This is a genomic window from Luteimonas lutimaris (genome assembly GCF_039537065.1).
Classification (GTDB): domain Bacteria; phylum Pseudomonadota; class Gammaproteobacteria; order Xanthomonadales; family Xanthomonadaceae; genus Luteimonas; species Luteimonas lutimaris.
In genome coordinates this window covers 289,202-344,656 of sequence record NZ_BAAAZU010000001.1, presented here as the reverse complement: position 1 = coordinate 344,656, position 55,455 = coordinate 289,202, and the positions used below count along the sequence as shown (strand labels likewise).

The 55,455-nt window shown below is 70.7% G+C and carries 54 protein-coding genes (1 of these 54 running past the window's edge); 32 read left to right on the top strand and 22 right to left on the bottom strand.

Annotated features, from left to right (window positions below):
• Together ABD679_RS01590 and ABD679_RS01585 are read left to right on the top strand one after the other, a co-directional pair.
• Positions 1–1,152, top strand: partial view of an MFS transporter gene (locus tag ABD679_RS01590; protein WP_344758170.1) — the 3' portion only. The gene continues 513 nt to the left of window position 1, outside the view; the window shows 1,152 of its 1,665 coding nt (coding positions 514–1,665); the start codon falls outside the window, past its left edge; its stop codon occupies positions 1,150–1,152.
• A 157-nt stretch (positions 1,153–1,309) separates the two neighbouring features.
• Complete coding sequence (locus ABD679_RS01585; protein ID WP_344758169.1) at positions 1,310–3,421, top strand: M13 family metallopeptidase; 2,112 nt, start codon at positions 1,310–1,312, stop codon at positions 3,419–3,421.
• 115 nt (positions 3,422–3,536) lie between these two features.
• Here the strand turns inward: ABD679_RS01585 and ABD679_RS01580 are convergent, their stop codons facing one another.
• Together ABD679_RS01580 and ABD679_RS01575 are read right to left on the bottom strand one after the other, a co-directional pair.
• On the bottom strand, positions 3,537–3,878 hold the full coding sequence (locus ABD679_RS01580) for an EF-hand domain-containing protein (RefSeq protein WP_425561820.1): 342 nt from the start codon (positions 3,876–3,878) through the stop codon (positions 3,537–3,539).
• Between the two features lie 237 nt (positions 3,879–4,115).
• Positions 4,116–5,324 carry a DesA family fatty acid desaturase gene (locus ABD679_RS01575; protein WP_344758167.1) on the bottom strand — a complete coding sequence of 403 codons (1,209 nt, stop codon included), beginning with the start codon at positions 5,322–5,324 and terminating at the stop codon, positions 4,116–4,118.
• Between the two features lie 284 nt (positions 5,325–5,608).
• On the opposite strand from ABD679_RS01575, the gene ABD679_RS01570 reads away from it, so the two are divergent.
• From ABD679_RS01570 to ABD679_RS01550, 5 genes are all read left to right on the top strand, one after another.
• Positions 5,609–5,950: a hypothetical protein gene (locus tag ABD679_RS01570; RefSeq protein ID WP_344758166.1), complete on the top strand. Its 342-nt coding sequence runs from the start codon at positions 5,609–5,611 to the stop codon at positions 5,948–5,950.
• Positions 5,951–5,953: 3 nt separating this feature from the next.
• The gene (locus ABD679_RS01565; protein ID WP_344758165.1) at positions 5,954–6,259 is read left to right on the top strand and encodes a hypothetical protein; all 306 of its coding nucleotides are present in this window, start codon (positions 5,954–5,956) and stop codon (positions 6,257–6,259) included.
• Between the two features lie 102 nt (positions 6,260–6,361).
• Entirely contained in the window at positions 6,362–7,189 is an 828-nt protein-coding gene (gene mutM, locus ABD679_RS01560) for a bifunctional DNA-formamidopyrimidine glycosylase/DNA-(apurinic or apyrimidinic site) lyase (RefSeq protein ID WP_344758164.1), read from the top strand.
• Positions 7,190–7,259: 70 nt separating this feature from the next.
• Positions 7,260–7,823, top strand: a complete 564-nt coding sequence (locus ABD679_RS01555; RefSeq protein WP_344758163.1) for an ECF-type sigma factor — start codon at positions 7,260–7,262, stop codon at positions 7,821–7,823.
• Positions 7,824–7,883: 60 nt separating this feature from the next.
• The gene (locus tag ABD679_RS01550; protein ID WP_344758162.1) at positions 7,884–10,706 is read left to right on the top strand and encodes a serine/threonine-protein kinase; all 2,823 of its coding nucleotides are present in this window, start codon (positions 7,884–7,886) and stop codon (positions 10,704–10,706) included.
• A gap of 40 nt (positions 10,707–10,746) precedes the next feature.
• Here the strand turns inward: ABD679_RS01550 and ABD679_RS01545 are convergent, their stop codons facing one another.
• The gene (locus ABD679_RS01545) at positions 10,747–11,388 is read right to left on the bottom strand and encodes a thymidine kinase (RefSeq protein WP_344758161.1); all 642 of its coding nucleotides are present in this window, start codon (positions 11,386–11,388) and stop codon (positions 10,747–10,749) included.
• A 311-nt stretch (positions 11,389–11,699) separates the two neighbouring features.
• On the opposite strand from ABD679_RS01545, the gene ABD679_RS01540 reads away from it, so the two are divergent.
• From ABD679_RS01540 to ABD679_RS01525, 4 genes are all read left to right on the top strand, one after another.
• The gene (locus ABD679_RS01540) at positions 11,700–13,607 is read left to right on the top strand and encodes a YadA-like family protein (protein ID WP_344758160.1); all 1,908 of its coding nucleotides are present in this window, start codon (positions 11,700–11,702) and stop codon (positions 13,605–13,607) included.
• Positions 13,608–13,722: 115 nt separating this feature from the next.
• A complete protein-coding gene (locus ABD679_RS01535) occupies positions 13,723–15,702 on the top strand; it encodes a UvrD-helicase domain-containing protein (RefSeq protein ID WP_344758159.1) in 1,980 nt (659 codons plus the stop codon).
• An 89-nt stretch (positions 15,703–15,791) separates the two neighbouring features.
• Complete coding sequence (locus ABD679_RS01530; protein WP_344758158.1) at positions 15,792–16,685, top strand: 5'-nucleotidase, lipoprotein e(P4) family; 894 nt, start codon at positions 15,792–15,794, stop codon at positions 16,683–16,685.
• An 82-nt stretch (positions 16,686–16,767) separates the two neighbouring features.
• Positions 16,768–18,462: a hypothetical protein gene (locus ABD679_RS01525; RefSeq protein ID WP_344758157.1), complete on the top strand. Its 1,695-nt coding sequence runs from the start codon at positions 16,768–16,770 to the stop codon at positions 18,460–18,462.
• A 440-nt stretch (positions 18,463–18,902) separates the two neighbouring features.
• Here the strand turns inward: ABD679_RS01525 and ABD679_RS01520 are convergent, their stop codons facing one another.
• From ABD679_RS01520 to ABD679_RS01460, 13 genes are all read right to left on the bottom strand, one after another.
• The gene (locus ABD679_RS01520; RefSeq protein WP_344758156.1) at positions 18,903–19,211 is read right to left on the bottom strand and encodes a hypothetical protein; all 309 of its coding nucleotides are present in this window, start codon (positions 19,209–19,211) and stop codon (positions 18,903–18,905) included.
• 88 nt (positions 19,212–19,299) lie between these two features.
• A complete protein-coding gene (locus ABD679_RS01515; protein ID WP_344758155.1) occupies positions 19,300–19,845 on the bottom strand; it encodes a hypothetical protein in 546 nt (181 codons plus the stop codon).
• Between the two features lie 144 nt (positions 19,846–19,989).
• Positions 19,990–20,742: a hypothetical protein gene (locus ABD679_RS01510; RefSeq protein ID WP_344758154.1), complete on the bottom strand. Its 753-nt coding sequence runs from the start codon at positions 20,740–20,742 to the stop codon at positions 19,990–19,992.
• Positions 20,743–20,753: 11 nt separating this feature from the next.
• Positions 20,754–21,245 (bottom strand): hypothetical protein, encoded by a 492-nt coding sequence (locus tag ABD679_RS01505; RefSeq protein WP_344758153.1) that lies wholly within the window; start codon positions 21,243–21,245, stop codon positions 20,754–20,756.
• The gene (locus tag ABD679_RS01500; protein WP_344758152.1) at positions 21,242–22,582 is read right to left on the bottom strand and encodes a FliI/YscN family ATPase; all 1,341 of its coding nucleotides are present in this window, start codon (positions 22,580–22,582) and stop codon (positions 21,242–21,244) included. Before ABD679_RS01500 ends, ABD679_RS01505 begins: the two co-directional genes overlap by 4 nt.
• Positions 22,579–23,247: a FliH/SctL family protein gene (locus tag ABD679_RS01495; protein WP_344758151.1), complete on the bottom strand. Its 669-nt coding sequence runs from the start codon at positions 23,245–23,247 to the stop codon at positions 22,579–22,581. Before ABD679_RS01495 ends, ABD679_RS01500 begins: the two co-directional genes overlap by 4 nt.
• 11 nt (positions 23,248–23,258) lie before the next feature.
• Positions 23,259–23,900, bottom strand: a complete 642-nt coding sequence (locus tag ABD679_RS01490; protein ID WP_344758150.1) for a hypothetical protein — start codon at positions 23,898–23,900, stop codon at positions 23,259–23,261.
• A 12-nt stretch (positions 23,901–23,912) separates the two neighbouring features.
• Complete coding sequence (sctJ, locus tag ABD679_RS01485; RefSeq protein ID WP_344758149.1) at positions 23,913–24,701, bottom strand: type III secretion system inner membrane ring lipoprotein SctJ; 789 nt, start codon at positions 24,699–24,701, stop codon at positions 23,913–23,915.
• Positions 24,702–24,714: 13 nt separating this feature from the next.
• A complete protein-coding gene (locus ABD679_RS01480) occupies positions 24,715–25,122 on the bottom strand; it encodes a hypothetical protein (protein ID WP_344758148.1) in 408 nt (135 codons plus the stop codon).
• A 104-nt stretch (positions 25,123–25,226) separates the two neighbouring features.
• Positions 25,227–25,553, bottom strand: coding sequence for a hypothetical protein (locus tag ABD679_RS01475; RefSeq protein WP_344758147.1), 327 nt, complete (start codon positions 25,551–25,553; stop codon positions 25,227–25,229).
• A 108-nt stretch (positions 25,554–25,661) separates the two neighbouring features.
• Positions 25,662–27,008: an FHA domain-containing protein gene (locus ABD679_RS01470; protein ID WP_344758146.1), complete on the bottom strand. Its 1,347-nt coding sequence runs from the start codon at positions 27,006–27,008 to the stop codon at positions 25,662–25,664.
• Between the two features lie 46 nt (positions 27,009–27,054).
• The gene (gene sctV / locus ABD679_RS01465; RefSeq protein WP_344758145.1) at positions 27,055–29,106 is read right to left on the bottom strand and encodes a type III secretion system export apparatus subunit SctV; all 2,052 of its coding nucleotides are present in this window, start codon (positions 29,104–29,106) and stop codon (positions 27,055–27,057) included.
• Between the two features lie 334 nt (positions 29,107–29,440).
• The gene (locus tag ABD679_RS01460) at positions 29,441–29,869 is read right to left on the bottom strand and encodes a flagellar biosynthetic protein FliO (RefSeq protein WP_344758144.1); all 429 of its coding nucleotides are present in this window, start codon (positions 29,867–29,869) and stop codon (positions 29,441–29,443) included.
• A 108-nt stretch (positions 29,870–29,977) separates the two neighbouring features.
• On the opposite strand from ABD679_RS01460, the gene ABD679_RS01455 reads away from it, so the two are divergent.
• From ABD679_RS01455 to sctT, 6 genes are all read left to right on the top strand, one after another.
• Positions 29,978–31,054 carry a sensor histidine kinase gene (locus tag ABD679_RS01455; RefSeq protein ID WP_344758143.1) on the top strand — a complete coding sequence of 359 codons (1,077 nt, stop codon included), beginning with the start codon at positions 29,978–29,980 and terminating at the stop codon, positions 31,052–31,054.
• A 3-nt stretch (positions 31,055–31,057) separates the two neighbouring features.
• The gene (locus ABD679_RS01450; RefSeq protein ID WP_344758142.1) at positions 31,058–31,660 is read left to right on the top strand and encodes a response regulator transcription factor; all 603 of its coding nucleotides are present in this window, start codon (positions 31,058–31,060) and stop codon (positions 31,658–31,660) included.
• Complete coding sequence (gene sctQ / locus ABD679_RS01445; protein ID WP_344758141.1) at positions 31,653–32,780, top strand: type III secretion system cytoplasmic ring protein SctQ; 1,128 nt, start codon at positions 31,653–31,655, stop codon at positions 32,778–32,780. The genes ABD679_RS01450 and sctQ overlap by 8 nt, the downstream gene beginning before the upstream one ends.
• A 135-nt stretch (positions 32,781–32,915) precedes the next feature.
• Complete coding sequence (locus ABD679_RS01440) at positions 32,916–33,818, top strand: EscR/YscR/HrcR family type III secretion system export apparatus protein (protein WP_344758140.1); 903 nt, start codon at positions 32,916–32,918, stop codon at positions 33,816–33,818.
• 10 nt (positions 33,819–33,828) lie between these two features.
• The gene (gene sctS / locus ABD679_RS01435) at positions 33,829–34,095 is read left to right on the top strand and encodes a type III secretion system export apparatus subunit SctS (RefSeq protein WP_344758139.1); all 267 of its coding nucleotides are present in this window, start codon (positions 33,829–33,831) and stop codon (positions 34,093–34,095) included.
• 17 nt (positions 34,096–34,112) lie between these two features.
• Positions 34,113–34,904: a type III secretion system export apparatus subunit SctT gene (gene sctT, locus ABD679_RS01430; RefSeq protein ID WP_344758138.1), complete on the top strand. Its 792-nt coding sequence runs from the start codon at positions 34,113–34,115 to the stop codon at positions 34,902–34,904.
• A gap of 6 nt (positions 34,905–34,910) precedes the next feature.
• Here the strand turns inward: sctT and sctU are convergent, their stop codons facing one another.
• A complete protein-coding gene (gene sctU, locus ABD679_RS01425; protein ID WP_344758137.1) occupies positions 34,911–36,032 on the bottom strand; it encodes a type III secretion system export apparatus subunit SctU in 1,122 nt (373 codons plus the stop codon).
• A gap of 222 nt (positions 36,033–36,254) precedes the next feature.
• On the opposite strand from sctU, the gene ABD679_RS01420 reads away from it, so the two are divergent.
• The 4 genes from ABD679_RS01420 to plsB all read left to right on the top strand — a co-directional run bounded on the left by ABD679_RS01420 (position 36,255) and on the right by plsB (position 41,249).
• On the top strand, positions 36,255–36,581 hold the full coding sequence (locus ABD679_RS01420) for a hypothetical protein (protein WP_344758136.1): 327 nt from the start codon (positions 36,255–36,257) through the stop codon (positions 36,579–36,581).
• 87 nt (positions 36,582–36,668) lie between these two features.
• Positions 36,669–37,364 carry a hypothetical protein gene (locus ABD679_RS01415; RefSeq protein WP_344758135.1) on the top strand — a complete coding sequence of 232 codons (696 nt, stop codon included), beginning with the start codon at positions 36,669–36,671 and terminating at the stop codon, positions 37,362–37,364.
• 124 nt (positions 37,365–37,488) lie between these two features.
• The gene (locus tag ABD679_RS01410) at positions 37,489–38,424 is read left to right on the top strand and encodes a hypothetical protein (protein WP_344758134.1); all 936 of its coding nucleotides are present in this window, start codon (positions 37,489–37,491) and stop codon (positions 38,422–38,424) included.
• Positions 38,424–41,249, top strand: coding sequence for a glycerol-3-phosphate 1-O-acyltransferase PlsB (gene plsB / locus ABD679_RS01405; RefSeq protein WP_425561819.1), 2,826 nt, complete (start codon positions 38,424–38,426; stop codon positions 41,247–41,249). Before ABD679_RS01410 ends, plsB begins: the two co-directional genes overlap by 1 nt.
• A 41-nt stretch (positions 41,250–41,290) precedes the next feature.
• On the opposite strand, the gene ABD679_RS01400 is transcribed toward plsB, so the two are convergent.
• Positions 41,291–41,458, bottom strand: coding sequence for a YdcH family protein (locus tag ABD679_RS01400; RefSeq protein ID WP_425561826.1), 168 nt, complete (start codon positions 41,456–41,458; stop codon positions 41,291–41,293).
• Between the two features lie 118 nt (positions 41,459–41,576).
• Between ABD679_RS01400 and ttcA the strand changes: the two genes are divergently transcribed.
• The 4 genes from ttcA to ABD679_RS01380 all read left to right on the top strand — a co-directional run bounded on the left by ttcA (position 41,577) and on the right by ABD679_RS01380 (position 45,089).
• A complete protein-coding gene (ttcA, locus tag ABD679_RS01395) occupies positions 41,577–42,437 on the top strand; it encodes a tRNA 2-thiocytidine(32) synthetase TtcA (protein ID WP_344758131.1) in 861 nt (286 codons plus the stop codon).
• A gap of 218 nt (positions 42,438–42,655) precedes the next feature.
• Positions 42,656–43,561, top strand: coding sequence for a recombination-associated protein RdgC (locus ABD679_RS01390; RefSeq protein ID WP_344758130.1), 906 nt, complete (start codon positions 42,656–42,658; stop codon positions 43,559–43,561).
• 167 nt (positions 43,562–43,728) lie between these two features.
• Positions 43,729–44,517 (top strand): M48 family metallopeptidase, encoded by a 789-nt coding sequence (locus ABD679_RS01385; RefSeq protein ID WP_344758129.1) that lies wholly within the window; start codon positions 43,729–43,731, stop codon positions 44,515–44,517.
• Between the two features lie 62 nt (positions 44,518–44,579).
• Complete coding sequence (locus ABD679_RS01380; protein WP_344758128.1) at positions 44,580–45,089, top strand: hypothetical protein; 510 nt, start codon at positions 44,580–44,582, stop codon at positions 45,087–45,089.
• Between the two features lie 15 nt (positions 45,090–45,104).
• Here the strand turns inward: ABD679_RS01380 and ABD679_RS01375 are convergent, their stop codons facing one another.
• Together ABD679_RS01375 and hemH are read right to left on the bottom strand one after the other, a co-directional pair.
• Entirely contained in the window at positions 45,105–45,932 is an 828-nt protein-coding gene (locus tag ABD679_RS01375) for an alpha/beta fold hydrolase (protein WP_344758233.1), read from the bottom strand.
• Between the two features lie 41 nt (positions 45,933–45,973).
• A complete protein-coding gene (gene hemH, locus ABD679_RS01370) occupies positions 45,974–46,993 on the bottom strand; it encodes a ferrochelatase (RefSeq protein WP_425561818.1) in 1,020 nt (339 codons plus the stop codon).
• Between the two features lie 194 nt (positions 46,994–47,187).
• Here hemH and ABD679_RS01365 point away from each other — a divergent pair, with 194 nt between their 5' ends.
• Genes ABD679_RS01365 through ABD679_RS01345 form a run of 5 tightly spaced genes read left to right on the top strand, consistent with a single transcriptional unit; the run spans position 47,188 to position 50,260 of the window.
• Complete coding sequence (locus ABD679_RS01365) at positions 47,188–48,096, top strand: lipid-binding SYLF domain-containing protein (RefSeq protein ID WP_344758126.1); 909 nt, start codon at positions 47,188–47,190, stop codon at positions 48,094–48,096.
• Positions 48,097–48,145: 49 nt separating this feature from the next.
• Entirely contained in the window at positions 48,146–48,376 is a 231-nt protein-coding gene (gene tatA, locus ABD679_RS01360) for a Sec-independent protein translocase subunit TatA (protein WP_344758125.1), read from the top strand.
• Between the two features lie 24 nt (positions 48,377–48,400).
• Positions 48,401–48,817, top strand: coding sequence for a Sec-independent protein translocase protein TatB (tatB, locus tag ABD679_RS01355; RefSeq protein WP_344758124.1), 417 nt, complete (start codon positions 48,401–48,403; stop codon positions 48,815–48,817).
• Complete coding sequence (gene tatC / locus ABD679_RS01350) at positions 48,804–49,571, top strand: twin-arginine translocase subunit TatC (RefSeq protein WP_344758123.1); 768 nt, start codon at positions 48,804–48,806, stop codon at positions 49,569–49,571. Before tatB ends, tatC begins: the two co-directional genes overlap by 14 nt.
• Positions 49,568–50,260, top strand: a complete 693-nt coding sequence (locus tag ABD679_RS01345; protein ID WP_344758122.1) for an RDD family protein — start codon at positions 49,568–49,570, stop codon at positions 50,258–50,260. The genes tatC and ABD679_RS01345 overlap by 4 nt, the downstream gene beginning before the upstream one ends.
• Before the next feature lie 96 nt (positions 50,261–50,356).
• On the opposite strand, the gene ABD679_RS01340 is transcribed toward ABD679_RS01345, so the two are convergent.
• Positions 50,357–51,271: a hypothetical protein gene (locus ABD679_RS01340; RefSeq protein WP_344758121.1), complete on the bottom strand. Its 915-nt coding sequence runs from the start codon at positions 51,269–51,271 to the stop codon at positions 50,357–50,359.
• A 93-nt stretch (positions 51,272–51,364) separates the two neighbouring features.
• On the bottom strand, positions 51,365–52,105 hold the full coding sequence (locus ABD679_RS01335; protein ID WP_344758120.1) for a glutamine amidotransferase: 741 nt from the start codon (positions 52,103–52,105) through the stop codon (positions 51,365–51,367).
• Between the two features lie 92 nt (positions 52,106–52,197).
• Between ABD679_RS01335 and glyQ the strand changes: the two genes are divergently transcribed.
• A complete protein-coding gene (gene glyQ / locus ABD679_RS01330) occupies positions 52,198–53,106 on the top strand; it encodes a glycine--tRNA ligase subunit alpha (protein ID WP_344758118.1) in 909 nt (302 codons plus the stop codon).
• Between the two features lie 172 nt (positions 53,107–53,278).
• Entirely contained in the window at positions 53,279–55,402 is a 2,124-nt protein-coding gene (gene glyS, locus ABD679_RS01325; RefSeq protein WP_344758117.1) for a glycine--tRNA ligase subunit beta, read from the top strand.
• Positions 55,403–55,455 lie beyond the last annotated feature (53 nt).

The window sequence follows — 55,455 nt, the reverse complement described above, 5'->3', positions numbered from 1 at the left end:
CTGTTCCTGTCGCTGCTGGTGATCCTCGGCTGCCAGACGCTGATGGGCAAGGATGCGTTCGCCGAATGGGGCTGGCGCATTCCGTTCCTGCTGTCGATCCTGCTGCTGGGCGTGTCGGTGTGGATCCGCATGCAGCTGGCCGAGTCGCCGCTGTTCCAGCAGATGAAGGCCGAGGGCAAGCAGTCCAAGGCACCGATCACCGAGAGCTTCTTCTCGAAGAACGGCAAGATCGCGCTGCTGGCGCTGCTGGGTGCCACCGCCGGCCAGGCGGTGGTCTGGTACGGCGGCCAGTTCTACGCGATGTACTTCCTGCAGCAGATCCTGCGCGTGGACAGCACCACGACCTGGCTGATGATCGCCGCCGCGCTCGCCTTGGCCACGCCGTTCTTCGTGTTCTTCGGCTGGCTGTCCGACAAGATCGGGCGCAAGAAGATCGTCATGGCCGGCTGCCTGCTCGCCGCACTGACCTACTTCCCGCTGTTCAAGGGCCTGACCCACTACGCCACGCCGGCCATCCACGACGCCAGCGCCGCCAGCCCGGTGACCGTGCACGCCGACCAGAAGACCTGCAGCTTCCAGTTCGATCCGGTGGGCACCGCCAAGTTCACCAGCTCCTGCGACATCGCCCGCAGCGCGCTGATCAAGGCGAGCGTGCCGTACACGGTGGTCGACGTGCCGGCCAGCGCGGTCGCGGAAGTGGACGTGGGCGGGCAGCGCATCGCGTCGTTCGACGGCGGCAGCCTGGCCACGGACGAGCTCAAGGAAAGGACCGCCGCGTTCGGGGCCGAACTGCGTACCGCCCTGAACACACATGGCTATCCGGAGCAGGCCGACCCGGCACGCATGAACAAGCCGATGGTGCTGCTGATCCTGTTCATCCTGGTGCTGTACGTGACCATGGTGTACGGGCCGATCGCGGCCTGGCTGGTGGAGCTGTTCCCGACCCGCATCCGCTACACCTCGATGTCGCTGCCGTACCACATCGGCAACGGCTGGTTCGGCGGCTTCCTGCCCTCGCTGTCACTGGCGCTGGTGATCTGGAAGGGCGACATCTACTACGGCCTCTGGTACCCGATCATCATCGCGCTGATGACCTTCGTGGTCGGCTGCCTGTTCCTGCCGGAGACCAAGGACCGCGACATCACCCAGTAGTCCGCCGCGAATCCCCCCGCGTCGACGACGCCGGTCCGCGAGGACCGGCGTCTTTTCTTCCGCAACGGGGCGCACGGCACGCAGGCGGTGACTTCCTGCACATGCGGCGAACGGACACGGGCGCAGCATGCATGTTTCTCTTTTCCCAGGAGCGCACATGCCCTCGAACCGCCCCCTCGCCCTCGCGGCGCTGGCCGTCGCCCTCGCCGGCGTGCTGGCCGGTTGCCAGCGCACGCCCTCGCCCGCGCAGGACGCCACGCAGGCCGCGCCGGCCGCCCTCGACGCGGCACCCGCCGCCTCGGGCATCGACCTGGCCGGCATCGACAAGTCGGTGGCGCCCGGCGACGACTTCAACGCCTACGCCAACGGCAACTGGGAGAAGACCGCGAAGATCCCGGACGACCGCTCCAGCACGGGCGTGTTCGTGCAGGTGTTCGAACTGGCCGAAAAGCGCACTGCCGACCTGATCCAGGGACTGGAGAAAACAGACCCGGCCGCGGGCAGCGACGAACGCAGGATCGCCGACTACTACGCCGCGTACATGGACGAGGCCGGCATCGAACAGCACGGCCTGGCGCCGCTGCAGCCGGTGCTCGACTCGATCGACGCCATCGACTCGCTGCCGGCGCTGTCGACCTACATCGGCGCCAGCGTGCGCGCCGACACCGACCCGCTCAACTACACGAATTTCCACACCGGCAACCTGTTCGGCGTATTCGTCGCGCGCGAACTGGAAGGCCCGCCGCGCAACGTCGCCACGCTGATGCAGGGCGGCCTTGGCATGCCCGACCGCGAGTACTACCTGTCGGCCGACAAGGCGATGGCGCAAAACCGCGACAAGTACCGCGCCTACATCGCCGCGCTGCTGGAGCAGGCCGGCACGCCCGATGCCGAAGACAAGGCGAAGGCGATCTTCGACCTGGAAATGAAGATCGCCAAGGTCCACGCCAGCGTCCTCGACAGCCAGGACGTGCACAAGGGCAACAATCCGTGGGAGACCGCGGCGCTGGCGGACAAGGCGCCGGGCATCGACTGGCCGGCGTTCCTCGACGCGTCCGGGCTGGCCGGCGAGAAGACCATCGTCGCCTGGCAGCCCGACGCGATCCGCGGGCTGTCGGCGCTGGTCGCCAGCGAGTCGCTGCAGGCCTGGAAGGACTACCTGCGCTTCCACGCGCTCGATCACAGCGCGGCGCTGCTGCCCAAGGCCTACGCCGACCTGCACTTCGACTTCCACGGCAGGACCCTGCAGGGCACGCCGCAGCAGCAGGATCGCTGGAAGCGCGCGGTAGCCGCCACCAGCAACGCGCTGGGCGACGCGGTGGGCAAGCGCTATGCCGAGCAGTACTTCCCGCCGTCGTCGAAGGCGCAGGTCGAACAGATGGTGCACAACATCCTCGCCGCGTTCCGCGACGGCGTGGACCAGCTGGACTGGATGACTCCGGAGACGAAGAAGATCGCCAAGGCCAAGGCCGAGACCATGCGCGTGAGCGTGGGCTACCCGGACACCTGGCGCGACTATTCGACGCTGGAGATCCGCCGCGACGATCCGCTCGGCAACGCGCTGCGTGCCGAGGAGCGCGAGTACCGCTACCAGCTGTCGAAGCTGGGCAAGGACATCGATCCGGGCGAATGGTGGATGACGCCGCAGACGGTGAACGCGATCCAGCTGCCCCTGCAGAACGCGATGAACTTCCCGGCCGCGATCCTCGAAGCACCGTTCTTCGATCCCGGGGCCGATCCGGCCGCCAACTACGGCGCGATCGGCGCGGTGATCGGGCACGAGATCAGCCATGGCTTCGACAACACCGGCGCCGAGTTCGGCACCGACGGTCAGCTGCACAACTGGTGGACGCCCGAGGACAGCGCGCACTTCAAGGCCGCCGCCGACCGGCTGGTAAAGCAGTACGACGCCTACGAGCCGCTGCCGGGCCTGCACATCAACGGCGCGCAGACGCTGGGCGAGAACATCGCCGACGTCGCCGGCCTGCAGGCCGCCTATCGTGCCTGGCGCACATCGCTGGACGGCAAGGAAGCGCCGGTGATCGACGGACTGACCGGCGACCAGCGCTTCTTCCTCGCCTTCGGCCAGGCCTGGCGCACCAAGATGCGCGAACCCACGCTGCGCGCGCGGGTGGTCGGCGACGTCCACGCACCCGGGGCGTACCGCGCGCTGACCGTGCGCAATATCGATCCCTGGTACAAGGCCTTCGACGTCGAACCGGGCCAGAAGCTCTACCTCGACGAAGGGGACCGCGTGAAGATCTGGTAGGACGGCACGCCCGGCGCGCGGGATGGCCGCGTCGCCGGACACGCCGGCGCGGGTTCCGCACCGGCGACCAGTCCGGCCACGTCGTCATCAAGCGAACGCGGCGGGCCGGACTTTCCTACTGCGGCGGTGCCGACAGCTCGCGCGCGCTGAGGCTGCCGTCGCGATTCACGTCCTGCTTGTTGAACGTGGCGGCGATGCGGGCGCGGTATTCGGCGCGCGTCACCGGCTTGCCCTTGCCGCCGGGCAGTTCGTCGGGCGTCAGCGTGCCATCGCCGTTGCGGTCCATGGCGTCGAACGCGTAGCTCATCCAGTCCTGGTATTCGACCAGCGAGATGCGGCCGTCGCCGTCGCTGTCCATGCGCGAGAGGTAGTCGCTGGTGGCGTTGACCTGCGCGTGCGCGGCGAGTGGCACGAGCGAAGACAGGATCAGGAGCGGCAGGAACTTCATCGCCAGCATTCTAGCCACCACTCCGGTGCAGGAGCGGCTCCAGCCGCGAGCTTTTGCTTTTGCCCCTCCCCCTGCGACGGCAGGGGGAGGCTGGGAGGGGGTGCCCACGGTTCGGGCTGACCCGGAAGACACTCCTCACCCCGGCCTTCGCAGTGGAGGGTGCGAAGGCTCGCGGCTGTAGCCGCTCCCACATAAGCGGATGGCGGGCCATTGGCCCGCCATCGAGGATCACGCGGTGACGCGGAGCTACGCCCGCGCCGGCTGCAGCGAATAGCCCTTCAGCCGCGCCGAATAGTCCTGCAGCGCGCGGATGCCGGTGGCTTCGGCTTCGCGGCACCAGTCCTGCAGGTTGCGCAGGGATTCGCCGGCGTTGGCGGTGCGGGTTTCGAGCACGGCCGCCAGGCGGGCGCGGTATTCGACCAGAGTGCGGATGCGCGGGCGCGCGTCCACCCACTGCTGCAGCTGCTGGCGCGCATCGGGCTTGAGCCAGCGGCCATCGTCGACGATGCCCTTGCGCAGCTGCCGCGGCAGCAGCGCGCGCAGCCTGGCGCCGGCGATGCGGGCCTCCTCGCGCAGCGCCGGCTTGAGCACGTCGCGCTGGTAGTCGGTCATCGCCTGGAAACGGTGCGCGAGCAGCGCGCGCATGGTGTCGGAATCGGGCACGTGGATGTTGGGGCGCACGTCCAGCGACGGCGCCACGCGCAGCACCTTGGCCAGGCGCAGCTTCTGCAGGCCCTTGATTGCGCCCCAGCCGATGTCGAACTCCCACTTGCGCAGCGCGAACTTGGCCGAGCTGGGGAACGCGTGGTGGTTGTTGTGCAGCTCCTCGCCGCCGATCCACACGCCCCACGGGGTGAGGTTGGTGGCGGTGTCGGTGGTCTCGAAGTTGCGGTAGCCCCACCAGTGGCCGAGGCCGTTGACCACGCCGGCGGCCCAGAACGGGATCCACGCCATCTGGATCGCCCACACCGCCACGCCCATGAAGCCGAACAGGGCGAAGCTGATGAACAGCAGCGCGGTCGGTCCCATCGTTGCGTACGGGGTGTACAGGTGGCGCTCGATCCAGTCGTCCGGCGCGCCCCTGCCGTACTGCTCGATGTCCGCGCGCATGCCGCGCGCCTCGCGGTACAGCTCGACGCCGCGCCAGAACACCGTCCTGATGCCCTTGTGCATCGGGCTGTGCGGATCTTCCTCGGTCTCGCACTTGGCGTGGTGCTTGCGGTGGATCGCCACCCATTCCTTCGTGATCATCGACGTGGTCAGCCACGTCCAGAAGCGGAAGAAGTGCGCGATGGCCGGATGGAAGTCGACCCCACGATGCGCCTGGCTGCGATGCAGGTAAAGCGTGACCGCGAAGATGGTCAGCTGGGTGGCGACGAGCAGGTACAGCAGCATGGCGCCCCAGCCGAACTGGAGCAGGCCACCGGCGAGGAAATCGAGGATCGAGGCAGGCATCGGAACCGTTTTCTGGTGAGCGTACCTCCCGCATGATGGGGGCAGGCCGGATCAAAAGCCATCCCTTCGCGGACGTATGGCCGGCCTCGTTCATCGATTGACCGGGGCGTACGCGCCTGCGGCCATTCAGGTTCCGCGCCGAGCGGATGGACACGCCCGCACTGGGGTTATCCCCAGCTGTCGCGCCCGCGCGGGCGCTGCAACACTCGGACTGCAGTCGATCGGTGCACCCCTCGCACAGCGTACCGGCGGCCATCCACGCCAATATCGAAAAGGAAGACGACATGTTCGGAGGAATCGTAGACAACCTGGCCAACGCCGGCGGCAACTTCCTCGGCAACCTCGCCGAACGCCTGGTCGACATGGCGCCGGGCTTCCTCACCACGGCGATCTCGACCTACGCCAACACGGTGATCCCGGGCTCGGGCCCGATCGTGCAGGCCATCGCCGGTCCGCTGGTGGACACGGCGGTGAACTTCTTCTCGCAGGCGGTCGACAACATCCTCCTGCCGGAAGCGTCCAAGGCGCTGCAGGGGCTGGACCTGTCGGGCATCGAGGGCGGCGACTTCGTGGCCAGCCTGGCCAGCAACTTCGTGGACGGCCTGGCGGCCGGCTACGACGCCTGATCGATGACCGACGAGTCTTCCGACTGGGAGAAGCGTCAGCGGTGGCTGGACTCGATCGTCGCCCTGCGCGAAGGCCGGGTCCTTACCCAGCACGACCAGGACATCCTGGTCGAGCACTACGACCGCGTGCAGCGTGACCTCGGCGCCGCGGTCGCCGAACTCGCACCGGAATACGCCCGCCGCATCCGCGAGGACGGCAAGGACGCGGCCGACGAATGGCTGGCCGCGGCCTCCCGCGAGCTGGGCGTGCAGAGCGGGCGCGAACTGCGCCGCACCGTCGACAGCCTGAGCATCGACCCGGACAGCTGATCCGGGCAGCCAGTGCGCGCATCGATCCAGACCCGGCCCCACGGCCGGGTTTTTCGTCGCGCGGCCCTGCCGCGGCCAATGGCCGTCTGCGACACTTGCGCCATGCCCGAACTGCCCGAAGTCGAGACCACCCGGCGCGGCCTGGCGCCGCACGTCGAGGGCCGCCGCGTGGCCGCGGTGGCGCTGCGGCGGCCGGACCTGCGCTGGCCGATCCCGCCCGAGGTCGCCACGCTGCTGCCGGGGCAGCGCATCGACGCGGTGCGCCGGCGCGCCAAGTACCTGCTGCTCGACACCACCGCCGGCAGCGCCCTGCTGCACCTGGGCATGTCCGGCAGCCTGCGCGTGCTGCCGGCCGATGCCCCGCTGCGCACGCACGACCACTTCGACATCGCGCTTGCCGGCACCGGGCGGACGCTCGGTCGCGTGCTGCGCTTCAACGACCCGCGCCGCTTCGGCTGCCTGCTGTGGCAGCCGCCGGGCGAGGTGCATCCGCTGCTGCGCGGGCTGGGGCCGGAGCCGCTGGCGGACGAGTTCGACGGCGACTACCTGTTCGCCCGCAGCCGCGGGCGCCGCGCGCCGGTGAAGACCTTCCTGATGGACCAGGCGATCGTGGTGGGCGTGGGCAACATCTACGCCGCCGAGGCGCTGTTCGCGGCCGGCATCTCGCCGCTGCGCGCCGCCGGCCGGGTCTCGCGCGAGCGCTACCGCCTGCTCGCCGGGGCCGTGCGCCGCATCCTCGAGCACGCCATCACCCGCGGCGGCACCACGCTGCGCGACTTCCTCGCCCCGGACGGCGCGCCGGGCTATTTCGAGCAGGAACTGAGCGCCTACGGCCGCGGCGGGGCGCCCTGCCCGAACTGCGGCCGGCCGCTGAAGCAGGCCAGCATCGGCCAGCGCGCGACGGTCTGGTGCGGGCACTGCCAGCGCTAGGCGAAAGCCCCCGGCCGGCCGGCGCCGCGATCGCGCGCTATGATCGGTCCCTTCCAGGGGAGGGAACGCCATGTCCGAGACCGCCGACATCACGGCCCTGCTCGATGCCGCGCGCGGCGGCGACCGCGGCGCGCTCGACAACGTGCTGGCCACGCTCTACCAGGAACTGCACACGATGGCGCGGCGCCAGCTCGCCGGCCAGCACGGCCAGACCCTGGACGCCACCGCGCTGGTGCACGAGGCCTACCTGAAGCTGATCGGCCGGCGCGAGGCGCAGTTCGACGACCGCGCGCACTTTTTCGCCTACGCCGCATCGGCGATGCGCTCGGTGGTGGTCGACTACGCCCGCCAGCGCATGGCGCAGAAGCGCGGCGGCGACCTGCACCGGGTCACCGAGCTGCCGGAGGAAATCGAGGGCGGCCTGCGCCTGGACGAGGACATGCTCGGCCTGGACACCGCGCTCAACCAGCTGGCCGCGGTCGACGAGCGCCTGGCGCGCGTGGTCGAGCTGCGCTACTTCGCCGGCCTGTCGGAGCTGGAGATCGCCGAGCTGCTCAAGCGCTCCGAGCGCAGCATCCGCCGCGACTGGCAGAAGGCCAAGCTGTTCCTGCTGGCGTCGCTGCAGGGCGACTGAGCCCGCCATGCACGGGGGCGGCGCAAGCGGCAGGGCGCACACCGGCACCGGGCGCTGACCGTGGACGCCGAACGCTGGCAACGGCTGTCCCCGCTGCTCGACGCCCTGCTCGAGCTCGAACCCGACGCGCGCGAACGCAGCCTGGCCTCGCTGCGCGAGGAAGACCCGAAACTCGCCGAGGACCTGGCCGGCCTGCTGGCGCTGGAGGCCGAGGGCGATGACTTCCTGGCCGAACCGCTGGTCGCGCCGATGCCCGGCGCGCGGCCGGGGATCCTGATCGGCCCGTACAAGCTCGAGCGCCTGCTCGGCGAGGGCGGCATGGGCCAGGTGTGGCTGGCCAGCCGCGCCGACGGCCTGTACCAGCGCCGGGTGGCCCTCAAGCTGCTGCGCCCCGGGCTGGCCGACCCCAACCTGCGCCTGCGCTTCACCCGCGAGCGGCAGATCCTCGCGCGCCTGGGCCATCCGCACATCGCGCGCCTGCTCGACGCCGGCATCAGCGCCGACAACCAGCCCTACCTGGCGCTGGACTACGTCGAGGGCGAGCCGATCACCGAATGGTGCAAGGCCCGCGACCTCGACGTGCACGCTTGCGTGCGGCTGTTCATGCAGGTCTGCGAAGCGGTCAGCCATGCGCACGCGAACCTGATCGTGCATCGCGACCTCAAGCCCTCCAACATCCTGGTCACCCCGCTCGACGAGGTGCGCCTGCTCGACTTCGGCATCGCCAAGCTGCTCGACACCGCCGAGCAGGCGCCCGACAACACCCGCACCGGGCTGCGCGCGTTCACCCTGCACTACGCCGCGCCCGAACAGATCCGCGGCGAGCCGGTTACCACGATGACCGACGTGTATTCGCTGGGCGTGGTGCTGTACGAGGTGCTCAGCGGTGCCAAGCCCTACCTGCTCAAGCGCCAGACGGATGCGGAGTGGGAAGAGGCGATCCTCGGCGCCGACCCGCCGAAGCCGTCGTCGATGCGGCTGCGCAACGCCGACGAGGGCGGCGACCCGGCCGCGCCGCGCCGCCGCGCGCGGCAGCTGGCGGGCGACCTGGACAACATCGTGCTCAAGGCGCTGGCCAAGCATGCCGAGCAGCGCTATCCGTCGGTCGAGGCGATGGCGCTGGACCTGCAGCGCTACCTCGACGGCAAGCCGGTGCACGCGCGCGCGCAGAGCCTGGCCTACCGGCTGCGCAAGTACGCCGGCCGCCACCGCTGGGCGCTGGCCAGCGCGGCGCTGGTCGCGGTGACGTTCGCCGCGGCGCTGGGGATCGTGATGTGGCAGTCGCACCAGTTCGTGCGCGAGGGCGCGCGCGCGCAGGCGCTGAAGAATTTCGTCGTCGGTCTGTTCGAGAACGCCGGCAGCACGCCCGAGGGCGTGCCGCTGGACGTACGCCAGCTGCTGGAGGCCGGCGTGGCGCGCGGCAACCAGGAGCTGGCGCGGCAGCCGGAGGCGCGCGCGGAGCTGTTCGGCGTGATCGCGCGCCTGCGCCTGGGGCTGGGCGACTACGAGGAAGCGTCCAGCCTGCTCGACCGGCAGGCCGCGATCATCGACGCGCTCGACGATGTGCCGCCGAGCCTGCGGCTGGAGTCGGCCACCGACCTGGGCCACACCCGGCGCATGCTGGGCCGCTACGCCGAATGCATCACCGGCATGCGCCCGTGGCAGGAGCTGGCCCGACGCGAGGACCATGCGCTGCCGGCGCAGGCTTCGGAGTTCTATTCGCAGCTGGGCCGCTGCCAGCAGCATGCCGGCGAGCGCGACGCGGCGCGATTGATGTTCGAACGCTCGCTGGCGCTGCGCCGCGACCCGCTGCGCAACGAGGCCGGCGTGGTCGAGAACCTGGCCGACCTGGCCCGCCTGCGCGCGGCCGCCGGCGACACCGCGGGCGCGCAGCGCGACATGCGCGACGCGCTCGCCCAGCTGCGCGCCCGCGTCGGCGACCGCCACCCGCTGGCGATCACCCTGCTGCGCGACCTGTGCGCGCTGCGCCGCGGGCAGGGCGACATCCGCGGCGCCGAGGACGACTGCCGCAAGGCGCTGTCGCTGGCGCTCGACCTGCGCGGCGCGCAGAGCCGCGCCGCCGTCGACGCACGCCGGCAACTGGCCGCGCTGCACGTCGACGCCGGCCGCTACAGCGAGGCCGCCACCGAGTTCGCCAGCAGCCAGGCCTGGCTGCTGGCGCGGCTGGGGATGGGGCACGAGGAAGTGGCGCGCAACTACAACAGCCTGGCCATCGTCGACTGGGAGCGCGGCGACACCGTTGCCGCGCTGCGCAACCTCGACCGCGCCATCGCCATCTCGCGCCAGCCCGGCCATGCGCAGATGCTCGCCTCGCACCTGTTCAACCGCGCGATGATCCTGCACGGCCTCGGCCGCGACGCCGAGGCACGGCTGCAGCTGCACGAATCCCTGCGTCTGCGCGAAGCAATGCGCGGCAACCACGCCGGCATCGTTGGCGACACACTGCGCCTGCTGGGCGAAACCAGCGCCGCGCTCGGCGACCACGCCACCGCCGAACGCCAGCTGCAGCGCGCGGCGACCCTGGTGCACGAAGGCTACGGTCCCGCGCACCCGCATACGCTGCGCGGCGAGCTGTCGCTGGCACGGTTCCGCGCGCGCGACGGCGACACCGCCGCCATCGGCCAGCTCGAACGCCTCGCCAACCTCGCCCCGGGCGACATCGAGCAGCGCCGCATCGCCTGGCTGGCACGCGCCTACCTGGCCGAGCGCACCTGCCACGGTCCGCGCCGCGAACAGGTCCTCGCCGAACTGGACGCACTGGACGCGACCCTGCAGCAGGCCCAGCCCGAGGGCGGCTCGGTAGTGCGCGAGATCGACGCGATTGGCGACGGTTGCCGGTCGGCCCCGCAGGCGCCGCGCTGAGGTTCCACGCCCCCGGATTGCCGTTCGATTGCCGGCGCGGTCAGCCCGACCCGTCGCGCGGCGGCGCCAGCGGCAGCCGCTCCTGCTGCGGCTCGATCCGGTCGCCGCGCACGACCTTCTTGAACTCGGCGCGGCTGACCGAGAGGTAGCGCTCGTTGCCGCCGATCTCCACCTGTGGCCCGTCCTGCACCGCGTAGCCGTCGTCGTCCACGCGTACGGTCATCGTCGCCTTCTTGCCGCTGTGGCAGATGGTCTTGATCTCGGTGATCTCGTCCGCCCACGCCAGCAGGTACTGGCTGCCCTCGAACAGCTCGCCGCGGAAGTCCGTGCGCAGGCCGTAGCACAGCACCGGTATCCGCAGGCGGTCGACCACCTCGCTCAGCTGCCACACCTGCGGCTTGCGCAGGAACTGCGCCTCGTCCACCAGCAGGCAGTCCAGGCGCCCGTGGGCGGCGATGTCGGCGTTCGCCCACGCCAGCAGGTCGTCGTCCGCGCCGAAGCCCGCCGCGTCGGCGCTCAGGCCGATCCGCGACGCCACCCGGCCCACGCCGGCGCGGTCGTCCAGGCGCGGGGTCAGGATCGCCACCCGCATCCCGCGCTCGCGGTAGTTGTGCGCGCTCTGCAGCAGCGTGGTGGTCTTTCCGGCGTTCATCGCCGAGTAGTAGAAGTACAGCTTCGCCATGCGCGCATTTTATGCGCGAACCGTGCGCTGCATCCGGACCCGGGCGGGCGCAGGGGTCATAGTGCACGGGCAGCGAACGATCGGCAGGTTCGGGGAGGAACTTCAGACCGATTGACGCGCACCGATGCGCCAGCACCAGTCGACGCGCCGCCGCGACGGCACCCCACTCCAGGCCCGTAACGCGGCCGAAGCATCCTGCCACACCCCGAAGACCACCGGTTTCCCCGACCGCCTGCCCGATGTCGCTGCACACCCGCGTGCAGGGACGCCGCATCGTGCGCCTTGCCGACCCTTCTTCAATGACAAGGAGCATGACCATGCAGTCGTCGCGCATTCCCCGAATCCGCCCCCTCGCCCTGTCGCTGCTGCTCGCCTGCGGCACCGGCGCCAGCCTGCCGGCAATGGCCGGCATCACCTGCATCCTGGAAGACAGCGAAACCGGCACCCAGGACAACGGTGGCGCCGACACCGGCACCGAGGACGACAGGACCACCGCCTGCGGAAAGGACGCCGTCGCAACCGGGGTGGTCAGCACCGCATTCGGCACGAGCGCGGAGGCCACGGGCGGGCGCGCCGTGGCATTGGGCTACGACTCCCATGCCACGGGCAGCAGCACGACTGCGATCGGGGTCGACTCGCACGCCAGCGGTAGCTGGTCGCTCGCCCTGGGAGGCAGCTCGCGGAGCAGCGACTGGGGCGCGATCGCGCTGGGCGTCTCCAGCAACGCCACGGGCCAGTTCAGCACCGCCAGCGGCGTGTACAGCCAGGCCACCGGCGAGAACAGCCTGGCACTGGGCGGTTTTCTCGGGGTTTCGGCCACCAACATCGATCCCTTCCGCTTCACGCAGGCCACCGCGGCACGTGCGATTGCCGTCGGCAACGGCGCGCAGGTCCACGCCGAGGAGGGTGTGGCGCTGGGCGTCAAGACCCGGGTGCTGGACGACGCCGACCGCGCGGTGGCCATCGGCAGCGACTCGGTCGCCTCGGAAGCCGACACTGTCTCCTTCGGCCACCTGGCCACCGACCTGGACTTCGAGGGCGACGCCTTCGGCAGCGACCTGCAGCGGCGGCTGATCAACCTCGCCGACGGCATCGGCGACCACGACGCGGCCACCGTGGGCCAGCTCGGCAGCTTCGTTGCGGCACTCGGCGGCGGCGCCGGCTTCGGCGGCGGCGTGTTCACCGCGCCCAGCTACAGCATCCAGGGCAGCAGCTACGACAATGTCGGGGACGCCTTCGCCGCGGTCGACACCCGGCTGGATTCGCTGCAGGCAAACATCGATGCGATCCCGGAAGGGCCGCAGGGGCCGGCGGGGCCGCAGGGACCGCAGGGCGATACCGGGCCGGAAGGTCCCCAGGGCCCGCAGGGCGATACCGGACCGCAAGGTCCCGAGGGCCCGCAGGGCGACACCGGACCGCAAGGTCCCGAGGGCCCGCAGGGCGACACCGGACCGCAAGGTCCCGAGGGCCCGCAGGGCGACACCGGACCGCAAGGTCCCGAGGGCCCGCAGGGCGATACCGGACCGGAAGGCCCCGAGGGCCCGCAGGGCGATACCGGACCGGAAGGCCCCGAAGGCCCCACCGGCCCAGGCACCGGCAGCACACTGGCGGTCGAATACGACGATGCCGGCAACGCCACCATCACCCTCGACGGCGCTGACGGCACCGTGGTCTCGAACGTGGCCGACGGCGTGGCGGCGGGCGACGCGGTCAATCGCGGCCAGCTCGACGCCATCGCCGCCGGCACGCTGGATTCGGCCAACGGCCATGCCGACGCCGGCGACACGGCCACCCTCGCCTCGGCCAATGCCCACGCCGATGCCGGCGACGCGGCCACCCTCGCCTCGGCCAACGACTACACCGATACCGTCGCGGTGCAGACGCTGGACGCGGCCAACACCTACACCGACACCGTGTTCGCACAGTTCAACAGCGAGCTCGACACCTTCCGCCAGGACGTCGACCAGCGCTTCCGCGAACAGGATCGCCGGATCGACAAGCTCGCGGCGATGAGCGGCGCCTACGCCGGCATGGCAATGAACACCGCCGGGCTGGCCGGGGCGAACCGCGTCGGCGTGGGCGTCGGCGGCCAGAACGGCGAGTCGGCGCTGGCGGTGGGCTACCAGCGCGCGATCGGCAACCGCGCCAGCGTCTCGATCGGCGCGGCCTTCGGCGGCGGCGAGTCGAGCGTGATGGGCGGCGCGGGTTTCAGCTGGTAAACCGCCAGTACACGGTGCGGCCGCCGTCCATTGGCGGCGACCGCACTGCCGCGCGTCGCGCCACGGCGCCGGGGCGGCGCGGGTAAGATGCGCGTCCGTCTTTCCCGCAGTCCCGATGCACGGCCTCAACCCCCAACAATCCGCCGCGGTCGCGCACGTCGAGGGCCCGATGCTGGTGCTCGCCGGCGCCGGCAGCGGCAAGACCCGCGTGATCGTGGAGAAGATCGCGCACCTGATCCAGTCCGGCCGCCATCCCGCCAGGCGCATCGCGGCGATCACCTTCACCAACAAGGCGGCGAAGGAAATGCGCGAGCGCGTCGGCAAGCGCATCCGCGGCGACGGCGCCGACGGGCTGACGATCAGCACCTTCCACGCACTGGGCCTGAAGATGCTGCAGGTCGAGCACGCAAAGGCCGGGCTGCGGCGCGGCTTTTCGATCTTCGACGCCGACGACAGCGCCGCCCAGCTCAAGGACCTGCTGCCCGGCGCCAAGCCCGACGCCGTGCAGGCCATGCAGGCGCTGGTCTCGCGCGCCAAGAACGCCGGGCTGTCGCCGGAGCAGGCGCTGGAAACCGCGCTGTCCACGCGCGAACGCGAGGCCGCCGCGCTGTACGCGAAGTACCAGGCGCGGCTGGCGGCGTTCAACGCGGTCGACTTCGACGATCTCATCCGCCTGCCCGTGCAACTGATGGAGAACGACGCCGACGTCGCCCTGGGCTGGCGCGAGCGCATCGGCTACCTGCTGGTCGACGAGTGCCAGGACACCAACGACGCGCAGTACCGGTTGCTGCGCGCGCTGGCCGGCGACAAGGGCCACTTCACCTGCGTGGGCGATGACGACCAGTCGATCTACGCCTGGCGCGGCGCTAACCCGGAAAACCTGTCGCAGCTCGCGCAGGACTACCCCGCGCTGCAGGTGGTCAAGCTCGAGCAGAACTACCGCTGCAGCAACCGCGTGCTGCGCGCGGCCAACGCGCTGATCGCCAACAACCCGCACGAACACCCCAAGACCCTGTGGAGCGCGCAGGCCGACGGCGAGCGCATCCGCGTGTGGGAATGCCGCGACGGCGCGCACGAGGCCGAGAAGGTCGCCGCCGAAATCCAGTTCACCGCGCAGAAGCACGCCGCGCCGTGGAGCGACTTCTGCATCCTGTTCCGCGGCAACCACCAGTCGCGCGCGCTGGAGAAGGCGCTGCAGCTGCTGCGCGTGCCCTATCACCTGTCCGGCGGCACCGCGTTCCTCGACCGCGGCGAGGTCAAGGACGCACTGGCCTGGCTGCGGCTGCTGGCCAACCCGGAGGACGACGCGGCGTTCCTGCGTGCGGTGCAGTCGCCGGCGCGCGGCGTGGGCGCGACGTCGCTGGCGAAGCTGGCCGAACTGGCGGCGCACGCGCACCTGCCACTGTCGCGCGCGGCGGAGTCGATCGGCCTGCTCAAGCAGCTGCCGCCGCGGGCATCCAACGCGCTGGGCGGTTTCGTCGACCTGGTGCGCGGCCTGCGCGCCGATGCCGCGCGCCTGCCGCCGTCGGAACTGGTGCGCACGCTCAACGAGCGCTCCGGCCTGCTCGCCGCGCTGCGCGCGCAGTGCAAGAGCGAGCAGCTGTTCGCGATCCGCCGCGGCAACCTCGACGAGCTGGCCGACTGGTTCGACGGCGCCCGCGGCGGCGCCGGCCCGGGCGAACTGGCCGCCTCGCTGGCCCTGCTCAGCCACGCCGACAAAGGCGATGCCGGCAACCAGGTGCGGCTGATGAGCCTGCACGCGGCCAAGGGGCTGGAGTTCCGCTACGTGTTCATCGTCGGCCTGGAGGACGGCACCCTGCCGCACGAGGCCAGCCTGGACGAGGGCCGGCTCGACGAGGAGCGGCGCCTGCTCTACGTCGGCATCACCCGCGCCAAGGAGCAGCTGTGGCTGTCGCATTCGCGCGAAGCGCAGCGCTGGGGCAGCAAGCTGCGGCTCACGCCCAGCCGCTTCCTCGACGAACTGCCCGCCGCAGAGCTGCAGCGCGACGGTGCCGATCCGGAAGCCGACGCGGCGCGCAGGAAAGAACGGGCGGACGCGGGCTTCGCGGCGATCCGGGCGATGCTGGACGGCTGAGCCGGCGTGCGCACGGGTGCGCGCCTGCCGATCACCCGTCGCAGGACTTCGCTAGACTCGGGGCCTCCCCACTGCCGGCTGTTCCTGCCATGCGCCACCCGATCCTCGCCGCCTCCCTCCTTGCCGCCGCGCTGTCGCTGGCGGCCTGCGCGTCCACCGGCGCGCGCAGCGACGCGACGCCCGCGACGGCCGGCACCGGCGTCGTCGCCGACGACAACCTCAACGCGGTGCTGTGGGTGCAGACCTCGGCCGAATACCGGGCCGCGGCCGAAACCGTCTACCGCGCCGCCGCCGACCAGCTCGATGCCGCGCTGGCGCGACCGGACTGGGACGCACTGGTGCCGTCCGAACGCGACAACGCCAGCGCCACCGCCGGCCTCAAGCCCGCGGTCATCATGGATATCGACGAGACCGTGCTCGACAACTCGCCGTACCAGGCGCGCCTGATCCGCGACCAGGCGCAGTACAGCGACCCGACCTGGGACCTGTGGGTCGCCGAGAAGAAGGCCAAGGCCGTCCCGGGCGTGGTCGACTTCGCCCGCGCCGCCACGGAAAAGGGCGTGACCATCCTGTATCTGTCCAACCGCGCCGTGCACCTGAAGGAAGCCACGCTGGCCAATCTCAAGGCGGTCGGCATGCCCGTGGCCAGCGACGACGTGTTCCTGGGCCTGGGTACGGTGGTGCCCGGCTGCGAGCAGGACGGCAGCGAGAAGAACTGCCGTCGCCGCCTGGCGGGACAGAAGTACCGTGTGCTGATGCAGTTCGGCGACCAGCTGGGCGACTTCGTCGAAGTCGTCGCCAACACCCCGCAGGGCCGCGACGGCCTGCTCGAGGAGTACGGCGCCTGGTTCGGCGAGCGCTGGTGGATGCTGCCCAATCCCACCTACGGCGGCTGGGAGCCGGCCCTGTTCAACAACGACTGGGCCCAGCCGAAGGCAGAGCGGCGCGATGCGAAATGGAAGGCCATGGAATTTTCAAACTAGAAATATCAACGAGTTACATGAATTCATTTCAGGTATTGCATTAGGTTCAGTCAGGCGCTAGCCTGTGCGGGTCCGGCCTTTCGTGCCGGAGCCATGCCACAACCGAAAGTCCTTTCCGGCTCCGGCCGGATATTCACGGGGAAGGTCACGCCTTCCCCGTTTTTTATGCGTTCCGTGCGCGCCGCGTGCCGGTTCCGCGACGCTGGTCCGCCACCTAGGGTTTGCCATAGGTGATGCCGGTTGCGCGCTATGGCATAGCCTCCAATCGGGTATCTGCGTCGGGAACTTCCCGGGAGATGGTGCGATGGTCAGCTTGAGCGGCAATCTCCCGGGGCATGTCGACCAGCTGGTAGACACGCTCATCAACCGGGACCGTACCGAGCGCCCGGACAGGCGCGACGGCGACCGCACTACGGGCGGCAGGGATCCTGCAAGCCGCACGGGCACCGGGAACTCCGGCAATACAGGCAACACAGGCAATGCCGGCAACAACAACGGTGTCGGCAACAACGGCAACGGCAACGGATCCGGTAACAACAACGGCGTCGGCAACAACGGCAACGGCAACGGATTCGGTAACAACAACGGCGTCGGCAACAATGGCAACGGCAACGGATTCGGTAACAACAACGGCGTCGGCAACAACGGCAACGGTGTACCCAACCTCGGCGGCAACCAGCAGCCCGGCATCATCGGCAACACGCTGAACACCCTCCACCAGCCCGGCAACAGCCTGTTCGGGGCCATGAACCCGCTGCAGCGGGCGCCCGGCATGATGGCGGCCTCCCCTGCCGCCCAGTACAACAGCAATGCCAGCCCCCAGGCGGCCGCCGCGCAGCAGTCCGGACCACCGCAGTATTCCCAGGCCTCGCAGTCCGCCTACTACGGTCCGGGCGTCCGGGCTGACGCGCGCGCGCAATTCGCCGCCATGCCGGTGTCGGTCCTCAACGCGAATGCAACATTGGCCAGCGCGCGCCCCGGCGCGCCGATCTCCGCCTTCGCCGCCGGCGGCCCCATGGCGGCAGCCGGCAACAGCGGTCCGGCCGGCACAACCGGCCCGGCCGCGACCGTGGCCACGGCGATGGCGCAGCAGCCCGCCGGCCCCGCGACCACCGCGCGCGCCGACGCCGCGCAGCTTGCCGCGCAAACAATGCCACCGGGCAATGCCCAGCTGGCGGCGCGCGCCGATGCAGCCGCCCTGGCCGCTGCGCGCGCGGCTGCGCTGGCGACGGCAGCCGCCGCGCCGGGCACGCTCGCACAGGCAACGACATTCACGCCTGCCGGCAACCCGCTGGCGCTGTCGGCCCCCGGCCTGACCATGGCCGCGGCGCCGACCAACCCGGCCGCGGACGCCCGCGGCGTGATCCTGCCGACGCACGACGCCGCCACCTCGCAGCGCGCGGAAAATGCGATGAATCCGGCGGGCCACACGCTCGACGGCGCGCAGCGCCGCCAGCGCGACCGCAGGATGTCCTCGATGCCACAGGGCGGCCTGGCCCGGCTGCTGTGGGCCGTGGGTGCCGCAGGCCACACGTCCGAAGGCAGGGAAGCCAGTGCCGAGCGCGATGCCAGGCGGGCCATGCAGTGGCTGTTCTGGATCCTCACGCTGATCGCCTATGGCTGCCTGGCCGGCGCCATCATCGTCTTCGCCGGCAGCGACGGCCGGCTTGCGGATTCGATTTCCGATCGCAATTCCACTGCCGCGCTGGCGATGTGCGGGCTTGCCGCCGGCGTGATCGCCTGGGGCGTGGCGCGCTGGATGTCACGCCGGCGCTGACCCCGCATCAGGCAATCGGTTCGAAGACGCGCGCACACCGGACCGGGCACACGCTGGGTAAGGGGGCGTCCCAGCAAGAGCACGAACATGTGCCAGGCACCGGCCTCTGCCCGTCGATTGCGGTTTTGCTCGGCAACGCCGCTGGCGGCAGGCTTGCCCCTGCGTTCTTCGTCGCCATCGCCCTGTGGTTTTCAGCGCAGGCACGGATGGCCTTGGGTCGAAATCAATGGGCGGCGACGGCCATAGGCTGGGCTGGTGCCGGACGACATTCTCGACCAGGCCATCCGCACACACCCGCTCATCAAATCGACGCGCCGCCATTCGCCCCGGGTGGGAGAAAGTAACCACAAAAAAAAGCCCCCGCATCCGCAGGGGCCTTCTGTCTGGCCTCCGCATCGACCCCGTGGCGGGATCGATGCCGGAAGGCGTAGCGCGCCGGATTACTGCTTGCGCGCCGCGTTGCTCTGGGCCTCGCCGATGGTCTTGATCACGGTGGTGACCGTGTTCATCAGCAGCGAGAACTCCTGCGAAGCCACCTGGAACTTGGCCATGGTGCTCGGGTTGGACGAGCTGACCTTCTCGGACAGCGACTTCATTTCGCCGGCCTTCTTGTCAAGCGCGTTCATCTGGCCCTCGACCATCGCGGCCAGCCAGCTCTTGGAACCGGTGCTGCCGGACACAGAGCTGGAACCCTGCTTGACGCCCTGGGAGAACATCGCGGTGTTGAAGGAAGAAAGGATATCGGCCATGGGAAATCTCCTTGGAATGCAATTTTTTACGGGAATGATTTGAATCTGGGCTTGCTACATCCGGTCGCCTCCTCGCGGAGGCCGGTGCTCAAGCCGGAGGACCCCGTGTCCGATACCCTCTGCGCAGCACGCGTTCCTTTTCCTGGCTCGGCGGCGCTGCACCGGCCTCGCGCGTGGCACGCTTGGATTCCGCAGCCGCTTCGCGCTGCGCTTCCAGCCACTCCAGTGCAGACGCTTCGCCATCCGCTTCACATCGGCGCGCAAACTCCAGCGCGACCTGGACTTCCTTGTCGTCCAACGGACTGAGCATCTCGTCGAACTTCCGTGCAAGCGAGTTGCGCTCGTCCTCGTTGATCGCACCGCTTTCGACCAGGTCATTGAGCGTGTTCGCCATGCCGTCCTGGTCGAAGGGCGTGAGCTTCGCCTCGATCGGCGCGTGCTGCACGGTCTCGCGGAAAACACCGATCAAATACTCCAGGCCGCCTTCGTCCAGCCCGGGCTGCTCCCGCAGCATGGCTTCGAAATCGGAAACGACCTTGGCGCGAATCGCCGTGTCTTCGCTTTCCCGCGCTGTCTCAACCTGTTCCTGCCCGGGCGTGCCCACGACCGCAGCCTGCTGCAGCGCTACCGCCATCGGCGGAGCCTGTTTTCTGACTGGTCGGCGAGGTGGTCGAGCCATGAAGGGTTACCTGTGGAACGCAACGCGTGGGAACGACTTGAATTCGAGTGTACGGGTCTGTCCATGCCCTGCAACTAGGGGCGACCCTATATGGAGGGTTCAACCGTTGAAGCGGGGGTCGACTTCGAGATGGCCGAGGTTGTGTTGTGAGAACCGCCGCGCCAGCTCCGGCGCAGCCTGGCGGATGGCGTCGTAGCTGCTGCGTGAACGGGAGTCGGCCTGCAGGCGCCAGCCGGTCGCTGTGCGGCTGAGCAGAAGGTCGGTGCCGGGCAGGGTGGCGTCGGACATGCGCAGCAGCACCTGGCCGTCGCCTTCGCGCGCGGCGCTGTCGCTGGCGGCCATCTGTCGCACGTGGCGCTGGATCAGGTCGGCGAAGGCATGGGTGTTGACCGGCGTGGGCGCGGTCGGCATGGGCGGGGCGTCGCTGCGCAGCGCCATCTGCGCCTGGAACATCGAGGCCATGTCGAGCGTGCCGTCCTGGCGCGACGAGGATTGCCGGCCGGAGTCTTCCTTGCGGTCGACGCGTTCGCGGACGCTGGCGGCGGCGGATTGCTCCAGCGCGCCCTGGTCGCCACGCGTGGCTTCCTGGCGCGCCTCGCGGGCGTGCTTGCCCGCGTCGCCGGCCTTTGCCTGCAGTTCCTGCGGCTGCGCCTGCTGGCCGGGCACCTGGCGCGCGGCCTGCTGCCGAGCCTGCGGATCGGCCTGCTTCTGCATGGCAGCGCGAAAGCGTTCGACGGCTTCCGAGCTGGGGGTTTCGCGCTCGGACTGCAGTTTCGCGTCGGCGCGCCGGGCGTCCAGCACGCGCTGGGCGAGCAGGTCGCTGCCGCGGTCGGAATGTCGGTCGATACCCATGGTCGTCCTCCTCAGTGCAATGGCCGCGACGCTTGCCCGCGGGCGAGCATCAGGTCGGCGGCAATATCCTCTTCCTTGCGCTCTTCCAGCACGCGCTGCTCGCCGCGCCAGCTGTCGCGGCGTTTCTCCAGCGCTTCCTGCCGCGCCTTGGCGCGGAAGAAGTCCTCGCGCGCCCGGGCCAGCGCCTGTTCGGCGTCCCGCAGCGCCTTCTGCGCCTGCGCCAGGCGCTGCTGGGCGGCCATGATCTGCCCGCCCAGCCAGTCGACATGCGCCTCGCGCTGGCCCAGCACGGTCGCCCAGTCGACGCCGGGCGGCGGCGGGTCGAGCAGGCGCGCACGCTGGTGGGCGCGCTCGTTGCCCAGCTGCACGATCTCGTGCTCGATCCGGGTGCAGGCGTCGCGGCAGACCTGCACCGCGCGCTGCTTTTCCAGCACCACCTGGCGCGCGGCCTCGGTGCGGTGTTCACGCAGGCGCAGCAGGGTGTGGAGGGGATAGCGCTTCATCCGAACAGCCTCCGCAGCGCGTCGGCCGACTTGTCGAACGGCACCAGTTCGGCCGGGGGCTGCTGCAGCAACTGGCGCATGGCGCCGATCTTCTCGATCGCGACGTCGGCGTCCTTGTCGGTGCCGCGCTTGTATTCGCCCAGCTGCAGCAGCAGCTCGATGTCCTGGTACTTGGCCAGGTACTTGCGCAACTGGCCGGCGGCGCGCTGGTGCTTGTCGTCGACCACGCGCGTCATCACGCGGCTCAGGCTGGTGAGCACGTCGATCGCCGGGTAGTGGTGCGCGGCGGCGAGCTTGCGCGACAGCACGATGTGGCCGTCGAGGATCGAGCGCACTTCCTCGACGATCGGGTCGCCGCCGTCCTCGTCCTCGGCCAGCACGGTGTAGAAGGCGGTGATCGAGCCCTTGTCGTTGTTGCCGGCGCGCTCGAACAGCCGCGGCAGCGCGCTGAACACCGACGGCGGGAAGCCGCGCCGCGCCGGCGGCTCGCCGACCGCCAGGCCGACGTCGCGCAGCGCGCGCGCGAAGCGCGTCACCGAGTCGAGCAGCAGCAGCACGCGCTGGCCCTTGTCGCGGAAGTACTCGGCGATGGCGGTGCCCACCCAGGCCGCGCGGCTGCGTTCGAGCGCGGGGCGGTCGGAGGTGGCGACCACGATCACCGACTTCTTCAACCCGGCCTCGCCGAGGTTGTCGTGGATGAATTCGTTGACCTCGCGGCCGCGCTCGCCGACCAGCACGATGACGTTGACGTCGGCGTCGCCGCCGCGCGCGAGCATGCCCAGCAGGGTGCTCTTGCCGCCACCGGCGACGGCGAAGATGCCCACGCGCTGGCCTTCGCCAGTGGTCATGGTCGCGTCGATGGCGCGCACGCCGGTCGCGAACGGACGATCGATGAGGGTCCGGGCCAGCGGGTTGGGCGAGGCGGCGTAGATCGGCGCCTCGACCGTGTCGCCGACCGGGCCCTTGTCGTCGATCGGCTCGCCGTGGGCGTCGAGGATGCGGCCGAGCAGGCCGTCGCCGGCGCGCACCGCGGCCTGGCGGCCGGTGGCGTGCACCACGGTGGTGGCCGACACGCCTTCGAGCGCGCCCAGCGGGGTGAGCAGGGTCATCTGCTTCGACACGCCGACCACTTCGGCCGGCAGCCGGAACGCCTGGTCGCCCTCGCCGGGCGGGTTGCGCAGGATGCACAGCTCGCCGATCGAGGCCTTCAGGCCGGTGGCGCGGATCAGGGTGCCATGCGCTTCGGCGACGCGGCCGACGCGTTCGACCGATTGCACCCGCGCGAGCGCGCCCAGCAGCGGATCGATCGCGGACACGGCGGCCTGCGGGGCGTTCATCCGGCGTGGCTCCCCACGCCCGCCAGCGCGGTGCGGATCGCCTCGATCTGCTGGGCGACGCCGGCGCGCACTTCGCCCGCCTCGGACACCACCACGCAGCTGAGCGGATCGAGGCTGACGTCCTCGACCAGCTCGATCACGCCCACCGCCGGATGCGCCTGGCGCACCACGCCAAGGCCGGCGGCGACGTCCTCGCGCACCGACGGATGCACGCGGATCATCAGGAATTGCTCGGCCTGCGCGGCCTCAACCGCCTGCAGCACCAGCGGCGGCACCACGCTGCGCGCGTCGAAGTCCGGCGCGATGCGCGCCACGATCGCGCAGGCCAGCTCGGTGACGCGGCTGCTGGCATCGGCCAGCACGCGCGCGCGGCGCTCGTTGAGCGCGGCCAGGTGCTCGGTCATCTGCTGCTGCACGCGCGCCAGGCCTTCGGCGAAGCCTTCGGCGTGGCCCTTTTCGCGCGCACGCTCGATCTCCCTGCCGGCCTCTTCGTACAGCGCATTGACCTGTTCGAGCAGCGCGTCGAGTTCGTCGATCCGCTGCCAGTGCCGCGCCGGCACCACGTTGCCGGCCAGCGCGCGTTCGAACCGGCGCGGCTCGAACACCGCGACCGTGGCAGGCGTCGTGGCTGCGGAGGCGCTTCTGCGGACGGGTTCGGCGGGCATGGCGGTTCCGGTCAATCCCCGCCCGTGCGGGCGAGATGGTGGTCGTGCAGGAACTGCACCTGCTTCGGCGGCAGGTGCGCGGGCGCGGGCGTTTCGCGCGGGAACTGCAGCCGCATCCATTCGGCAAGCGCAGGATCGCCCTGTGCCGCCCAGGCGTGCAGCTCGCCGCGGCCCTGGCGATCGAACAGCGCGTGCAGCGGTGCGTCGTCGTGGGAATCGGCAAGCGCGGCACCCAGTCCGGCGCGCAGGCGCGACGCGACCGATGCCTCCACCTTGCCGTCCCAGACCTGCTTGTCCAGCGCCAGCAGGTAGCTGTTGCCCAGCGCGCGGCGCAGCTGCCGCACCGGCTCGCGCCGGACCTCGGCGCGGATCGCCGGCGCCAGCGCCAGCACGCCGAGGTCGCGCAACAGCCCGGCCAGGCGCGCGCGCGGCCAGCGCACCACCGGCGCCGCGATCGCGCCGTCCGGGCGCGGCGCCAGCAGCTCGCCGCCGATCTCACGCATCAGCCAGCGCGCCAGCATCCTGCGGCCGAGCGCGCTGTCCTGCGCGCGCTTCAGCAGGGCGTCATCGATGAAGTCGGTATCCCGCCCGTCCCCACCCGACTGGTGGTACCAGTCGGGGTGGATCCCGGCGAACACCCGCTGCAGGCTCATCGCGCCGCCCGGCTATCCGTTCCAGACGCGCTGCGGCTGTTTCGCCTGCGCCAGCCGTGCCCGCGCACGGCTGCCAAAGGCGATCGCCAGCGCCAGCAGCACCGCCACGCCGAGCGTGATCGCGACCGTCAGCGGGCTGATCGACGACAGCACGGCCGGCATCCCGCCCGGCGCATCCGTCGCGGCCTGCCGGGGCGCCGTGGCGCCGACGGTGAAGAACTTGATCGTGACCTGGTCGAGGTCATCCAGTCCCTCGATGCTGTCCTTGACCCCGACCTTCAGGTCGGTTTCGCGGTCGCGCAGGTCGGTGCCGGGGTCCTGGTAGATGAACACCGATGCCGAGGACTTGGCCTTGTTGTCGCCCAGCGGATTGCGGTCCGGCAACGCGATGGAGACCGCCGCGTCGACCACGCCGTCGATCTTGAGCAGCTTCTGCCGCATCGACTCCTCGAGGCCGAACACGTACAGCGCCTTCTCCTGCGTGGCAGAGGTGGCGAAGCCTTCCTTCTTGAAGATCTCGCCCATGGTGAACGACTGCCGCCGCGGGAGGCCCCTGGCATGCAGCACGTCCATCGCGCGCGGGAAGTCGCTCTCCGCGATCCGCACCTCCCAGCCCTTCTTGTCCGCGGACAGGTTCTTGTCGGCCTTGATGCCGGCACCGAGCAGGGCGGCCATCACCTGGTTGGCCTGCTGTTCCTCGAGGTTGCTGTACAACGCCGACCCGCTGCAGCCGGCCAGCGCCAGGCAGGCCAGCAGCAGGGCCAGGATCGCCAGGCGCTTGTGTGCGTTCGACGCGTTCATGCCGCCCCCTGTCCTACGACTGCTGCCGGAACAGCTGCTGCACGCCATCGGACGTGCGGTTGGCGACGTTGGACGTCAGTTCGGCCTTGAACAGCAGCTTGTGGGCTTCCATCGTCAGCGCCATCATTTCGCTGGGCGAGGGATCCTTGTTGCTGGTGGTGATTGCCTCCGACAGCGTCTTGATCTTCTCGGCACCGTTGTTGAGGTTGTCCATCGTCGACATGAACGCACGCATGCCCTGCGACGGCTCGGCCGGCTTCGCGACCGCCTCGGTACCACCGACGTTGCCGACGTCGCCGCCGCCGCGGTAGGCCTCGGCGAACTTGCCGACTTCGTACATGGTCGTCTGCGGCTGCGCCGCCGGCGACGCGGCCGGGTTGCCCTGCGTGGCGTCGACCGCGATCTGGATGGCTTCGATCATCTGTGTTTCTCCTTGGCGTGACCCTGCACCTGCCGGGCCGCGCTTGCCTGGCCCGCGCGACGGCACCTTGCCGCCACGCGCGCAGACATGCGCGATGCGCGTGGTTACTGGCGCTTGCCCAGCGTCTCGAGCGCCTGGCCGACGCTGTTCTGCGAGGTCGCGGCGTTGTTGGACATGAACTGCATCTTCAGGCTCTGGGCCGTCAGCGCCACCATGTTGGACGGCTGGTCGCCACCGGCGCTGATCTGGTCGGACAGCGTGGTGATGCGCGATGCCTGCGTGTCGAGCGTCTGGCCCCAGGCCCGGGACATGGCCTCGTACCAGCTGCTGCCCTGGCCGGACGATGCGCCGCCGACGCGGTTGGACGATGCGGAGCCGACGCTGGCGCGGCCTACGAAGCCGAGTACGGGTCCCATGGAATTGTCGTTCATGGCTTGCTTCTCCTTGGCTGCGATCACCCGATCGCGTTGTTGAAGATGGAAACACGACGCCGTGGCGACGCCGCGTGAAACAACCGTTACCTGTCGTTGTTGCTGTCGCTACTGCTTGTCCTTGCTTTTGCTGCTGTCCGTGCCGGCCTTGTCCGCGCTTGCGACGCGGCGGTCGGCGGTGGTCTTCGTGGCCTTGGCGGCCGTTGCGGTGCCGGCCTTGTCCGCGGCACCATCGCCGGCGGCCGGCTTGATGCCATCTTCCTGCGGCGCGCTCGCCGTCGCCGCCTGCTCGGCCGCGGCGGCGAGTTCCTCGGCCGTCACCGGCTGCGCCTTGACCTTGTGCGGTTCGCCCTTGGCGTCGAGGACCTGCACGTTCGCGCCGATCATGACGAGCTGGCCCAGCCCGGGCACCTGGTCGCCGACCCGGTACTCGGTGCCATCCAGCGCGACCACGTGCCGGTCGCCTTCGCGCACCACCTTCACGATCCGCGTCGGCTCGACTGGCGCGTTGGCCTTGCTGCCGGCCCGCGCCACGTGTCCGTCGCCCTGGCCGGGCACATAGTTTTTGACGTACACGTGCTTGACGCCCGGGACGTCGCGCATCGCACGCGACTGGCTGACCCTGCCCAGCGCATCGATGTCCTCGAACTGGCCGCTGACCTCGACCACGCCGTTGCCCAGGTAGCGGGTGGCGGCGTTGAGGTGCTGTGCGCGCAGCACCTCCCGCACGTCGGCGGCGATCTTGTCTCCCGAGCGCAGGTCGAGCGTCGCCGCGACGCCCTGCTGCCGGATCTGGCGCATGCGCTGCTCGATGCTGTCGCGCGTCTTGCTGTTGGCGACCGTGCCGCTGAGCACGAGCGTACCGTCGGGCTGCTCGTGCAGCGCGCCGCCGTTGATCTTGAACTCGCTGATCAGCCCCTCGAGCTGCGTGCGCGGGTCGACCGGCTTCTCGTGCTGCGGCATCACCGCGGCAAAGATCGCCAGCGAGGCCAGCGACAGCACCGCGAGCGCGGCGACCAGCGGCAGCTTGCGCATGCCGGCGCCGGGTTCGCGCTTGCCGCGGGGCAGCGGCGCGCCCTCGGGCAGCAGCGTCGCCCAGCGCGGGTCGTCTTCCATGCCGAAGGCGATCGCGGCGTCGCCGAGCTGGATGCGCTGCAGGCCGCGCAGCTCCAGTGGATCGCCCGGATGCAACGGCTGGCCGTCCACGCGCAGCGGCGCGTCGAGCGCGCGCAGCGACGACAGGCCGGCGGTGAGGTTGACCAGCGCGTGGTGGCGGGCGACGCCGTTGTCGGCCAGGACGATGTCGCAGTCGTCGCCGCTGCCGACCAGGATCATCTCCTGCTCGGCCAGCGTGCGGCTGGCGCCCGCGTGCAGGCCCGACAGGATGCGCAGGACATTGGCCGGCGCGGCAGGCGCGTCGGTGGCAACGTCGGTTTCGGGCTCGTTGGATGACATGGCTTGGCTCCTCACGGAATTCTGCGCTGTCGTTGTTTCAGCAGTATCACGCATTGATCTGGCCGGCCTGCACGATGCGCAGGTCCGGGGCGAGTTCCTGGTAGGACAGCACCGGCAGGTCGAAGAAATCGACTTCCATCAGCTTGCGCAGGTGGCGGCGCACGTCGAGCGAGCACAGCAGCGCCGGCCGCACGCCCTCGGGCTGGCGGGCCAGCTGCGCGCGCACCTCGTTGCCCAGCCGCGCGGCCAGTTCCGGCGAGATCGCCAGCTGGCTGGCGCCGCCGGCCACGCGCACCGACTGGCGCAGCTTGTCCTCGAGTTCGGGGTGGATCAGCAGAACGTGCAGGCTGCGCTCGGCGTCGGCGTAGCGGTCGGCGATCTCGCGCTTGAGCGCCACGCGCACGTATTCGGTCAGCAGCACGACATCCTTTTCGCGCCCGCCGACCTCGGTGATCGCCTCGAACGCGTCACGCAGGTTGCGCACCGGCACGCCTTCCTCGGCCAGCCGGCGCAGCACGTCGGCCACGCGCTGCGGCGCGACCACGCGCAGCATTTCCTTGACCAGGTCCGGGTAGTCGCGCTGCATCTTGCCGAACAGGTTCGAGGTTTCCTGGATGCCGATGAAGCCGCCCATGCGGCGCCGGATCGAGCCGTGCAGGTGGCCGGCGACGACGTCGATCGGACTGGGCGTGGCGTCGTTGGCGGCGTCGGCCCATTCGCCGTGCAGCGCCGGGAAGAACCCGGGCAGTTTGGCGGCCTCGGTGCCGGCATGCGCGGGGCGAAAGTGGGCGTCACCGCGCATCCGCCCGGAAGCGATCCGCGCGCCATGCGCGGTGAGGCGGTATTCGCCGTCTCCCAGCGCGCCGGAAACCTGCACCTGCGGTACCGGGATCGGCACGCCGTATTCCTCGCGCATGCCCTGCGCCAGCCCGGTCACGCGCCCGCGCAGCTCGCTCTCGCCGCCGAGCAGCGCGGCCAGCGACGGCGCCACCTCCAGCTGCAGCGGCGCCGGTGGCGAAAGGTCGTCGGCGTCGACCGCCTTGCGCGAGGCGACCATCTCTTCCTCCGGCACGCGGAACGCGCGCCGCAGCATTTCGAACTGGTGCCGGTAGCGCCACGCGGCGAGCGTGAGCAGGGCCACGCCGAGCACCAGGAACACCAGCTTCGGGAAGCCCGGCACCAGCGTCATCAGCAGCGCCAGCAGGCCGGTGATCAGGACCACGCGCGGCTGGCCCGACACCTGGCGGCCGATCGCCTCGCCCAGGTGGCGGTCGTCTTCCTCGCCCGCGGTGCGGGTGACCACCAGGCCGGCGGCGATGGTCGCCAGGATCGCCGGGATCTGCGACACCAGGCCGTCGCCGATGGTGAGGATGGAATAGGTGTGCGTCGCCTCGCCCAGCGCCATGTCGTGCTGCAGCACGCCGACCGCCAGGCCGCCGAGCAGGTTGATGATGATGATCACGATGCCGGCGATGGCGTCGCCCTTGACGAACTTCATCGCGCCGTCGAGCGCGCCGTGCAGCTGGCTCTCGGTCTCGAGCAGCCGGCGCTTGCGCCGCGCCTCGTCCTTGTCGATCAGGCCCGAGCGCAGGTCGGAGTCGATCGACAGCTGCTTGCCCGGCATGGCGTCGAGGGTGAAGCGCGCAGCGACCTCGGCCACGCGCTCGGCGCCCTTGGCCACGACGATGAACTGCACCACGGTGATGATCAGGAACACCACCAGGCCGACCACCAGGTTGCCGCCGGCCACCATCGCGCCGAAGGTCTGGACGATGTGGCCGCCCTCGGCGTTGAGCAGGATCGAGCGGGTGATCGCGATCGACAGCGCCAGGCGGAACAGCGTGGTCAGCAGCAGCACGCTGGGAAAACTGGAGAACGCCACCGGCGTGGGAATGTAGATCGCCAGCAGCAGCAGGCCGAAGCCGATCGAGATGTTGACCGCCACCAGGGTGTCGATCGCCATGATCGGCAGCGGCAGGATCATCACGCTGATGATCGTGACCGCGGCGAACGCCAGCACGACATCGCTGTAGCCGGCGCGCGTACGCGGCGCGTTACCGGCCGGCGCGGCGAAGATGTTGCCGATCAGCGCGCGCATGCCGCGCCTCCGTCTGCATGCACATGTCCCGCGCTGGCTTGCGCGTCCGCGTTTGTCCGCTGCGCGTCATCGACCGGACACCGCACGCTCCCGTACGGGCTTTCGCCGACGGACCCCGGGTGTACAAGGAAGACGAAACGGACCTGCCGCATTTGCCCCTGACCTCATGCGTCACTTTGTGGCAAATTACGATACCTTGCAGAAATCCACAAGGCGTAACGGCAATGTTCAAAAGACCGTCCGCCGGTTCCCCGGGGTTCAGGCAGATGAATGCAAGTGCCTGTAATGCAAAGGTAATTTTTGGCTCACGATAAATTAACGCCGAGCCGCTATATCAACTGGACGGGATCTGCGGGTCCGGATCGGGCGTAGCCGCCGGCGCGACGTCAGATTGTTCCAAATTTGTGATCAAGTTCACGGTTTGGGCCCCTACACCGACCACAAATACGCGGCCGGACCGGGCTTTGACCACCACGATCCGTTCACGGGATCCCACCGGCAGGATCTGCAGGATCGAAAGCGGCGCATCCTGGCCCGTCAGGCCGAAGCGCCGCCGGACCAGGTACAGCACGGCCACCAGGACGACGATGACCAACGCCAACGGCAGCAGAATCCCCATCACCTCACCGGCCACAGACAGCGGCTCGGCCGCCTGCACGCCGGCCGGGTCCGGGGCCGCGAGCGCCGCCAGCGGCAGCCAGCCCGTGGCGTTGCCGGCGAGGGCCGCGAGGGCGGAAGGAAGGATCGGTCGAAGGATGTCCATGGGGCTCCGGGAGGCCCGCGGCGGGTGCCGCGCGGTCGGCAAATACCGTAGCAGCCGGAGCGCGCGCGGTGACAGCCGGGGCACGCCGCGCGCGGCGGTGGCGAGCGGATGAGCCCGGCGGCCGCCAGGAAGAAGGCCGGCGCCGCACAAGGCGCGATCCCGCTGCTCGAAGCGGTGCCCTTCGCCTGTGCGGCCTACGCCGACGACGGCGTGCTGGTGTCGGCCAACCGGCGCTTCAACGACGAATTCGCCGCCCTGCCCGAACACCGCCGCCGCGACACCCTGCTCGCGCTGCTGCGCGACGGCGCGCTCGACGACGAGGCCGAGCCGGCGGAGGTGCGCGCGCCGCACAGCGGCCGCTGGTACGCGCTGCACTGGGGCCAGGCCGAACACGACGGCCGCCCGCTGGCGCTGCTGACCGCGATCGACATCAGCGAGCGCATCGAGGCGCTGGACTCGCACAAGTCGCAGCAGGAGAAGCTGCTGTTCACCTCGCGGATGATGTCGGTCGGCGAGATGGCGGCCACGCTCGCGCACGAGATCAACCAGCCGCTGGCGGCGATCGTCAACTACCTCAACGGCTCGCTGCGCCTGGTCGACCAGGCCGGCGGCCCGGCCCAGGTCGAGCGCGCGCTGCAGGCCGCGCGCACCCAGGCCGAGCACGCCGCGGCGGTGATCTCGCGGGTGCGCGAGTTCGTCCGCGCGCGCGAACCGCGGCGCGACGCGCAGGACATGCACGCGATGGCCGCGACCGTGCTCGAACTGCTGCGGCTGGAGGCCGAACGCCAGCAGCTGCGCATCGACGTGGCGCTCAGCGACGCGCTGCCGGAGGTCTACGCCGACCGGGTGATGGTCGAGCAGGTGCTGCTGAACCTGGTCAAGAACGCGATCGAGGCGATGCGCGGCACCCCGGTGGCCAAGCGCGAGCTGCGGGTGGAGGGCCGGGTGAACCTGGACGACGAGGTCGAGATCCGCGTCTGCGACCGCGGCACCGGCCTGAGCTCGGCCGAGCAGGACCAGCTGTTCTCGCCGTTCTTCACCACCAAGAACGACGGCCTGGGCATCGGCCTTGCCATCTGCCGCTCGATCATCGAATACCACAAGGGGCGGCTGTTCTTCGAGCCGCGCGAGGGCGGCGGCAGCGTGTTCGGCTTTACCCTGCCGCGCTACGAACAGGGGAGGTGAGGCATGGCCGAGGCGCGCGTGTACCTGGTCGACGACAACGCCGGTTTCCGCGATTCCACCGCGTGGCTGCTGGAAACGGCCGGCTTCGAGGTGCTGCCGTTCGCCTCCGGCCCTGAATTCATCGAGGCCTACGGCGCCGACCGCCACGGCGCCGATCCCGAATGCCTGGTCTCCGACGTGCGCATGCCCGAAATGAGCGGGCTGCAGCTGCAGGAGGAGCTGGGCCGCCGCGGCATCGTGCTGCCGCTGGTGTTCGTCACCGCGCACGGCGACGTGCCGCTGGCGGTGGAGGCGATGCGCAAGGGCGCGTCGAACTTCCTCGAAAAACCCTTCGGCGAGGACGCGCTGGTCGACGCGATCCGCGCCGCGCTCGCCAACGCGCGCAACAAGGGCGCAGTGGGCGCGGTGGGCGAATGCCTGGCCAAGCTCAGCCCACGCGAGCGCCAGGTGCTGGACCTGGTCATCGCCAGCAAGCCCAACAAGATCATCGCCGACATCCTCGGCATCAGCATCAAGACCGTCGAACTGCACCGTGCCAACATGATGAGCAAACTCGGGGTGCGCTCGCTGCCCGAACTGATGAAGGTCGCCCTGGGACATGCCTGACACCACTGCCGCACGCAAGCCCCGGACCGCGGCCAAGCCGTCGGCCCGCAAGCCGCCCGCACCCGCCGTCCGCGCGCTGCGCGGGCACGTGCCCGAGGTCGCGCCGGCGCAGGCCGAGGCGCTGCGCGGGTTCTTTGCCGTGCCGCGGCACTGGGCGCTGGGCGACAGCACCGTGCTGTGGTTCACGCCCGGCACCGCGCCGAAGCCGGAGGAGACGTTCTGGGTCGACGCCGAGGGCCGCCCGCTGCAGCTGCGGCTGGAGGCCGACGCGGCGATCCCGCCGGGCCCGTCCGGCCTGCACTGGAGCGACTACCGCGGCCGCGCGCGCCTGCTGGCCTGGAGCCTGGCGCACGAGCGCGCGTTGATGCGCCTGAGCGAGGTGCTCGGCACCGCGCTGGTCCCGCGCGAACCGGCCGACGATGACGGCGAAGGCGACAATGCGCTGTGGCTGTCGTTCGCCACCGACAGCGAACCCGAGGCCGCGCACGAAGCCCTGCGCGGCGCGGTGCGGCTGCCGCTGGACTGGCTGCCGCGCCTGCAGGGCCGTGCCGAACCGGTCTACGAGGACGATCCGCTGCCGCCGCTGGGCGCGCTGCGCGGCCTGCCGGTGCCGCTGCAGGTCGGCTTCGATGGTCCCGCGCTGTCGGCCGCCGAATGGCAATCGCTGCGCCCCGGCGACGTCGTGCTGCTGGGCAACGCCGGCCTGCCGGCGCTGCACGCGGACGCGGCGCGCCTGACCTGGCCGCTGGCCGCCGCCCCGGACGGCTGGCGCATCGCCGCCGCCGCACAACCGCAACCTTCTCCCACGGAGCCATCCATGACCAACGACGAAACCCCCAACGACGCGGCCGAGCCCGAGGGCGCCGACGGCGCGGAAGCCGCGACCGGCGACCAGGACGCCGCAGCGCGCCCGCTGCCGGTGCAGCTGAGCTTCGAGATCGGCCGCATGGAGGTCAGCGTCGGCGACATGGCCTCGCTGCAGCCCGGTTACGTGTTCGCGCTGCCGACCCAGCTGCAGGGCAGCAACGTCACCATCCGCGCCAACGGCCGCAGCGCCGGCCGCGGCGAGGTCGTGGCAGTGGGCGACACGCTCGGTGTGCGTCTGCTGGCGTGGGATTGACAGCGGCGCCGGGACCGAAGGGCCGGGGACCGGGGGTGAAGGGCAAAGGCCCGATCCCGCGCCCCCGCCCTGAAACCCCAACGCCCCGTCCGATTCCCCGCCCCTAGTCCTCCAGCTCCCAGCCCAAGGCCTCCCATGGATTTCAACAACCTCGACCCGGCCCTGATCCTCATCACCGTCGTCAGCCTCGCGCTGGCGCCGTTCGTGGCGGTGATGGTGACCTCGTTCACCAAGATCGTGGTGGTGCTGAGCCTGCTGCGCAACGCGCTGGGGCTGCAGCAGGTGCCGCCGAACGTGGTCATCAACGGCCTGGCGATCGTGCTGTCGATCTACGTGATGTACCCGGTGATCCTCGACACCATGGCGGCGATCGAGGCGCGCCAGAACGGCCAGCCGCCGCCGGTGGCGTCGCAGCTCACCAAGCCGCCGCCGCGGCCGGCGATGACGACGGCACCACCGCCACCGGCCACCTCGCCGGCTGCCGCCGACGCGGAGGCCGCCGCAGCCGAAGCCGCCGCCACGGCGCGCGGCCCGTCGTTCACCAACGTCAGCGACGGCCGCGACCAGGTCGTGTCGCCGCCGACCGCGGCGCAGAACGCGGCCACGGAACAGGCCCAGGCCCTGGAACCGCTGCCCGACAAGGGCGTGGCGCGGCTGCTGGCGCTGGCCAACGCCGGCAAGGAGCCGCTGCGCAGGTTCCTGATGCAGCACTCGCACGATGCCGAACGCGCGTTCTTCCTGGGCAGCGCGCGGCGGCTGCTGCCGGATGCGCAGAAGGACGACATCGACGCCGACCACTTCCTGGTGGTGGTGCCGGCATTCACCGTCAGCGAGCTCACCGCGGCGTTCCAGATCGGCTTCCTGATCTTCCTGCCGTTCCTGGTGATCGACATGGTGGTGGCCAACATCCTGCTGGCGCTGGGCATGATGATGCTGTCGCCGACCACGATCTCGCTGCCGTTCAAGCTGCTGCTGTTCGTGCTGATCGACGGCTGGGCCAAGCTGGTGCACGGCCTGGTGCTGACCTACGGCGCCTGAGGAGGACACGATGGGCGAAGTCATCGAACTGACCAAGCAGGCGCTGTGGCTGACCCTGATCCTGTCCGGCCCGCCGGTGGGCGCGGCGGCGCTGGTCGGCCTGCTGGTGGCGTTCCTGCAGGCGGCCACCCAGCTGCAGGAGCAGACCTTCGCCTACGCGCTGAAGTTCTTCACCATCGTGGTGGCGCTGTTCGTCACCTCGGCGCTGATCGGCGGCACGCTGTACACCTTCGCCGACCGCATCTTCGTCGACTTCCCCGGCCTGGTCCGGCACTAGCCGGCCACGCACGCCCGATGCAGTACGAACAACTCCTTGGCAACCCGATGATGGCGCTGGGCCTGACCCTGCCGCGCATCGCCGGCGCCTTCATCATGCTGCCGCTGCTGACCCAGCAGAACATGCCGGCGATGGTGCGCAACAGCTTCCTGGTGAGCCTGGCGATCGTGGCGCTGCCGGTCGCGCTGGCCGGGCTGCCCGATACCGGCATGGTGATGTCCGACATGGCGCCGATCGTGCTCAAGGAGCTGTTCATCGGCATCGCCATCGGCTTCTGCTTCGGCATCGTGTTCTGGGCGATCGGCGCGGCAGGCAACATCCTCGACACCCAGATCGGCATGAGCATGGCGTCGATCTTCGACCCGGTGCAGGGCCACCAGACCTCGCTGCACGGGCAGTTCCTGTCGCAGCTGGCGGCATGGCTGTTCATGGCCAGCGGCGCGTTCCTGGTGTTCCTGGGGGTGCTGCTGGAGAGCTACCAGGTGTGGCCGGTGATGTCGTTCTTCCCCGACATCAAGGTCGCCGGCCTGTACCTGTTCGTCGGCCAGTTCAGCTATCTGATGACCGCCGCGCTGCTGCTGGCCGCGCCGGCGATCGTGATCATGCTGCTCATCGACCTGTCGTTCGGCCTGGTGAACCGCTACGCGCCGTCGCTGAACGTGTTCGCGCTGACCTTGCCGATCAAGGCCTGGCTGGCGACGGCGGTGATCCTGCTGATGCTGGGCGCGCTGATGGAGTTCGTGCTGCGCCGCCTCGGCGACAGCCGCGGGTTCCTGGAGGTCCTGCAGCGGGCGCTCGGGTCGGCGTAGCCGCGGCTACGGGGCGTCCGGCGGCGGGGGAAGCGGGAGCGCCCCGCCTTCTTCGCCATCCATGCCGCCGGTCTCGCGGCGCACGCTCTCGGCCCAGTGCAGCACCTCGGCCACGGCGTCGAAGAACTCGCTGCTGATGTAGTTGTCGAGCTCGACCTTCTCGTTGAGCCCGCGCGCCAGCTGCACGTTCTGCATGATCGGCACGCCGGCTTCCTCGGCGGCCTGCCTGATCAGCGCGGCGATGCCGTCCTCGCCCTTGGCGACCACGACCGGCAGATCGTCGACTCCGTGTTCGTACTGCAGCGCCACGGCGATGTGGGTGGGATTGGTCACGACGACATTCGATCCTCTGACGGCACTGAGCATGTTCTGCTGCGACCACTCCTGGTGCAACTGCCGGCGCCGAGACTTGATGTAGGGGTCGCCCTCGTTCTCCTTGACCTCCTGCTTGATGTCGCGCCGGCTCATGCGCAGCTGCTTGGTGTAGGAGAACTTCTGGTACCAGGCGTCGAGCGCGGAGACGAAGAAGAACACGAAGATCGTCCAGATGCCGATCCTCACCAGCGCGTACCACACCGCCGAACCGATCGCCGCCGGCGGCGAGGACGGCAGCATCAGCAGCTGCGGCAGCATCCCCCACAGCACGTAGCCGCCGATGAAGATCAGCGCCGCGCTCTTGATCACCGACTTGACCAGCTCGACCAGGTTGTCCATCGAGAACATCTTCTTGATGCCCTCGACCGGGTTGAGCTTGTCGAGCTTGGGCGAGACCTTCTTCAGCGTCACGATCGGCCCGACCTGCAGGAACTCGACCAGCACGCCCAGGAACAGCGCCAGCGCCAGCAGCGGCAGGGTCAGCCACAGCAGGGTGTCGAAGGCCAGCCGCCCGACCTCGCGCACGCCGAGCTCGAACGGATGCGTGACCGCGGCCAGGCTGGTGTCGAACAGCTCCCGCATGCGCCGGAACATGAACCCCATCATCAGCCAGCCCCCGACCAGCCAGCCGAGGAACAGCACCGTGCTGGTCAGCTCCTTGCTCTTGGAGACATTGCCTTCCTTGCGCGCGTCCTTGATCTTTTTCGGGGTCGGCTTTTCGGTCTTGTCGGCGCCCTGGTCCTTGTTTGCCATGCCGGCCTCTGTGGAACGTTCTGGTGCAGCGAAGGTCTGGTGCAACGGCTGCCGCGGCAGGCTAGCATGGGGTGGTGGCCGCCCCGCGGCTGCGCACAAGCTGAACACGGACCGTCATCCGGGTGTCATCTAGGGTTGTCCCCAGATGGCTGAACAGGCCCTCCGGCGCTATCGTCCCGCCATCGCCGCCACTGCGGCCGCCACAGGTTCCAGCGCATTCCCATGAGCACCATCGGCAGTTCCGATCCGCACCTGACCCGAGCCGGCCTTGCCCGCCTCGACGGGCAGGTGTCGCTCGACGAGCTGCACGGCCGCGACCAGGGACAGGCCGCCGGCCTTGAGCAGCTCCGCGACACCGGCCCGGCCACCCAGGCCCGCCCCGCCACCGACGCCGGCGAGGACGTGCTCAACGCCGCCGCGTGGGACGACATCCCGGCCGGCCAGCGCATGCTGGAGGGCGATCAGGGCTTCGAGGCGCAGTTGGGCGCGATGGAGCTCTCGGGCGCCGCCGACAGCGCCGCCGACGCGATCCTGTCCGCCATCGGCTGAACTGCTGCGGAGTAATCCCGCCTGGCCCGCTCGCCCGAACCGGGCGCGACGCCTAGACTCACGCGCACCGATCCCCCGCGCGCCGCCATGACCGCCGATACCTCCGCCCCGCCGCTGCCTTCGCCAGCCGAGCTGCGCGCCGCCGCCGACCGGCTGGTGTCTGCGCTGGCCGCGCACGACGACCCCGAGTACCGCCTGACCGTGCTCAAGCGCCTGGCGCGGCGGCTTGGCGAGGAGCGCTACCCGCTGTTCCTGCGGCTGCTGGGCGTGGTGGCCGAAAGCGACGACGAACGCGCGCAGCGGCTGCTGGCCGAAACCTTCGGCACCGCGCTGCGACGCATGGACATGCCCGGCGGCGCGCTCAGCTCCTGGGGCGCAGCGCGGCTGCCCGATCCGTCCGCGCCGCTGGCCGCCAGCGCCTTTTCCGGCCACTTCTTCGGCGCCGCACCGCAGCGGCTGCTCGGGCCGGTGGAATACCTCACCGTCTGGCACCTGCAGCGCACCCAGCGCACCGCGCTGGGCGCCGAGACCTTCCGCACCGCGCTGTCGCGGATGATCGCCCTGCTCAACCGCAGCGACGACGCCCGCGCCCTCTATCCGCAGAAGCTGGCCGCCGACGCCCAGAACGAGCTGGAAGGCGCCTACACGCGCGCCACCCGCGAGCGGCTGGCGGCGATCGCCGCGGCGTGGAAGGCGGGGCAGTCGCCGGAGGACGTCGCCCAGGCCGCGCTCGACGCACAGGCCGGCGACACGCCGGCCAACTGGGTGGTCCGCGACCTGTAAGGTGCCACCCGCCGCCCCCTGCAGCGCTCCTGTGGGAGCGACAGCCGTGGGCCGCCGCACCCCGAACTTGCGGCCCCCAAGGCCCGCCGCCAAGATGCCGGCTGTCTATCTTTGGGGATGACACATGCGCCATCGCCGCTGGTTCCCGCTGCTGCTGGCCTGCCTGTGTGCACTGGCGATGGCCGCCTGCCGCCCGGCGGCCGAAGCCCCGGCCGCGAAGGCCCGGGCCCCGGGCGCCGCCCGGCCCGCCGACGCGGTGCGCCTGCTCACCGGCCACCTGCGCGCCAACGCGCTGGACGCCTACGCCCGCGACGCGATTCCGCCGGCGCTGCATGCGCAGATGGAAACCGCCTGGCGCGAGGGCCGCACCCGCTGGCCGCTGGACGAGCTGCCGCTGGGCGAGCGCCTCCCGCAGCTGCTCGCCGCCCTGTCCCGGCCGGACGCGGAGGCGCACTGGATCCGGGTCTTCGACCGCCAGTTCGCCAACGCCGACCGCGAAATCGACTCCACTGCCGCCACGCTGGGCCTGTTCGGCGTCCAGTACGTCAGCAACGAAGGCGACTTCAGCGACGCCGAACGCGAGCACTACACCCAGCTCATCGCGGCGATGAGCCGCTGGGCGCAGGCGGCGCCGCTGGCCGACCCCGGGCGCGCGCACGACGCCATCCCGAAGCTGGTTGCCGCGGCGCGGCAGACCGGGCTGGCCTCGGAGGCCGACTTCGCCCGCCTCGGCATGGAACAGAGCCTGCGCCGGATGCACCCGTTCGCGCAGGCGACCACGCAGGTGCTGGCCGGCTACGGCCTGGATCTGGACGCCGGCCTGGGCGCGCTCGACGCCAGCCTGCAGTCGCAGACCGGCGACACCGCCAAGGTGCGGATGCGCTACCTGCTGGGCGGGCAGCCGATCGACACCGTCGTCGAGGTCGAGCGCCACGACGGCCGCTGGTACCTGAGCGACGTGCTGCGCCACGCCCGCGCCGCGCTGGCGCAGCCGGCCGCGCCGGCCGCGACCGCGCCGGAGGCGGCCCCGCCGGCGGCGGGACGACCGCCTTCGGCATAATGCCGGCGATGCCGACCCAGCCGACCCTGTTCGAACCCGACCCTCTGCCCCCCGGCGACGCCGGCAGGCGCCGCCCGGCCACGGGCGATGCCGCCAGCCCCGCAGCGGCCGGCGCGCCGGTCGGCCCGATGCTCGCCGGCAGCGAGGAGCCCGCCGACGACACCGCGCCCGCCGCGGACGCGGCCCCGCCGGCCGATGGGGCCAATGGCACCGGGAAGACGCAACAACCCTCGCTGCTGGCCGAAGACGCCCCGCCGCCGGCCGTCGCCCAGCTGCGCGAGCGCCGGCCACTGTGGGCACGCCTGCTCGGCCGCCTGCTGCGGCCGTGGATCTCGCTGCGGACCGAGCCCGACGCGCCGCAGCAGTTCGTCGACCAGCGCCCGGTCTGCTACGTGCTCGAGGACTACGGCCTTTCGAACGCGCTGATCCTCGACCGCGCCTGCCGCGAGCAGGGCATGCCCTCGCCGCTGCGGCCGCTGCCGGGCGACCCGCTGGGGCGCAAGCGCGCCTACGTGGCGCTGTCGCGGCGCAGCGCCAACAGCGTCCTGGCCGCGCTCGCCGCCGGCAAGCCGGCGCCGCCGCGCACCCATTCCGAATCGCTGGCGCGGCTGCTCGAGGCGCACCGCGAGGACCCGGCGCTGGACGTGCAGCTGGTGCCGGTGTCGATTTTCGTCGGCCAGGCGCCGGACCGCGCCAGCGGCTGGTTCTCGGTGCTGTTCTCGGAAAACTGGGCGCTGGTCGGCCGCTTCCGCCGGCTGCTGGCGATCCTGCTCAACGGCCGCAACACCCTGGTGCGCTTTGCCGCGCCGGTGAACCTGCGCGGCATCATCGCCGAGGACCTGCCGCCCGAGCGCACCGTGCGCAAGCTCTCGCGGGTGCTGCGCACGCACTTCAACCGCATCCGCGAGGCGATGATCGGGCCGGACCTGTCCACCCGCCGGCTGCTGGTCGACAAGGTGCTGGCGGCCGAGTCGGTCAAGGACGCGATCGTCGACCAGGCCCGCCGCGACAAGTCCACGCCGGCCGAGGCGTGGAAGAAGGCGCACGCCTTCGCCTACGAGATCGCCGCCGACTACTCGCACCCGGTGGTGCGTTCGGCCAGCTTCCTGCTGACCACGGTCTGGAACCGCATCTACCGCGGCGTGCTGGTGCACCACCTGGAGCGGCTCAAGGCCGCGGCCCCGGGACACGAGGTCGTCTACGTGCCCAGCCACCGCAGCCATATGGACTACCTGCTGCTGTCGTACCTGCTGTACGACCGCGGCATCGTGCCGCCGCACATCGTCGCCGGCATCAACCTCGACCTGCCGGTGATCGGCACCCTGCTGCGCAAGGGCGGCGCGTTCTTCATCCGCCGCTCGATCCGCGGCAGCATGCTGTACTCGGCGGTGCTCAGCGAATACGTCGCCCAGCTGGTCGCCGGCGGCTATTCGATCGAGTACTTCATCGAGGGCGGGCGCTCGCGCACCGGCCGGCTGCTGCAGCCCAAGGGCGGGATGATCTCGATGACGGTGCGCGCATTCCTGCGCCAGCCGACGCGGCCGGTGCTGTTCCAGCCGGTGTACATCGGCTACGAGAAGCTGATGGAGGGCGGCAGCTACCTCGACGAGCTGTCGGGCAAGCCCAAGGAGAAGGAATCGATCTGGGCGCTGCTGTGGGGCATCCCCAAGGTGCTGCGGCAGAACTACGGCCAGGTGGTGGTGAACTATGGCGAGCCGATCGCACTGGCCGACGTGCTGGCCGAGCAGGCACCCGACTGGGACGGCCGGCCGGTGCCGGAAGAGGACAAGCCGGCGTGGCTGTCATCGACCGTCGACAACCTGGCCCAGCGCATCCAGGTCAACATCAACCGCGCCGCCGACGTGAACCCGATCAACCTGCTGGCGCTGGCGCTGCTGTCCACGCCCAAACACGCGATGGGCGAGGGCGACCTGCGCGCGCAGATCCTGCTGTCCAAGCGGATGCTGGAGGAAGTGCCCTACAGCGAGCTGGTCACCGTGACCCCGCATTCGCCGGAAGAGATCATCGCCCACGGCGAGGAGATCGGCGTCCTGCGCCGCACCGCGCATCCGCTGGGCGACGTGCTCAGCGTGTCCAGCGCCGAAACCTCGGTGCTGCTGAGCTACTTCCGCAACAACGTGCTGCACCTGTTCACCGCATCGGCGTGGATCGCCTGCTGCTTCCAGCACAACCGGCGCATGGCGCGGCGCAACCTGCTCGACATCGGGCGCACGGTGTATCCGTTCCTGCAGGGCGAGCTGTTCCTGCCCTGGGACCAGGACAGCTTCGCCGCGCGCATCGACGCGACCATCGAGGTGTTCATCCGCGAAGGGCTGCTGCAGGTGGTCGAGAACGCCAACGGCAGCGACGGCGACATCCTGGCGCGCAACGCCGGCCAGAGCGACGAGGTATTCCGCCTGCGCGCGCTGGGGCACCCGCTGCAGCAGGCGTTCGAGCGCTACTACATCGCGATCTCGGTGCTGGCCAAGAACGGCCCCGGCACGCTCGGCGCCGGCGAACTGGAAAGCCTGTGCCAGCTGGCCGCGCAGCGGCTGAGCCTGCTGTACGCGCCGGCCGCGCCGGAGTTCTTCGACAAGGCGCTGTTCCGCGGCTTCATCCAGAAGCTGCGCGAACTCGAGCTGGTGTGGCTGGACGGCAACAGCAAGCTGGTCTTCGACCAGCGCCTGGACGCCTGGGCGCGCGACGCCAAGGTGATCCTGGGCCGCGAACTGCGGCATACGATCGAGAAGGTGAGTCCGGAAGCGGTGCGGCCGGAGGTGGTGGTGGAAGAGGCTTCACCGGAGCCGCCGGCGTCGGCGTCGTAGCCGGAGGGGGCTTTGCCCCTTCCCCTTGAAGGGGAGGGCTTCTACGCCGGCTCGTCGGGGATCAAATCAGACTCCAGCCGCGCGATCTGGTCCTTGAGCTGCAGCTTGCGCTTCTTCATCCGCTTGACGGCCAGTTCGTCGGCCTGGATGTCCGCCTGCAACCGCACGATCGCGAGGTCAAGGTCGCGGTGTTCGAGCTTGAGGTCCATCAGCCGCTGGCTGATGACGGCATCGTTTGCGGGTTCCACCCGGCGAGCTTACACGCGCCCGGGCCGGGCCGTCATCGCGGCCACGGGCGTGGTGCGCGGCCGGTAGAATGGTCGGTCCATGAGCACGCCCCTGCCCCTGCAAGATCCCGTCCGCGCCGACCGTGGCGACGCGCGCGAACAGCACCGGCTGGCCACGCGGCTGCGCCACCAGGTGGGCCGCGCGATCGCCGACTTCGGCATGATCGGGGACGGCGACAAGGTCATGGTCTGCCTGTCCGGCGGCAAGGACAGCTACACCCTGCTCGACATCCTGCTGCAGCTGCGCGAGAAGGCGCCGGTGTCGTTCTCGCTGACCGCGGTAAACCTCGACCAGAAGCAGCCGGGCTTCCCCGAGCATGTGCTGCCGGAGTACCTCGAATCACTGGGCGTCGAATACCGGATCCTCGAACAGGACACGTATTCGGTGGTGACCCGCGTGGTGCCCGAAGGCAAGACCATGTGCTCGCTGTGCTCGCGCCTGCGCCGCGGCGCGCTGTACACCTACGCCGAGGAACAGGGCTTCACGAAGATCGCGCTGGGCCACCACCGCGACGACCTGGTGGCGACGTTCTTCCTCAACCTGTTCTTCCACGCGAAGCTCTCGGGCATGCCGCCCAAGCTGCTCAGCGACGACGGCAGGCACGTGGTGATCCGCCCGCTGGCCTACGTGCGAGAGGACGACATCGTCGCGTATGCCGAAGCGAAGCAGTTCCCGATCATTCCCTGCAACCTGTGCGGCACGCAGGAGAACCTGCAGCGCAAACAGGTCAAGCGGATGCTCGACCAGTGGGAGCGCGAATCGCCCGGCCGCATCGACCAGATCGCCCGCGCGCTGGGCGACATCCGCCCCTCGCAGCTGAGCGACCCGAAGCTGTTCGATTTCCTCGCCCTGGGCCGCACCGCCGCCGCCGACATCGTCCGCGACGCCGACGCCCCCTGATGTTCCCAGCCCCATTCCCCGTGACTCCCGCAAAGCGGGAGCCCAGCGACTTTGCCTCCCGATACGGCGCAAGCCGTGCAAGCCACGGATCCCCACCTCCGCGGGGATGATGGCCAGGACCGATCCTGGTCCCTAATCCCGGGCTCCGGGTCCCGAGTCCCGAGCCCCCAATCCCGAACCACCAGTCACCAATTCCTACCCCCATCCCCGGACCCCCGATGTTCTTCCGAAACCTCACCCTGTTCCGCTACCCCGCCTCCCTCGACCTGTCCGACCTCGACGAGCACCTGGCCGAATGCACGCTCAAGCCCGTAGGCGGGCTGGAGCTGTCCTCGCGCGGCTTCATTTCGCCGTTTGGCCGCGACGCCGAGGCGCTGAGCCACCGCGTCGACGATGCGGTCTGGCTCACCGTCGGTGGCGAGGACAAGCTGCTGCCCGCGGCCGTGGTCAACGACCTGCTGGCCAAGAAGATTGCCGAAATGGAGCAGCGCGAAGGCCGCAAGCCCGGCGGCCGCGCACGCAAGCGGCTCAAGGAGGACCTGGTGCACGAACTGCTGCCGCGCGCCTTCGTGCGCCCGTCGCGCACCGACGCGATGCTCGACCTCGAGCACGGCCTGTGCATCGTCGACACCTCCTCGCGCAAGAACGCCGAAGCCGTGGTGTCCGAGATCCGCAACGCGCTGGGCAGCTTCCCGGCGCTGCCGCTCAATGCCGAAGTCGCGCCGCGCTCGGTGCTGACCGGCTGGATCGCCGGCGAGCCGCTGCCGGCGGGCCTGTCGCTGGGCGAGGAGTGCGAGCTCAAGGACGCCGCCGAGCACGGCGCGGTGGTCAAGTGCCAGAACCAGGAGTTGCAGTCCGACGAAATCGCCAAGCACCTGGAGTCCGGCAAGCAGGTCACGAAGCTGGCGCTGGTGCTCGACGACCACGTCTCGTTCGTGCTCGGCGAGGACCTGGTCATCCGCAAGCTGAAGTTCCTCGATGGCGCCGTCGACCAGCTCGAAGGCACCGAGACCGAGGACATCCGCGCCGAGCTCGACGCCCGCTTCGCGCTGATGGCGGGCGAGCTGCGGCGGCTGTTCGCGCTGCTGGAGCCGGCGTTGAAGCTGTCGAAGGCGGAGGCGTGACGGGGCCGGGACTCGGGACTCGGGACTCGGGGGCAGCGTGTTGCGCTTGTTCCTCTTGAAGACGGCGTGGGAAGGGTTTCCCTTGCTCCATCCGGCCCGGCTGCGGAAGCCACTGCTGACACCGCGCCCGGATTCCACGCACTGCCACACAGGACTACGATGACCCCATGCCGCCGCTGTCCCGCCTGCTGACGCCGAAGCCGAAGCCGCGCACGCTCGAGCGCGACAGCTTCGACTTCACCCTCGGCGATGGCCGCAGCATCCGCATCAATCGCGTGCGCGACCCGCGCGCGCGACGGCTGCGGCTGTCGGTGGACGAACGCGGCGCGCGCCTGACGCTGCCGCCGCGCGCGAGCCTGGTGTCCGGCGAGCGCTTCGTGCGCGAGCACGGCGACTGGCTCGCGCAACAGTTGGCCGTGCACGACGGCGACGACGGCATCGCGCCGCTGCAGCGCGGGGTGACTGCGTCGCTGCCGCTGCGCGGGCGGATGCTGCCGCTGTCCTGGCACGAGGGGCGCTTCACGGCGTTGCAGTTCGACGGTGAAACGCTGGCCATGCAGGCACCGGCGCGCGCGGGACAGGCGGCGCTGGTGCGCGCGCTGCGCGATTTCTACGAGGCGCAGGCGCGCGCCGACCTCGGCCGCTGGCTGCCGCGGCACCTGCCGACGCTGCCGCGCGCGCCGTCGCGCATCCGCCTGAAGGTGATGTCCTCGCAGTGGGGTTCGCTGGCGCCGGACGACGCGATGTCGCTGGACCTGTCGCTGGTGCTCGGCACGCCGGATGCCTTCGAGTACGTGCTGGTGCACGAGCTGTGCCACCTGCTCCACCGCGACCATTCGCCGGCGTTCTGGCGCGAGGTCGGCGCGCGCTTCCCCGGCTGGCCCGCGCAGCGCGACTATTTCCACGCCGAGGGACGGCGGCTCAAGGCCGGACTGCGGCGACTGCTGGCCTGCTGACCGCCGCGAACGCGTTTGCCCGGGTGTCACCGGCCGTGCGCCGGAAACCCGGAACCCGCGTCGTGCCGATCCGCCTGTCCATTGCCATGCTCCTGGGCGCGCTTGCGCTGGCCGCAGTCGCGTCCGGCTGCCGGCAGTCGCGCGAGGCGTTCGCCGACTCCGCACTCGCGCCCGCTGCCATGGGGCTGCCCGCGCACGAGGCGCAGGCCACCGCCGCACGCCGCGTCGCTGGCATCGGGGCCGCGCGCGGCGAGGCGCTGCCGCTGCCCGCCGACTTCCCCGACGATGTCTACCTGCCGCCGGGCTATCGCATCGACAGCCTGATGGACCGCGGCAACCTGCGCGTGGTCAGCCTGCGCGCGCCGGGCCGGGTGTCGTCGCTGTTCGAGGCCGCGCGCAGCAGCATGGACGAGCGCGGCTGGAAGCAGGCCCTGGCCATGCGCGAGGGCGGCGACAGCGCGATGCTCAGCTACGAGAAGGCCGACCGCACCACCGTGCTGTCCTTCAGCGATGCCGGCGACGACCGTGGTGCGGTGGCGGTCAGCGTGCAGCTGCGCAGCGGCGCGCTCTGAGCCCGGACGGCGCGCTCAGCGCAGGAAGAAGTCGCCGATCGCCGCAGCCACCGCGCGCGGGTCTTCCATGTGCAGGTGGTGACCGCCGGGCAGCACGATGAGCTCTCCGCGCGGCAGCAGCGCGGCGTGTTCGCTGCGCAGCGGCTCGGGCAGGTAGGGCTGCGGCGGATCGGCGTGGATGACGCGCGCCGGGCACTCGATGCCGCCGATCAGGTTGCGCACCTGCGCCTGCGTCATGCGCACCATCGTCGGCAGGGTCAGGCGCGGGTCACTGCTCCATTCGCAGCCACCGGGCACCGCGCGCACGCCGCGTTCGACCAGCAGCCGCGCCGCCGCCTCGCCGAGTTCGTTGGCGCGCATGCGTGCGCGCACCGCGGGTTCGAGGTCGGGAAACACCCGCAGCCGCTTGCCCGGCAGCGCGCGCGTGGCGGCGACCGCTTCGCGCAGGCGCGCCACCGTGCGGTCGGCCGCCTCGGGCAGCGCGCCCAGCGCCTCGATCGCCAGCAGTCGCTGCACCCGCTCCGGCGCCCCCGCGGCGACCAGGCTGGCGATGCCGGCGCCCATCGAGTGTCCGAGCAGGGCGAACCCGTCCCAGCCCAGCGCGTCGGCGATGTCGAGCACCGCGTGCAGCGCGCCGGCGAAGGAGTAATCCGCGCCCGGCGGCAAATGCGCGCTGCGGCCGTGGCCGGGCAGGTCGGGCGCGACCAGCTCGACGTGCATGCCGGTGCGTTCGAATTCCGCCGCCAGCGGCACGAAGCTGGCCGCGTTGTCGAGCCAGCCGTGCAGCGCCAGCACCCGCGGCGCACCGGGCGTGCCGCCGCGCAGGCCGGCCATGCGGCCCATCGGGATGTCGAGCGCGAAGTCCGCGAGCACGCCCACGCCGCTCAGCGCCACGCGTCGAATTCGCGCGCCACCAGCGCCGCCAGCGCATCGGCATGCGCCGGGGCGTCGTTGAGGCAGGGGATGTACGCCAGCGTGCCACCACCCGCGGCGCGGAACAGCGCCGCGTTCTGCAGCGCGATCTCCTCCAGCGTCTCCAGGCAGTCGGCGGGGAAGCCCGGGCAGACCACGTCGACCCGGCCCAGCCCCGTTTCGCCCAGCAGGCGCAGGGTGGCGTCGGTGGCCGGCTGCAGCCACTGCTCGCGGCCAAAGCGCGACTGGAAGGTCACCAGCCATTCGCCGTGCCCCAGCCCGAGCGCGGCGGCCAGCGCGGTGGCGGTGGCGTGGCACTGGGTCGAGTACGGGTCACCGCCGTCGACCAGCCGCTGCGGGATGCCGTGGAACGACATCAGCAGCCGCTCGCCGCGGCCGTGCGCCTGCCAGTGCGCGCGCACGCTGTCGGCCAGCGCGGCGACCACGCCGGCATCGGTGGAGTACTGGTCGACCATGCGCAGCGGGAGTTCGGCTGCATCCTTGGCGATGCGTGCGAGCGCGTCGGCCACCGACGCGGTGGTGGTGGTCGAGTACTGCGGGTACAGCGGCAGCACCAGCACCCGGCCGCAGCCGCGGTCGCGCAGCGCGCGCAGCCCGGCGTCGATGCCGGGCTCGCCGTAGCGCATCGCGTGCGCGACCGGCACCCCGGGCAGGCGCTCGCCGATGGCTGCGGCCAGCCGCGCGGTATACACGGCCAGCGGCGAACCGTCGTCCAGCCACACCTGCGCGTACTTGCGCGCCACCCGCGGCGCGCGCAGCGGGAGGATCACGCCGTGCAGCAGCGGCCACCACAGCAGCCGCGGCACCTGCACCACGCGCGGGTCGGACAGGAATTCGGCCAGGTAACGGCGCACCGCCGCGGCGGTCGGCGCCTGCGGCGTGCCGAGGTTGACCACGAGCAGGCCCTGTGTGGATGCAGGCAAGGAGGGTTCGGCGCCGGTTTCGGCGCTGCGGGCGGTTGCGGCTGGCATCGGCATAGGATGGCAGGCCCGGCCGCGCTTGGCACCGTCGAGTGGCAGAATCGGGGCTTGCCGCGCGCCGGACGGGCGCACGGAACGATGGCGCGCAGCGGCGGTCCTCAGAATGGATTCATCCCGCGCCCACTACCTTTCAGCCGATTGCGCCGCGGTTTCGCGACGCGCCCGACTTCCTGCCGGAGCCCGACATGTCGAACACGCCTTCCACTCCCCGCAACGCCGCGCCGCGCCTGGCGACGCTCGCCATCGCCACGCTGCTGGCCGTCGGCACCGCTGTCCCGGCCTGGGCCGGCGCGCAGGAAGACGCGCGCTCGGCCAACGCGGTGCGGGTGCTGACCGACATCCAGGCGATCCCGGAATCGGCGATCCCCGACAAGCTGCTCGACGAGGCGCGCGCGATCGTGGTGGTGCCCGACACGCTCAAGGTCGGGCTGGTGCTCGGCGGCCGCCGCGGCCACGGCCTGATGTCGGTGAAGAATCCCGACGGCACCTGGTCGAACCCGGTGTTCGTCAAGCTCACCGGCGGCAGCATCGGCTTCCAGGCCGGCGTGCAGTCGGCCGACGTGGTGCTGGTGTTCCGCAACGACCGCAGCCTGGAGTCGATCGTCAACGGCAAGGTCACCCTCGGCGCTGACGCCGGCGTGGCCGCCGGACCGGTCGGCCGCAGCGCGGCGCTGGCCACCGACGGCCAGCTCAAGGCCGAGATCTGGTCGTGGTCGCGCGCGCGCGGGCTGTTCGCCGGCGTCGCGCTCGACGGCGCGGTGCTGTCGATCGACGACGCGGCCAACGAGGCGGTGTACGGGCTCGACACCACGCCGCGGATGATCTTCGAGGGCCGCGCGGCGCAGGTCCCGTCGACCGCGGTGGTGAACTTCCGCGACCAGCTGGAGGAAGCCACCGCCGCCGCCCGCGCCACGCGCGGCACCGATGCGGCCTCGCAGCCGGTGGCGAACGTGCCGGCGGCCGAGCCCGTCACCGTGCCGGCGCAGCCCGACCCCGCCGTGGCTCCCCCGGAGCCCCAGCCGCAGCCGTTCGAGCCGGTCGGCGACGACCAGGGCAACCCGGCCACGGTCGAGGAGCTGCCGCCGGTCCAGTGACGCGCTGCGCTATCCTTCGCGTTCCTCCAACGTACATGCGAGACAAGCCATGGGCGGTCTGAGCATCTGGCACTGGCTGATCGTGCTCGCGGTCGTGCTGCTCGTTTTCGGCACCAAGCGCCTGACCAGCGGCGCCAAGGATCTCGGCAGCGCGGTCAAGGAGTTCAAGAAGGGCATGCGCGACGACGACGACAAGCCCGCCGGGCAGCTCGGCGACCAGTCGCGCACGGACCAGGCCGCGTCGGACAAGCAGCGCGACGACGACCACGTCCAGCGCTGACGCCGCGCTCCGCGGCGCCCGGCCATGTTCGACATCGGTTTTTCCGAACTCCTCGTCATCGCGGTGGTGGCGCTGCTCGTGCTCGGCCCGGAACGGCTGCCGAAGGCGGCGCGCTTCGCCGGCCTGTGGGTGCGGCGCGCGCGCGCTCAGTGGTATTCGGTGCGCAGCGAGCTGGAGCGCGAACTGGCCGCCGACGAACTCAAGCGCAGCCTGCGCGAGACGCAGGAGCAGATGCGCGACATCGACGCCTCGGTGCGCGCGGCCGACGCCGAAGCGCGGCGCGAATTCGACGCCATGCGCAGCGCGACCAGGGCCATCGGCGACGAGGCCGCCGCGGTCGAGCCGCCGCCGGCGGTGACCCCCACCGACCGCCGCGACGCGCCCGGCTACGAACCCGAACCGGACGACGCCTCCGGCGAGGCCCGCGATGACCGCGCCTGACGACGGCGGCGAAGGCAGCCTGTTCGACCACCTGGTCGAGCTGCGCGCGCGGATGTTGCGCGCGATCGCCGGCGTGCTGCTGGTGCTGGTGGCGCTGCTGCCGTTCACCAGCCAGCTGTACACGTGGGTGGCACTGCCGCTGGTCTCGCGGCTGCCCGCCGGGCAGCAGATGATCGCGATGAACCCGGCCGGCGCGTTCTTCGCGCCGATCAAGCTGGCGTTCCTGGTGGCGGTGTTCATCGCCGCGCCGTGGCTGCTGTACCAGGCCTGGGCGTTCATTGCGCCTGGCCTGTACAAGCGCGAGAAGCGGCTGGCGCTGCCGCTGCTGACCTCGGCGGTGGCGCTGTTCTACGCCGGCTGCGCGTTCGCGTACTTCCTCGTGCTGCCGATGGTGTTCAACTTCCTGCTGCACTTCAAACCCGACATCGTCGCGATCACGCCGGACATCAACGCGTACCTGGAGTTCGTGCTGGTGATCTTCCTGGCCTTCGGGATCAGCTTCGAGCTGCCGGTGGCGCTGGTGATCCTGGTGCTGCTGGGCTGGGTGACGCCGGCGCAGCTGAAGGAATGGCGCGGCTACGCGATCGTCGGCATCTTCGTCGTCGCCGCGGTGATCACCCCGCCCGACGTGGTGTCGCAGCTGCTGCTGGCGATCCCGATGATCGGGCTGTACGAAGCCGGGATCATCGCCGCACGCGCGGTGGCGCCGAAGACGGACGCGGCGGCGGGCGATTCCGCCGGCAGCGGCGGATGACCGCCGCCGGCTTCTGGCGCCGTTACGCGGCCTGGTCGCTGGACGCGGCGCCGCTGTCGATCCTGTCCTTGCTGTTGTGCTGGCCGTGGGCCGCGCCCGCCGCGCGCGCGCTGGCGCGCGACTACCTGGCGATGCTCGACGCCGCCGGCCGCAGCCTCGGCCAGGCGCTGGCCGACGGCACGCCGCTGTCGGCGCTGGTGGCGCAGTGGCTGGCCGATCCGGCGCTGCGCGCGGCGATCGACGCGGTGTCGCAGTCGCTGTGGGCGCTGCTGTGGCCGCTGCTGCTGGTCTTCGTCCTGCTCGGCGCCGGCTGGCACGCGCTGTTCGAGGCCGGGCCGCGGCAGGCCACGCCCGGCCAGTGCCTGTTCGGCCTGCGGGTGGTCGACGCGGCCGGCGCGCGCATCGACCGCGGCCGCGCGCTGCTGCGCCACGCCGCCGGCGCGCTGTCCTGGCTGACCCTCAACATCGGCCACGCGCTGGTCCTGCTGCGCCCCGACCGGCGCGCGCTGCACGACCTGCTCAGCGGCACCGCCGTGGTCCAGGACGCCGATCCACGCGCGAAGCTTCCGCCGCTGGCACGGGCATGGCTGGGCGTGCAGCTGCTGGCGCTGTGGTGGGTGGTGGCGGTCTGGTTCGGCGCCACCAACGCGGCGCTGGAGAGCGGCCTGAACGCTGCATTCGGTCTCTGACGCACCCGCGGCTGCAGGAGCGGCTTCAGCCGCGAGTTCTTGACTGTTCCGTGCCCGCGCAAAAAGTTCGCGGCTGAAGCCGCTCCTGCCGGGATTTCACAGTTCCAGCCGGTCCGGCGGCAGCGGCGGCGCCTGCCCGTCGCCTTCGTCGCAGACGTCGCGCCACATGTAGTACATGACGCCGAACATCACCACGTACAGCACCAGCAGCGCGGCGAAGTACACCGGTGCCGCCAGCAGCGCCGCCAGCAGCGGATGCACCAGCCCGCCGATGCCGGCCAGCAGCGCGATCACCAGCATCGTGACCAGCGCGAACGCGAAAAAGCCGACGAACGCCACCAGCGCTAGCAGCGCGATCGGCAGCACGTTGCGGAGCGTGCCCGACACGCCGTCGGCCAGCGCGCTGCGGACACCGTGCCCGCGCAGCGCGATCTGGCCGAAGCCGATCGCGTACACGCCGCCGAAGAACAGCCCCGCCAGGATGCCCAGCGCCATCAGCTTGCCGAACCCCGGCGGGATGTCCTGCAGCACCTGCGCCTGCACCGCCGGATCGTTCTGGCTGCTGGCCGCCAGCAGCTCCATGTACCAGGCCGAGACGTCCTTGCCGAACAGCGCCACCACCGCAACGAACACGGCCAGGTAGGCGACGAACATCACCACCCCGAAGCCGACCAGCCGGTTGCGGTCGTCACCGGGGCGGAACGTGTCGAACAGCGCACCGGCGTGCGTGGGCCGGCCGTGCTCGGCGTCGTCGATCACCCGCAGCACGCCGCCGATCAGCAGCGGATACACCACCGCCATCACCAGCGTGCACGCGGCCATCACCGCCATCGACACGTTCGCCCCCAGCCCCAGCGCGGACACCACCACCTGCACCAGGCTCGGCACCATTGCGACCAGCGCCAGCAGCGCCACCGCTCCGAATATCGCGCGCGGATTGCTGCGGCCGAGGTTGATCGCCTGCTTCAGCCAGGACCAGCCGGCGGCGGGGCCTCTTGCGTGGGTGGACATCGGTTTGGGTGGCTCACACGGGGTTGGGGAGACAGGCCGTCATCGTACGCGACGGGGAGCTGGACTCGGGGCTGGGCTGTAGTCGCGCCGCAATCAGCGGCGAGCGGGGCTGACCCGGGCGTGTCGCACGAAGCGACGCAGCACGCGGCGCGCCTGCGGGGCGGCGGCGACTTCGGCGGCGATGCGCTCGGGATCGAGGCCGTCCCGCGCCAGCGCGTCGGCGCGCGCATGCACGTAGCCGCGCATGTGCACGGTGCCGAACTCGGGGTGGAACTGCACGCCCCACGCCGACTCGCCCCAGCGGAAGGCGTGGCAGTCGTCGTGGGCCGCGCGCGCCAGCACGGTGGCGCCCGGTGGCGCGCGCAGCACGCTCTGCAGGTGGGTGGCCTGGGCGGGGAAACGGCCGGGCAGCCCGGCGAACAGCGGGTCGCCTGCGGCCGCCGGCAGCAGCTCGACGGGCACCGTGCCCATCGTGCGCCCGTTCGGGTTGTCGCCGACCTCGCCGCCCAGCGCGTGCGCCAGCAGCTGGTGGCCGTAGCAGATACCGAACACCGGCACGCCGGCGTGCGCGGCGTCGCGCAGCCAGGCCGCGCTGGCCTCGCTCCAGTCGCGGCGCTCGGTGACCATCGCACCGGAGCCGGTGACGATCACGCCGGCCAGACCGTCGCGCGGCGGCAGCGGTTCACCGCCCTCGACGTCCACCGCGTCGACCTCGCCACGCCCCAGCCCGGCGGCGCTGCGGATCCAGTGCGGGAAGCCGCCGTGGCGGCGCATCGAGGGCACCGGCTGGCCGGTCTCGACGATCAGGAAGCGGGGGTCGGGGGATGCGGACATGGCCGTGATTATCCCCGCCGCGGCGCCCCGCGTCGCCGGGCCGGGTGACCCCGCCCGCTATACTGGCCGGCCTTTTCCCGCGACCGGCGCCAATGCAGGGACCCACCTTCCAGCAGCTCATCCAGAAGCTCAACGCCTACTGGGCCGCGCAGGGCTGCGTGCTGGTGCAGCCGCTCGACCTGGAGGTCGGCGCGGGCACCTTCCACCCGGCCACCTTCCTGCGCTCGCTCGGCCCGGAGCCGTGGAACGCCGCCTACGTGCAGCCCTGCCGCCGCCCCACCGACGGCCGCTACGGCGAGAACCCCAACCGCCTGCAGCGCTACTACCAGTACCAGGTGGTGATGAAGCCCTCGCCCGACAACATCGTCGAGCTGTACTTCGACTCGCTGAAGGAACTGGGCATCGACCCGTTGGTGCACGACCTGCGCCTGGTCGAGGACAACTGGGAGTCGCCCACGCTCGGTGCCTGGGGCCTGGGCTGGGAAGTCTGGCTCAACGGCATGGAAGTCACCCAGTTCACCTACTTCCAGCAGGCCGGCGGGCTGGAGTGCCGGCCGGTGCTGGGCGAGATCACCTACGGCCTCGAGCGGCTGTGCATGTACCTGCAGAACGTCGACGACGTGTTCGACCTGGTGTGGACGCATGGGCCGGACGGCACGCCGGTGACCTACCGCGACGTCTACCACCAGAACGAAGTCGAGCAGAGCGCGTACAACTTCGAGCATGCGGACGTGGCCGAGCTGTTCCACCGCTTCGACGCCTGCGAGGCCGAGGCCCTGCGGCTGGTCGAACTGGGCCTGCCGCTGCCGGCCTACGAGCAGGTGATGAAGGCCTCGCACAGCTTCAACCTGCTCGACGCGCGCCGCGCGATCTCCGTCACCGAGCGCCAGCGCACCATCCTGCGCGTGCGCAAGTTGTCGCAGGCGGTGGCCGAAAGCTACCTGGCGCAGCGCGAGAAGCTCGGGTTTCCGGGGTTGAAGCAGGCCGCGCAGGCGGCGTGAATCCACACTCCCTCCCCTTCAAGGGGAGGGCTGGGGAGGGGATGGGGTTCCGGCACGACGCGGCACCGTCGAGGAAACCCATCCCCTCCTAAATCCTCCCCTTGAAGGGGAGGACTTCAGAGCAAAGGCCTCCTCCATTTGAAGGGGAGGACTTCAAGGCAAGAGGCTTTCGATGTCCGACACCACATCCCTGCTCATCGAACTGGGCACCGAGGAACTCCCGGTCAAGGCGCTGCCCGGACTGGCGCAGGCGCTGTTCGATGGCGTCATCGATGCGCTGGGCAAGCGCGGTGTCGCGGTGGAACGCGGCGAAGCGAAACCGCTGTACTCACCACGACGGCTGGCGGTGATGCTTCCGTCCGTTGCCATCGAACAGCCCGAGCAGGCCTCGGAAGTGCTCGGTCCCTACCTCAACATCGCGCTGGACGCCGACGGCCAGCCCACGCGCGCGCTGCAGGGCTTCGCGGCCAAGGCGGGCGTGGAATGGACCGCGCTCGAGCGCACCACCGACAACAAGGGCGAGCGCTTCGTGCACCGCTCGGTGAAGCCGGGCGTGGCCACGCGCGCGCTGCTGCCGGAGATCCTGCGCGAAGCGGTCGCGGCGATGCCGATCCCCAAGCCGATGCGCTGGGGCGACCACGACCACGCCTTCGCGCGGCCGCTGCACTGGCTGGTGCTGCTGCTGGGCGAGGAGGTCGTCGAAGGCGAGCTGTTCGACATCCGCGCCGACCGCATGAGTCGCGGCCACCGTTTCATGCACGACAAGCCAGTGTGGGTCGGGCGCGCGGAGGACTACGTCGACGCGCTGCGCGGGGCGAAGGTGCTGGTCGACCCCGACGAGCGCCGCGCGCGCATCGTCGAGGAAGTCGAGGCCGCAGCGAAGCAGGCCGGCGGCAGCGCGCGCATCGACGCCGACAACCTGGCCCAGGTGAACTGCCTGGTCGAATGGCCGGCGGCGGTGGCGTGCTCGTTCGAACCCGGGTTTCTCGCCGTGCCGCCCGAAGCCCTCATCACCACGATGGAAGCCAACCAGAAGTTCTTCCCCGTGCTGGGTGACGGCGGCCGCCTGAGCGAGCACTTCATCGGCATCGCCAACATCGATCCGAAGGACCCGACCGAAATCCGCAAGGGCTACGAGCGCGTGATCCGCCCGCGCTTCGCCGACGCGCAGTTCTTCTTCATCGAGGACATGAAGCAGGGCCTGGCGTCGATGAACGACGGCCTTGCCAGCGTCACCTACCAGGCGAAGCTGGGCACGGTGGCCGACAAGGTCGCGCGCGTGGCGAAGCTTGCCGAGGCGATCGCGCCGCAGGTCGGCGTCGACCCGGCGCTGGCGAAACGCGCGGCGGCGCTGTCGAAGGCCGACCTGCAGTCGCGCATGGTCAACGAGTTCCCGGAGCTGCAGGGCATCGCCGGCCGCTACTACGCGATGCAGGACGCCGCGCTCGACGACCTGTCGCACGACGACCGCAATGCGCTGGCCAATGCCCTCGATGAGGCCTGGCAGCCGCGTTATTCGGCCGACGACATCGCGCTGTCGCCGCTGGGCAAGGTGCTGGCGATCGCCGAGCGCCTGGACACGCTGGCCGGCGGCTTCGCCGCGGGACTCAAGCCGACCGGCAACAAGGACCCGTTCGCGCTGCGGCGCAATGCGCTGGGGTTGGCGCGGACGGTGATCGAAAGCGGCTTCGACCTCGACCTGCCGCAGTTGCTGGACGCGGCGATCGCAACGATCGGCCCATTGCCGACGGGGAAGAAGGACGGCCCGGCCGTGCCGGCCGATCGCGCCGAGGTGCATGACTTCATCCTCGACCGCCTGCGCGGCTACTACGCCGACAAGGGCGTTCCGGCGCAGCATTTCAACGCCGTCGCCGAGTTGCGGCCGGCCTCGCTGTACGACTTCGACCGCCGCGTCGACGCCATCGGTACCTTTGCCGCGCTGCCCGAAGCCGAGGCGCTGGCCGCGGCCAACAAACGCATCAACAACATCCTCCGCAAGGCCGGCGACGACGTGCCGGACGCGGTCGATCCGGCCCTGCTGAAGGAGCCGGCAGAAGCCGCGCTGGCCGAAGCCGTCGAGGCGGTCTACGCCGAAACCGGCCACGCGCTGGCCCACGGCGACTACGTCGACGCACTCGCGCACCTGGCGCGGCTGCGGCCGCAGGTGGATGCGTTCTTCGACCAGGTGATGGTCAACGTCGAGGACGCACCGCTGCGCAACAACCGGCTCGCGCTGCTGCGGCGACTGTCGGAGCGGTTGGGCAGCGTGGCGGCAATCGAGCACCTGTCGGGCTGAGCACGGACCCCGTTGCCATCGCTGTTGTAGAAGCGGCGGAAGCCGCGAGCTTT

Coding starts and splice junctions, on each gene's coding strand:
- ABD679_RS01585 (WP_344758169.1), top strand. CDS start 1,310: ATGCCCTCGAACCGCCCCCTCGCCCTCGCGGCGCTGGCCGTCGCCCTC.
- ABD679_RS01580 (WP_425561820.1), bottom strand. CDS start 3,878: ATGCTGGCGATGAAGTTCCTGCCGCTCCTGATCCTGTCTTCGCTCGTG.
- ABD679_RS01575 (WP_344758167.1), bottom strand. CDS start 5,324: ATGCCTGCCTCGATCCTCGATTTCCTCGCCGGTGGCCTGCTCCAGTTC.
- ABD679_RS01570 (WP_344758166.1), top strand. CDS start 5,609: ATGTTCGGAGGAATCGTAGACAACCTGGCCAACGCCGGCGGCAACTTC.
- ABD679_RS01565 (WP_344758165.1), top strand. CDS start 5,954: ATGACCGACGAGTCTTCCGACTGGGAGAAGCGTCAGCGGTGGCTGGAC.
- mutM (WP_344758164.1), top strand. CDS start 6,362: ATGCCCGAACTGCCCGAAGTCGAGACCACCCGGCGCGGCCTGGCGCCG.
- ABD679_RS01555 (WP_344758163.1), top strand. CDS start 7,260: ATGTCCGAGACCGCCGACATCACGGCCCTGCTCGATGCCGCGCGCGGC.
- ABD679_RS01545 (WP_344758161.1), bottom strand. CDS start 11,388: ATGGCGAAGCTGTACTTCTACTACTCGGCGATGAACGCCGGAAAGACC.
- ABD679_RS01540 (WP_344758160.1), top strand. CDS start 11,700: ATGACCATGCAGTCGTCGCGCATTCCCCGAATCCGCCCCCTCGCCCTG.
- ABD679_RS01535 (WP_344758159.1), top strand. CDS start 13,723: ATGCACGGCCTCAACCCCCAACAATCCGCCGCGGTCGCGCACGTCGAG.
- ABD679_RS01530 (WP_344758158.1), top strand. CDS start 15,792: ATGCGCCACCCGATCCTCGCCGCCTCCCTCCTTGCCGCCGCGCTGTCG.
- ABD679_RS01520 (WP_344758156.1), bottom strand. CDS start 19,211: ATGGCCGATATCCTTTCTTCCTTCAACACCGCGATGTTCTCCCAGGGC.
- ABD679_RS01515 (WP_344758155.1), bottom strand. CDS start 19,845: ATGGCGGTAGCGCTGCAGCAGGCTGCGGTCGTGGGCACGCCCGGGCAG.
- ABD679_RS01510 (WP_344758154.1), bottom strand. CDS start 20,742: ATGGGTATCGACCGACATTCCGACCGCGGCAGCGACCTGCTCGCCCAG.
- ABD679_RS01505 (WP_344758153.1), bottom strand. CDS start 21,245: ATGAAGCGCTATCCCCTCCACACCCTGCTGCGCCTGCGTGAACACCGC.
- ABD679_RS01500 (WP_344758152.1), bottom strand. CDS start 22,582: ATGAACGCCCCGCAGGCCGCCGTGTCCGCGATCGATCCGCTGCTGGGC.
- ABD679_RS01495 (WP_344758151.1), bottom strand. CDS start 23,247: ATGCCCGCCGAACCCGTCCGCAGAAGCGCCTCCGCAGCCACGACGCCT.
- ABD679_RS01490 (WP_344758150.1), bottom strand. CDS start 23,900: ATGAGCCTGCAGCGGGTGTTCGCCGGGATCCACCCCGACTGGTACCAC.
- sctJ (WP_344758149.1), bottom strand. CDS start 24,701: ATGAACGCGTCGAACGCACACAAGCGCCTGGCGATCCTGGCCCTGCTG.
- ABD679_RS01480 (WP_344758148.1), bottom strand. CDS start 25,122: ATGATCGAAGCCATCCAGATCGCGGTCGACGCCACGCAGGGCAACCCG.
- ABD679_RS01475 (WP_344758147.1), bottom strand. CDS start 25,553: ATGAACGACAATTCCATGGGACCCGTACTCGGCTTCGTAGGCCGCGCC.
- ABD679_RS01470 (WP_344758146.1), bottom strand. CDS start 27,008: ATGTCATCCAACGAGCCCGAAACCGACGTTGCCACCGACGCGCCTGCC.
- sctV (WP_344758145.1), bottom strand. CDS start 29,106: ATGCGCGCGCTGATCGGCAACATCTTCGCCGCGCCGGCCGGTAACGCG.
- ABD679_RS01460 (WP_344758144.1), bottom strand. CDS start 29,869: ATGGACATCCTTCGACCGATCCTTCCTTCCGCCCTCGCGGCCCTCGCC.
- ABD679_RS01455 (WP_344758143.1), top strand. CDS start 29,978: ATGAGCCCGGCGGCCGCCAGGAAGAAGGCCGGCGCCGCACAAGGCGCG.
- ABD679_RS01450 (WP_344758142.1), top strand. CDS start 31,058: ATGGCCGAGGCGCGCGTGTACCTGGTCGACGACAACGCCGGTTTCCGC.
- sctQ (WP_344758141.1), top strand. CDS start 31,653: ATGCCTGACACCACTGCCGCACGCAAGCCCCGGACCGCGGCCAAGCCG.
- ABD679_RS01440 (WP_344758140.1), top strand. CDS start 32,916: ATGGATTTCAACAACCTCGACCCGGCCCTGATCCTCATCACCGTCGTC.
- sctS (WP_344758139.1), top strand. CDS start 33,829: ATGGGCGAAGTCATCGAACTGACCAAGCAGGCGCTGTGGCTGACCCTG.
- sctT (WP_344758138.1), top strand. CDS start 34,113: ATGCAGTACGAACAACTCCTTGGCAACCCGATGATGGCGCTGGGCCTG.
- sctU (WP_344758137.1), bottom strand. CDS start 36,032: ATGGCAAACAAGGACCAGGGCGCCGACAAGACCGAAAAGCCGACCCCG.
- ABD679_RS01420 (WP_344758136.1), top strand. CDS start 36,255: ATGAGCACCATCGGCAGTTCCGATCCGCACCTGACCCGAGCCGGCCTT.
- ABD679_RS01415 (WP_344758135.1), top strand. CDS start 36,669: ATGACCGCCGATACCTCCGCCCCGCCGCTGCCTTCGCCAGCCGAGCTG.
- ABD679_RS01410 (WP_344758134.1), top strand. CDS start 37,489: ATGCGCCATCGCCGCTGGTTCCCGCTGCTGCTGGCCTGCCTGTGTGCA.
- plsB (WP_425561819.1), top strand. CDS start 38,424: ATGCCGGCGATGCCGACCCAGCCGACCCTGTTCGAACCCGACCCTCTG.
- ABD679_RS01400 (WP_425561826.1), bottom strand. CDS start 41,458: ATGGACCTCAAGCTCGAACACCGCGACCTTGACCTCGCGATCGTGCGG.
- ttcA (WP_344758131.1), top strand. CDS start 41,577: ATGAGCACGCCCCTGCCCCTGCAAGATCCCGTCCGCGCCGACCGTGGC.
- ABD679_RS01390 (WP_344758130.1), top strand. CDS start 42,656: ATGTTCTTCCGAAACCTCACCCTGTTCCGCTACCCCGCCTCCCTCGAC.
- ABD679_RS01385 (WP_344758129.1), top strand. CDS start 43,729: ATGCCGCCGCTGTCCCGCCTGCTGACGCCGAAGCCGAAGCCGCGCACG.
- ABD679_RS01375 (WP_344758233.1), bottom strand. CDS start 45,932: ATGGGCCGCATGGCCGGCCTGCGCGGCGGCACGCCCGGTGCGCCGCGG.
- hemH (WP_425561818.1), bottom strand. CDS start 46,993: ATGCCAGCCGCAACCGCCCGCAGCGCCGAAACCGGCGCCGAACCCTCC.
- ABD679_RS01365 (WP_344758126.1), top strand. CDS start 47,188: ATGTCGAACACGCCTTCCACTCCCCGCAACGCCGCGCCGCGCCTGGCG.
- tatA (WP_344758125.1), top strand. CDS start 48,146: ATGGGCGGTCTGAGCATCTGGCACTGGCTGATCGTGCTCGCGGTCGTG.
- tatB (WP_344758124.1), top strand. CDS start 48,401: ATGTTCGACATCGGTTTTTCCGAACTCCTCGTCATCGCGGTGGTGGCG.
- tatC (WP_344758123.1), top strand. CDS start 48,804: ATGACCGCGCCTGACGACGGCGGCGAAGGCAGCCTGTTCGACCACCTG.
- ABD679_RS01345 (WP_344758122.1), top strand. CDS start 49,568: ATGACCGCCGCCGGCTTCTGGCGCCGTTACGCGGCCTGGTCGCTGGAC.
- ABD679_RS01340 (WP_344758121.1), bottom strand. CDS start 51,271: ATGTCCACCCACGCAAGAGGCCCCGCCGCCGGCTGGTCCTGGCTGAAG.
- ABD679_RS01335 (WP_344758120.1), bottom strand. CDS start 52,105: ATGTCCGCATCCCCCGACCCCCGCTTCCTGATCGTCGAGACCGGCCAG.
- glyQ (WP_344758118.1), top strand. CDS start 52,198: ATGCAGGGACCCACCTTCCAGCAGCTCATCCAGAAGCTCAACGCCTAC.
- glyS (WP_344758117.1), top strand. CDS start 53,279: ATGTCCGACACCACATCCCTGCTCATCGAACTGGGCACCGAGGAACTC.